Raw genomic sequence first — 51,569 nt, 5'->3', positions numbered from 1 at the left:
CACCCATTGGCTAGGGCGTGCGGTGTCGATCCTTGCCGGTCCGGTACTGCTCCACAGCCCGGCCTACACGAACGAACTGCTGGACGAGATCGAGGAGTCCCGCACCGTCTTCCGGATCACCAACATCGCCGGGATCGTCCTGATGGCAGCGGCGCTCGTCGGGTTGCTTCTGGAGGGGGTCTAGCGGCGCCGCGTCGGCATCAAACACGAAGGGGGTCGGAACGATGTCTGCAGACGATGTCGTCCAACGCATCGGTGGGTCCATGGGCCGAAGGAGGTTCCTCTCGCGCGTCGGCGCGGCCACCCTGTCGGCGGCCTTCGTCGTCCTCGGACTTGCCGACCCAGCCGCGGCCACCATCACGGTGGCGTGCTGCCACCTGTGCCGCTCGCCGGGATCGACGTGTTGCGGCGCACGTCCGGCGGTCTGCACCTGGTCCTGGACCTGCTGTTATACGTCAGGGGCTCGCGTCACCCTCTACCGGTGCATCGAGTGCTACTGCAACAGCGGATCCGACTGCGACTCGGACTGCACCGGCGTGACCAGCTCGCGCATCGTCAACCTCGGCGACTGCTAGGCGACGACCTACGAGCCGTCGATGCTCCATTCAGCCGGGCTAGGATCAATGCCATCCGGTTAGCTGGATTTGCGAGTACAAACTCCCTGGTCAGCACGGTCAAATCAGGCCAGAAGGACCCTTAACCGGATGGCATTGGGGCTAGGATCTACTCCTCAACGACACGGTACAGCTCCTCCAATGAATCTTGGAGGGCGACGAGCGTCTCTTGCTGGAAGACATGCCGCTGGAAGACATGCCGGCGTTCGGTTTCCCTGGCTTGCCGCTCTCGCTTCACCTGCCAGGTCGAGTTGACCCGTGCTCCGAGCAGGGCGGCCCCGGCTGCGAGCGACGCGATCACAACTGGGCCTCGAACGCGGTTACCCTCATGTGCCTCTGCTTTCGGTTGCCACGGCGAAAAGCATGGCCGGACGACCGGACCTCCAGCGGGCCGGCGCCGCCACGCCAAACGCCCTCAGTTGACCAGATTGTGAGACGTAGGCAGACTCCGGCCATGCCAATCGACATCCCGAGCGCAGAGGTCCTCGCGGCGTGGTGGGACAGGACAGTCTGACAGGGACAGTCGCTGGCGCAACGCGGTCCAGAAGGCCGCCGATGGCTGGAAGGTGTACAGCGCACATACGAGGGTGTCCGGCCGGGTGGGGGAGTGGCGTCGTCGCGTTGCTGCTGGTCACGGTGCTGCTCTGTGGCGTCATGCAGCGCGTTTCTCGTCTCGGCCTTGCCGAAAGCCGCCCGAAGCGGCGGTAGGAGTGATGGCTCGAAGAAGGAGGCGCAAGCGCGCTGTACACGTTCCAAATCTTCCTAGAGGTCATACTGGCGCAGATGAGGGTCCGCGGATCACTTGCGGGGCCCGGTCAATCACGTGATGAATTGGTGTAAGGCCCATAGCAGACGACGGACCCCAGACACCGGGCGGCCAGGAACGCCATTCGAGCATCGCCGCCCGCACTGCTTCCGGAACACTCACACGTTTGGACATCCAGGTGGAATACATCCGGCCGGCGATGGTTGCAGCGGTGTGGTGTGGTCTGGGATGGCCCACAGACGTAGCTGTTCAGCCAGAGGTCAGAGGCATGATTGGGACACATTCACACCTCCCGACTCCGGCTTCGGATGTGGCGAAACCATGACATATCAGCCGCTCAGACTGATCGGACGGTCGGATCGGCCCACGAACCGGTCTTGTGAATCCGCAGGTCACAGCCTCGTGGAACCAGGTCAGGTCATAGCGAGGTTTCTCGAGCACGACTGCCAGCGTGGGCGGCCCGGTCGCGCGGTCGTGGTGGGGGCGTGCCTTGGCGCCGAACAGCGTCCGTAGGATCGGCACGTCCAGCCGGGAGCGGGTTCGGTCGACGACGGCGTTGAAGACGCGGTCCATCTGGCCGCCGACCTTGAACAACAGGTTGCGGCTGTACTCGGCCTGGTAGACCGAGTAGGCGTAGCGGAAGCCGCTGCGGGCCTGCTCGTCGGCGTCCAGGCCAAGCACCCACGCGATCCCGGGTGCGGTCATCAGCAGGGGCGCGTCGGCGTGGTCGGCGCCGAGCCGGCGCAGCTCGCGTTCGCAGGCGTCGACCCGCTCGTCGAGCTCGTCGAGCAGTTGCAGGCTGGCGGTCATGGAGCCTGCCCACGGCTCAAGGCAGCGCCAGCCTGTCCAGCAGCGCTCGGCCGCCGACGCCGAACAGGTCCGAGGTCAGGCAGGGCCGCCCGAACACGAGCACGGTGGCGTGCACCCGGTTCTTCAACGCGACCCGGTGGCGCACCAGGTGCAACCGCCAGCGAGCCCGTTCCCGCTCGGCCCGCACCTCTGGGGCGGGCAGCCAGATCTCGGGGACCAAGGCCCAGCGCGACAACTCGGGGGAGCACCCGCGCGTCGATCCGGTCGGTCCTGCACGCCAGCGGCGCCAGCCCCTTGACCTTCTGCGCGTCGGCGATCAGCACCTCCCACCCCGCCAGCTCAAGCTGGTCATGCACGAACCGGGCGCCGTTCATCGACCAGGTCGCGGCCTGGACCGGCTGACCGGACTTCCCAAGCGAGCGGGCCAACCCACCCAACCCATCGGCGTCTGGTGCCACCGCGGTGGCCTCCACCAGCGCACCTCCTTCGTCCATCAGGTGCACGTCCAAGCGGTGACGCGACAGATCTCACCCTGCGTGCAACCTTGTCACCGGCCTCCTCGTGGCGACGTTCCTTGGTGACAACCCGGAGGTTGCCACCAAGGAGGCCCCTCTTCATGGCATTCAGTGACTGTCGAGCGCTTCTGCCGGAGTCAGCGGCTGTGTGTCCGCCAGCGCCTCGCACGGGACCCGCAGCAGGCGCCCGTGGTACGGCTTGCGCGAGCTATGCGCAACGAGTCGCTGGTGTAGCCGCTGGCCAGCTCCATCCTCGGCCGCCCTGGCAGCATGCGTTGGAAGTGCTCGGGTTCGCCGGGGCGTGCCCGGGTTGTGGGCGACGACAAGCAGCTCAACACGGTCGAGGGAGGGCAGTGACCAGATCCCGCGAGGCACCAGCCCGGCTGCGGGATCGAAGTGGACGTCGTGGCAGGCGGCCGACAGCGGGCAATCGTAGAGCCCGGCCCAGACCTCGGCGAGCGGGTCGGGGACGGGACGAGCGACCGGCAAGTCTCGGACCACTCAGGCCGCCCTGAGCGTGCCAGGATCACCGCTCGGACGGCCGCCGAGTCTCATCACGCCATCCATCACGGTTGCCCGTCGTTCCTTGTACGGCGCCTGCCGTGCGGCAGTTTGCTGGCGTGAATCGGTCGAGCATGCCGCGGATGGCTGGAAGGTGTACAGCGCACATGCGAGCGTGCCTGGCCCGCCGCGAGAGCGTCGCCGCCGCGTGATCGCTGGTCACGGCGGTGTGCTGGCGCGGCATGCTGTGGCTTTCGCCATCTCTGGTCCCGGCGGGGCCGTCTGGATGCTGGTTGGAGCCCTGCCTCGAAGAAGGAGGTCCAGGTGACCACCCGCTCCGGAGGTCCAGGTGACCACCCGCTCCGGAGGTCCGGGATGACTGCGCTCTCGGGAGTGGACGAGCGGGCAGCCGGCGGGCCGCGGACCGCCCGATGGTGTCGCCGACGGTGGGGGAACGGTATGGTGTCGTTGATGCCGGCAACCGGCCCGGTACGGACGACGGCGACCCGCCGGCGTCGGACCCGGACCCGCCGGGAGCGCCCCGGGGATGCCGCCCAGGCGGCTCCGCCTGGGCTGGCCCGTCCCGACCAAGACAAGGACCCGCCTATGCTCGTGACCGCGCGACTGCGCCCACCCGACCGCACCGTCGAGGTGCCGGACGCCCACCGCGTCGCCGACCTCCTGGCCCGTCTGGAGGTGCTGCCGACCACCGTGCTCGTGATCCGCGACGGCGCCCTGCTCACCAGCCAGGACGAGCTGCACGACGGCGACAAGGTGGAGGTCCGGTTCGCGATCTCGGGGGGGTCCGGCGCGGACGGGCGGGGGGACGGCTGAGGTGGCCATGCGCTGCAAGCGGTGCCGCGGGCCGATCGTCATCGAGATCCGCAGGCACAACGCCGCCTTCTGCCGGGACTGCTTCTTCCACTACGTCGGCCAGCAGGTCACCCGGGCGATCGCCAAGCACCGCATGCTCGCCCCCACCGACCGGGTCGTGGTCGCGGTCTCCGGGGGCAAGGACTCGCTGGCCCTGTGGGACCTGCTGCTCGAGCTCGGCTACCAGGCCGACGGGCTCTACCTCGGCCTCGGGATCGGCGGGTACTCCGAGCGCTCCAAGGAGATCTGCCGCGACTTCGCCGCCGCCCGGGGTGCCAGGCTGGTCGTGCACGACCTGGCCGTCGAGCAGGGGTACACGATCCCGCAGGCGGCCGGGAAGCACGGCCGCTCGTCCTGCGGCGTGTGCGGCCTGTCCAAGCGGTACGTGTTCAACCGGGCCGCCCTGGAGGGCGGCTACGACGTGGTCGCCACCGGCCACAACCTCGACGACGAGGCGGCCGTGCTGTTCGGCAACACCCTGCGCTGGGACACCGCGGCCATGGCACGCCAGTTCCCGGTGCTCGAGGCGACGCGGCCGGGCCTGGTCAAGAAGGTGAAGCCGCTCTACCGGGTGGCTGAGCGCGAGACCGCGGCCTACTGCGTGCTGAAGGGCATCGACTACGTGGTCGAGGAGTGCCCGCTGGTGGCCGGCAACACCCAGATGCGGTTCAAGGAGACGCTGAACCAGATGGAGGAGGCGTCGCCCGGCACCAAGCACAACTTCCTGTTCGGCTACCTCGACAGGGCGGCCGAGCTGCTGCGGGTGGCCGACGACGCCGACCTCGCCGAGTGCTCGCGCTGCGGCATGGTCACGGTCGCGCCCGAGGACCCGGCCGAGGAGGCGGTCTGCGCCTTCTGCCGCAGCCGGGCCCGCCTGGTCGGCGAGGCGGCCCTCGCCGGGACGGCCCTACCCCTCGCCGGGACGGCCCTGCCCCTCGTGGAGCGGGAGGAGGCGGCCGCCCGGTGAGGCCGCCGCAGGGGTCCGGGGAACCTCGAGGGGGTGCCCCGGTCAGACCGGAGGGGTCCGGGGAGCCCCGAGGGGGGGCCCCGGCCAGACCGCTCGAGGCGGGGGAGCGGGTGCTGCTGCAGGACGGCAAGGGGCGGCGCTACCTGGTGACGCTCGAGCGGGGCGCGACCTTCCACACCCATCGGGGGCGGCTCGCCCACGACCAGCTCATCGGCGCCCCCGAGGGCGAGGTGGTGCGCACCGACCTCGGCCAGCGCCTGCTGGTGGTGCGCCCGACCCTGGCCGACTGGCTGGTCAAGATGCCCCGCGGCGCCCAGGTGATCTACCCCAGGGTGCTCGCCCTCATGGTGATGGCGGCCGACGTGCGGCCCGGCCTGACCGTGGTCGAGGCCGGCACCGGCTCGGGCGCGCTGTCCACCGCGCTGCTCCAGGCCCTCGGCACGGAGGGACGGCTGGTGTCGTTCGAGCTCCGCCCCGACTTCGCCGCCCAGGCCAGGCGGAACGTGGAGGCGTGGTTCGGCAAGCCGCCCGAGCGCTGGGACCTGCGGGAGGGTGACGTCGTGGACGGCATCGGCCAGGTGGGACCGGTCGACCGGGTCTGCCTCGACCTGCTGGAGCCCTGGCTGGTGGTGCCGGGCGCGGCCGAGGTGCTCGTCCCCGGCGGGGTCCTGGTCGCCTTCGTGGCGACCATCCCGCAGGTGATGCGCCTGGTCGAGGCATTGGACGGGTCGGGCCGGTTCGGCCTCACCGAGACCTCCGAGGCCATTCTGCGTCCCTGGCACGTCGACGGGCTGGCCGTGCGGCCCGAGCACCGCATGGTCGGCCACACCGGCTTCCTCGTGTCGAGCCGCCGGCTGGCCGCGCCATGGCCCGCACCCGGCCCGGTCCGCTGACCTGCCCGGCGAACTCGCCAGGGTTTGTGGCCGCCGTCGCTTGGATAGGCCCGGGGCGGAGGTGATGCCTTCCATGGGCACCGACGACAAGCTTCGCAACCAGGCGCAGGACCTCAAGGGCAAGGCCAAGGAGGCCTGGGGCGACGCCACCGACGACGAGCGCCTCGAGGCCGAGGGCCAGTCCGACCAGGCCAAGTCGGACCTCAAGCAGGCTGGCGAGAAGGTGAAGGACGCCTTCAGGTAGCCGACCAGGCCACACCGAACCCGGACCGGGCCGCGTACCGCGCGGCCCGGTCCGCTGCCGTTCGGGGCGGGGTGCAAGGGCCGGTCCGCTGCCGTTCGGGGCGGAGCGCAGGGGCTGGCCATGTCGCCGAGGACGGGTAGCATGGCGGTGGGCCCGCGTCGTTGCCCCACGAGTCGGCGCCTCCGACCGTGGCAACCGCTTCGGCCACGGCCCCAGAGGGCCGGATTGGGTTGACCCAAGAGGGCTGGATGGGTTGACCACAAGCGCGACGGCGGAAAGGCCGATAGGGTTTGGACAGCTCTACCTAGTCCCTGCACGAGACCCGTCGATACCTGCTCATCTGCCACCGCCGAAGGGGGACGCAACGTGAAAGACGCCGATCGCCCGAGGCCGCCACGATCCCGCCGGGAGCCTCCCGAGCCAGCCGCCGACCCGGCGATCGAGGCGAGCGAGCTCCAGCGCCAGATCCAGTTCCTCGAGGAGGAGACGGCGTTGCTCCGCCGCCGGCTGCACGACTCCCCGCGGCAGGTCCGCGTGCTCGAGGAGCGCCTGCTGGAGACCAAGGGGCAGCTCGCCCAGGCCCTCTCCCAGAACGAGCGGCTGGCGGCCACCCTGCGGGAGGCGCGCGACCAGATCGTCGCGCTCAAGGAGGAGGTCGAGAAGCTCACGGCGCCGCCGTCCGGCTTCGGGGTGTTCCTCGGGGTCAACGACGACGGCACCATCAACATCTCGACCGGCGGGCGCAAGCTCCGCGTCAACGTGCACCCCGACATCGACCCCAAGTCGCTGCAGCTCGGGCAGGAGCTGATGCTCAACGAGGCGCTCAACGTGGTCGAGGCGTGCGCCTACGAGGTCCAGGGCGAGGTCGTCAGCCTCAAGGAGATGCTCGGCCCCGACCGGGCGCTGGTGATCGGCAACGCCGACGAGGAGCGCGTCGTCCAGATCGGCGAGCCGCTGCGCAACCGCCACCTGCGCGCGGGCGACTCGCTGCTGCTCGACACGCGCTCGGGCTTCGTCCTCGAGCACCTGCCCAAGCCCGAGGTGGAGGAGCTGATCCTCGAGGAGGTCCCCGACATCTCCTACCAGGACATCGGCGGGCTCGCCAACCAGATCGACCAGATCCGCGACGCCGTCGAGCTGCCGTTCCTCCACGCCGACCTGTTCGCCGAGCACCAGCTCAAGCCGCCCAAGGGCATCCTGCTCTACGGGCCGCCCGGGTGCGGCAAGACGCTGATCGCCAAGGCGGTGGCCAACTCGCTGGCCAAGAAGGTGGCCGAGATCACCGGCCAGCAGGCCGGGCGCAGCTACTTCCTCAACATCAAGGGCCCGGAGCTGCTCAACAAGTACGTCGGCGAGACCGAGCGGCAGATCCGGCTCATCTTCCAGCGGGCCAAGGAGAAGTCCAACGAGGGCGTGCCCGTGATCGTGTTCTTCGACGAGATGGACTCGATCTTCCGCACCCGCGGGTCGGGGGTCTCCTCCGACGTGGAGAACACCATCGTGCCCCAGCTCCTCAGCGAGATCGACGGCGTCGAGCAGCTCAAGAACGTCATCGTGATCGGCGCCTCCAACCGCGAGGACATGATCGACCCGGCGATCCTGCGCCCGGGCCGGCTCGACGTGAAGATCAAGATCGAGCGCCCGGACGCCACCGCCGCCAAGGACATCTTCTCCAAGTACCTGCTTGCCTCCCTGCCGCTGGCCACCGAGGTGCTCGACCTGGCCGGCGGCGCCCGCGACGAAGCCCTGACCAAGATGATCGGCGAGACCGTCGAGCGGATGTACTCCGACGCTCTGGAGAACCGCTTCCTCGAGGTCACCTACGCCAACGGCGACAAGGAGGTCCTGTACTTCAAGGACTTCAACTCGGGCGCGATGATCGAGAACATCGTCTCCCGGGCCAAGAAGATGGCGATCAAGCGGTTCCTGGAGACCGGCAAGAAGGGCATCAAGCCGCTCGACCTGTTCGTGGCCGTGGCCGACGAGTTCAAGGAGAACGAGGACCTGCCCAACACCACCAACCCCGACGACTGGGCGCGCATCTCCGGGAAGAAGGGCGAGCGCATCGTGTATGTGCGCACCCTCATCGGTGGTAGCTCCAAGGACCTCGGGCGCGCGATCGAGCAGGTCAACACCGGGCAGTACCTGTAGGCAGGGGGACGGATGGCCATCACCAAGGTCATGGGGATCGAGACCGAGTACGGCATCACGGTTCCAGGCTCGCCCGACTCCAACCCCGTCCTCGCCTCCAGCCTGCTCGTGAACGCGTTCTCCGGGCGGGGCCGCAAGGTACGCTGGGACTACGAGGAGGAGTCGCCCCTGCGCGACGCGCGCGGCTTCGAGGCCGCGCGCGAGCCCGAGGCGCCCACCGACGACGACCTCGGCCTGGCCAACGTCATCCTCACCAACGGCGCGCGCTACTACGTCGACCACGCCCACCCGGAGTTCTCCTCCCCCGAGTGCCTGGACCCGCGTACGCTGGTCACCTACGACAAGGCGGGGGAGCGGATCCTGGCCGAGTCCGCCCGCCGGGCGGTCGAGCTCGCCCCCGGCGGCCGGCGCATCCAGATCTACAAGAACAACACCGACGGCAAGGGCACCTCCTACGGCACCCACGAGAACTTCCTGGTCGACCGGACCACCGCGTTCGCCCGCATCGTCAGGGACCTGACCGCCTTCCTGGTCACCCGCCAGGTCTTCGCCGGCGCCGGGAGCCTGGTCCGCGACCACCACGACGGCTCGGTCGGGTTCCAGATCGCCCAGCGCTCCCAGTTCTTCGAGGTCGAGGTCGGGCTGGAGACGACCCTCAAGCGCCCGATCATCAACACCCGGGACGAGCCCCACGCCGACCCCGAGCGCTACCGGCGCCTGCACGTGATCATCGGCGACGCGAACATGAACGAGGTGGCCACGTTCCTGAAGACCGGCGCGCTCGCGGTCGTGCTCAACATGATCGAGGACAACGCCACGCCCGGCGAGGAGTGGCAACTCGCCAACCCGGTCCAGGCCCTGCGCGCCATCGCCAGGGACCCGACCCTCAAGGAGACGGTCGAGCGCAAGGACGGCCACCACGTCACCCCGTGCGAGATCCAGTGGGCCTACCTGGATGCGGCCAAGTCCTACCTGAAGGACCGCGAGACCTCGCACTGGCAGCTCGAGGTGCTCGAGCGCTGGGAGGCGGTGCTGTCCCAGCTCGAGGACGACCCGCGGAAGGCCAGCCGCACGGTCGACTGGGTCACCAAGTACACGCTCATGCAGCAGATCGCCGACCGTGACGGGCTCGACTGGGACGACGCCAAGCTCGCCCTGGTGGATCTCCAGTACCACGACGTGCGCATGGACAAGGGCCTGTACTACCGGCTCGCCGCCGGTGGCCGGGTCGAGCGGCTGGTGGCCGAGCAGGAGATCGTCAAGGCCACCACCGAGCCGCCCGAGGACACCAGGGCGTACTTCCGCGGCCGCTGCCTGGCCAAGTACGCCCCCCAGATCGCCGCGGCGGGCTGGGACGCGATCATCTTCGACATCGGGCGGGAGACCCTGCAGCGGGTGCCGATGCTGGAGCCGACGCGGGGCACCGCGGCCCACACCGCGGCCGTCCTGGACGGCAGCCCGACAGCAGAGGACCTCATCCGCAACCTACAGGGATAGCCAGGGGTAGCGATCCACAACCGCTCCGAGTGGCCGCCGGTCCGGCAGGTGGCGTGTGAGACACTGGCCGGACAGCGAAGCCGAGGAGGAACCATGGCGAAGGACAGCGGCGGCGCCGAGCAGAAGCGCCGCGCCGCGGGCAAGCAGGACGCCGACACCGACGACGTCCAAGCGTCTGCCGACGTCACCGAGAAGGGCGAGGAGCTCAAGGAAGAACTGGACGCCCTCCTCGATGAAATTGACGACGTTCTAGAAGAAAATGCAGAAGAATTCGTGAAGCAATATGTGCAGAAAGGGGGCCAATGAAGCGGTGCCCCAATTGTAGCAAGAAGAAGCCTCCCGAAGAATTTCCCAGGAACAAAAACACTTATGAATCGGGTGAGGTCCGGGGCGTTCTCTGCTTCGGGTGCAACGGCGGCTTGGGACAGTTCAACGACAACCCCGAATGGCTGCCCGTGCCGTCGTTTACCTTAGCAGCCGCGACAGCCTGATCAACCTGACGAAGCTTACGAAGGGAGTCTGGTGAGGGACCCACTGAACGGCCCGGCGCTGTTCAGCCCGTCGTTCATCGACGCGTTGCGGTCGTACGCGCCCGAGCTGCTCGCGCCGCCGGCGCTCGGCGGGCCGCTGACGGAGGTGCCGCACGCGACCACGGTGGCCGCGCTCCGGTACACCGACGGGGTGGTCATCGGCGGGGACCGGCGCGCCACCGAGGGGCTCTCGATCGCCCAGCGCGACATCGAGAAGGTGTTCCCGGCCGACGACTACTCGGCGGTGGCGATCGCCGGGGCGGCCGGGCCCGCGATCGAGATGGTGCGCCTGTTCCAGACCGAGCTGGAGCACTACGAGAAGGTCGAGGGCCTGACCCTCTCGCTCGAGGGCAAGGCCAACAAGCTGGGCCAGATGGTGCGCACCAACCTGCCCCTGGCCATGCAGGGCCTGGTTGTCGTGCCCCTGTTCTCCGGCTACGACCAGCGCAAGGAGACCGGGCGGATCTTCCGCTACGACGTCACCGGCGGCCGCTACGAGGACACCGACTACCACGCCAACGGCTCGGGCGGCAAGGACGCACGCGGCAGTCTGAAGAAACGCTACCGCCACGACATGGACCGTGCCAGCGCCGTGGACGTGCTCGTCGAGGCGCTGTACGACGCGGCCGACGAGGACGCCGGCACCGGAGGCCCCGACCTGATCCGGGGGATCTTCCCGATCGTGGCCACGGTGACCGCCGAGGGGTACCAGCGCGTAAGCGACGACGATCTGCGGGCGGCGACCGAGCGGATCGTGGAAGCCCGTGGCCGAGGGGAGGGGTAGCACCAGATGAGCATGGGGTTCTACGTCTCGCCCGAGCAGCAGATGAAGGACAAGGCGGACTTCGCCCGCAAGGGCATCTCACGCGGGCGCCCGCTGGTGGTGCTGGAGTACGCGGGCGGCATCGTCTTCGTCGCCGAGAACCCGTCCAGCCACCTTCACAAGATCGCCGAGATCTACGACCGGATCGCCTTCGCCGCCGTGGGCAAGTTCTCAGAGCTCGAGAACCTGCGGGTCGCCGGCGTCCGCCTGGCCGACATCCGCGGCTACGCCTACGGCCGCGAGGACGTCACCTCGCGGGCCATCGCCAACTTCTACTCCCAGAACCTCGGCCAGATCTTCATCCAGGAGCCCAAGCCGTACGAGATCGAGCTGTGCGTGGCCGAGGTGGGCACCGAGGGCGCCGCCAACGCGCTCTACCACGTGCTCTACGACGGGACGGTGGTGGACCGCAAGGGCTTCCTGGCCATGGGCGGCCAGTCCGACGAGCTGAACGCGGAGCTGCAGCGGAGCTACAGCGAGGGCCTGGACCTTGGCGGCGCGACCGACCTGGCCGTGCGTACCCTGCGCGCCGCCACCCCGAGCGGCGACAGCACCGCTCGGCTCGAGGTCGCCGTGCTCGAGCGCGGCCGCCCGCGGCGGTCGTTCCGGCGCCTGTCGCAAGAGGAAGTCACCGCCCGGACGGGGACGGGCGCGCGCGCCGGCGCCGCGAACGGGGCCGGCCCGGAAACCGGAGCCGGAGCGGCCAAGGGCTCGACGTGATCGCGAGGCCGCCCCCGGAGACCGAGGGCACCGCGTGAGCGACGACGCCCCCGCTCCGCCTTCCTCCCCCGGGGTGCCTCCAGACGGGGACGAGCCGCCGCAGCCGGACCGGCCGGCCTGGCTGCCGCCACCTGGCCCGCCGCCCCCCGGCGCCCGGCCACAGTGGGGGTCGACCCCGCCTGCCGGCTCACAGCCCCCCGGCGCCCGGCCGCAGTGGGGGTCGCCCCAGCCGCCCCCGGGAACGCAGGGGTGGCCGGCTCGAGGATCCCCGGGCCCGCGAGGGCGGGAGCCTGGGCAGTGGCCGCCGGTGCCTGGGCAGTGGCCGCCGCCGGTGCCGCCGCCGTCCCCGCGGCGGGGCGCCCTGCTGCCCGCCGTGCTGGTCGTCGCGCTGCTGGCCGTGCTGGCCGCAGGGGGCGGCCTGTCCCTGGCCGCCCGCAGCCGGGACCGGAGCGCCGCGCCGGCCACGACGCCCGCCCCGCCGGCGTCGACCGCGCCGCCGGCGAGCGCCCCGCCGGCCAACGGCCAGGCGCGGGTCGCCATCGCGGGGGTCGAGCGCCGGGTGGAGCAGGTCCGGGGCCTGCGGTTCACCCGCGCGGTGCCGACCAAGATCCTGCCCCCGGCCAAGCTCGCCACCGAGCTGCTGCGCGCGATCGACGACGACACCGACGAGGCGGCCCTGACCCGGCAGGGTCGCGCCCTGGTGCTGCTGGGCGAGCTGCGTCCGGACACCAACCTGCCCAAGCTGATCCGCTCGGTCCAGGCCGAGACCGTGCTCGGCTTCTACGTCCCTGGCAAGCCGCCGGGCAAGGGGCGGCTGTACGTGCGCTCCAGCCAGGGGCTCGACCCGTACGCCGAGTTCGTGCTCTCCCACGAGCTGACCCATGCCGTCACCGACCAGCACTTCGACCTCACCCGATCGGACCGGCTCCAGGCCCAGGGCCGCGACGACGAGGTGGCCGCCTACAGCGCTCTGGCCGAGGGTGACGCGACCCTCACCATGCAGCGCTACCTCACCGAGGAGCTGACCACCGCCCAGCAGCTGGCGGTCGCCGCCACGGCGTCGCGGGAGCGCACCCCCAAGCTGGACGCGGCGCCCGCCGCGCTCCGGGAGTCGCTGCTGTTCCCGTACCAGACCGGGCTCTCGTTCGTCCACGCCCTGTACGACCGCGGCGGCTGGGCCGCGGTCAACCGCGCCTACACCGACCCGCCCACCTCGACCGAACAGGTCATGCACCCCGAGAAGTACCTCACGCGGGACCGGCCCCAGCCGGTTGCCGTGCCCGACCTCGCCCGTGCCCTCGGCGCCGGGTGGCGGCCGGCCGCCGAGGTCCAGTGGGGCGAGTTCGACACCCAGCTCGTGCTCGCCGGGGAGCTGCCGGTCACGGTGGCCGAGGCGGCCGCCGAGGGCTGGGACGGCGGGCGGCTGCGCACCTTCGAGCGCGGCGGGCGCACCGCCCTGGTGCTGCGCACGGTCTGGGACTCACCGGGCGAGGCGAGCGAGTTCTGCCGGGCCTCGGCCCGCTGGGCCACGGCCCGGTTCGGCCCGACCGTCGGCCCGGGCCGCTGGTCGGGCCACGGCCAGGAGCTTGCCCTGGCCTGCCGGGACACCCGCGCGACGTTGCTGTCGGCACCCGACCGCCCGACCCTCGTCAAGCTGTCGAGCGGCCTCGGCCGGCCCTGAGGCCGGCTGATGCGCCGGCTCCCCTTCCGCCGCCTGGCCACCCGGGCCACCCCCCTCCGGCGCCAGGCCCGCAGGGCCACCCCCCTCCGGCGCCAGACCACCAGAACCATCACCGTTCGCCGCCTGGCCACCGGGGCCACGGCTGGGCTGATGCTCGCCGGCCTGCTCGGGGCGAACCGGCTGAGCGCATCGCCCCCGCTGTTCTCGGCCGGGCTGCTCGGCAACGACGCGACCCTGCTCGGCATCGGACCCGGCGAGGCCCGCGGGCTCGCGTACCTGCCGGGCAGCACGGTGCTGCGGCTGCCCGGCGGGGCTGGTCTGCGCTACCTGCCGCCGGGGGCGAAGGCAGCGGTCACCGTGGCCGCGGACGACCCGGGCGCCCTGGCCGCGGCAGCGGCCGACCGAGCCTGGCTCGCGGCCGGGACCGTCCCGGGCCGGACCCCGGCCGAGCGCGACGCGGCTGCCCGCTCCCTGCTCTTCCTGCGCCTGCTGCTCCGCCCGGGCGGGGCCGCGGTCGCCGCCGAGGCGCCCTACTGGGCCTTTGTGTGGCCCCGGGACGCGAGCTTCGTGGCCGCCGCGTTCCACGCCACCGGCCACGGCGCCGAGAGCCAGGCGATCCTCGGGTTCCTGGGCCGCACCCAGCGGCCCGACGGCACCTGGCCGGCCCGCTCCCGCCCGGACGGCGCCCCGGTCGCCGACGGGCGCCCGTCCCAGCTCGACGCGACCGGCTGGGTCTGCTGGGCGGCGTTTCTGGCCACCGGGCAGGGGGCCGACCGGGCGCTGGTCGGGCGGGTGTGGCCGATGGTGCGGGCGGCCGCCGACGCGGCCGCCGGCTCGCTCGACGCCCAGGGGCTGCCGCCGCCCGGCCCCGACTACTGGGAGCGGACCGAGCACGCCCCGACCCTCGGCACGGCGGCCGCCCTGCTGGCCGGGTTGCGCGCGGCCGCCCGGCTGGCCGGGGCGGCCGGCGACGTGGCCGCCCTGGCCCGCTACGAGCGGGCGTCCGGCCGCCTCGCCCGGGCGGTGCGCACCCGCTTCGCCGGGCTCGGGCTGGTCTACCGGCACTCGCCCTACGGAGGCGGGCCCGACGCCGCCGTGGCCTGGCTGGCTCCGCCGTTCCAGCCACCCGACCCGGCCGTGCGGGCCGCGGTCGCCGCCGCGGCCCAGCGGTTGGCCTCGGGCGGGGGCGGCGGGGCGGTTCCGGGGTCGCCCTGGCGCGGCGGCGACCCGTGGACACCGGCCACCGCCGCGCTCGCCCTGGCCGAGACGGCCTCGGGGGACCGGGCCGTGGCCGACCGGCGGCTCGGCTGGCTGCTGGATCACCGCACGACCCTGGGCGCGTTCCCGGAGCGGGTCCGCCGCGGGGACGGCGCGCCCCGGTCGGTGGCGCCCATCGCCTGGACGACTGCGATCGTGCTGCTCGCCCTTACCGCCCGGGACCGCCCCCTGCCCGTCCCGTGACCGCGGGCGGGTCGACGTCTCTTTCGGGTGGTCGAGGGCCACCTCATCGAGGATCTGCGCTCCCGTGATCTGGGGCGAGTCGACATCCCCCACGGCATGGCGGGGACCGGTAGCATGAGCGCATGGATCGGCGGATTTTCGGCCTCGAAAACGAGTACGGGGTCACGTGCACGTTCCGAGGCCAGCGCCGGCTCTCGCCGGACGAGGTCGCCCGCTACCTGTTCCGCCGCGTGGTGTCCTGGGGCCGGTCCTCCAACGTCTTCCTCGAGAACGGCGCCCGCCTCTACCTCGACGTGGGCTCCCACCCCGAGTACGCCACGCCCGAGTGCGACTCGGTGGAGGAGCTGATCACCCACGACAAGGCGGGTGAGCGCATCCTCGAGAGCCTGCTCGCGGCGGCCGAGGCCCGCCTGCACGAGGAGGGCATCGCCGGGCAGATCTTCCTGTTCAAGAACAACACCGACTCGGCCGGCAACTCCTACGGCTGCCACGAGAACTACCTGGTGTCCCGGTACGGCGAGTTCCAGCGCCTGGCCGACGTGCTGATCCCGTTCTTCGTCTCCCGCCAGATCCTGTGCGGGGCCGGCAAGGTGCTCGCGACCCCCCGCGGCGCGGTGTACTGCATCGCCCAGCGGGCCGAGCACATCTGGGAGGGCGTGTCGTCGGCCACCACCCGCTCACGCCCGATCATCAACACCCGCGACGAGCCCCACGCCGACGCCGAGCGCTACCGGCGCCTGCACGTGATCGTGGGCGACTCCAACATGTCGGAGTGGTCGGCGTTCCTCAAGGTGGGCGCCACCGACCTCGTGCTCTCGATGGTCGAGGAGGCCACCGTCCTGCGCGACCTGACCCTCGAGAACCCGATCCGGGCCATCCGGGAGATCTCCCACGACATGACCTGCCGGCGCAAGGTCCGCCTGGCCACCGGCCGGGAGGCGAGTGCCCTCGAGATCCAGCGGGAGTACTTCGACAAGGCGGTCCGGTTCGTCGACCGCCGCGACGACCCGGTGGCCAAGAAGGTCGTGTCGATGTGGGGCCACGTGCTCGACGCGCTCGAGGCCCAGGAGCTCGACCGCATCGGCCGCCAGGTCGACTGGGTGACCAAGTACCTGCTGATCGAGCGGGCCCGGGCCAGGGACGGGATGCCCCTGTCCCACCCCAAGGTCGCGCTGATGGACCTCACCTACCACGACGTCAACCGCAAGCGCGGCCTGTACTACCTGCTCGAACGGAGCGGCGCGGTCGAGCGGGTGTGCGACGACCGGGCCATCGACCGGGCCACCCAGGAGCCGCCCCAGACGACCCGGGCCCGGCTGCGGGGCGAGTTCATCCGCCAGGCCAAGGAGCGCCGCCGCGACTACACCGTCGACTGGGTGCACCTGAAGCTGAACGACCAGGCGCAGCGGACCGTGCTCTGCAAGGACCCGTTCCGCGCCCACGACGACCGGGTCGACAAGCTCATCGCGTCGATGTGACCCGGGCAGGCGCCGCCGGCCCGGGCTCCCCCGCGCCCGGAGGCAGGGCGGCCGCCCGGCGGCGCCGGGCCAGCCCCAGCCAGAGCGCGACGAACGCCGCGCCGTACCGCTCGGCCAGGCCGGCCACGGTGTTGCCGAGCTCCCGGGCGGCGGTCGGCCCGCCCATGCTCACCCCCGCTCGGGGGGGCCGGGGCGCCAGCGGCACCAGCGTCATCGACAGCACGACCGCCACGAGGCTGGTCACCCCCCACGGGATCACCGCGACGAACCCGAGCAGCGGCAGCTCGTGCCAGTAGAACACCCAGGGCGTGAGCAGCAGGTAGGCCAGGAAGTAGGTGGCGATCGGCGGCCACGGGTCGGTGGCGCGCACCACCTTCCGCGCGACCAGGGCGAACGCGACCAGGATGGCGGCGACGGCGCCCAGCCGGGCGACCTGGTCGCTGACGGCCGCTGCGGTGGTGTCCACCACCCCGAAGGCGGGCAGCACGGCGGCGAGCGCCCGCCGGACCAGGTTCGGCGGGCTGCCGGTGGAGAAGTGGCCGCTCACGTCGAGCGCGCTGGAGAACAGCTTCGTGCCCGCGCTCGCGTAGGGCAGGTAGGTGAGGGCGGTGACCGCGGCGCCAAGGGCGCCGAGGCCCGCGACGTGGGCGAGCCGGCGGCCCAGGGAACCAGCCCGCGGCGCGCCCGCGAACGCCAGCCACAGCGCGTAGAGGGCGGCGACCGGCCCCATGTACATCTTGAACAGGAAGGTGAGCACCAGCAGCAGGAACGCGACGAGCCGGTGGCCCCTACGGTGGGCGAGCACGGCGCCGGCCACGGCCAGCAGCAGCAGCGCGTCGACGTGGGCGGACATGGCGACCGCCTGCATCACCATCGGGTTCCAGGCGATGAGCAGCACCGGCCAGCGCGGGTCGCCCTGGTCGCCGGTGCCGGCGTCCGGGTCGCCGGTGCCGGCGTCGTCCGGGTCGCCGGTGCCGACGGCACCCCGCAGTTGGAGATCGCCGGTGCCGCCGGCGCCCGGCGCCCGGGGATCGCCGGCAGCGGTGGCACCCGGCGCCCGGGGACCGCGGGGACCGGCGGTCGCGCACGCCAGCAGCCAGACAGCCAGCAGCTCGGCCGCGACGAGCAGCAGCTTCATGGCGACCACGAAAGCGAGCAGGCTCGGTCCGGCCAGGGCGGCGACGCCGCGGAGCAGCAGCAGGAAGGGCGGCCCGTACACCGGCCCGACCAGCCGCCACGGCCACAAGTGGTACCAGGAGTCGAACGAGTACTGCTCGGGGAACGACAGGTAGGGGTTGACGCCGTAGGTGCTCTGCACCTTGCCGTAGAACGAGTAGGCGTACACGTCCTCGGAGGCGAACGGCGGGACCAGCAGCGAGACCAGGGTGAGCATGATGGCCCCGGCGACCAGGAGCCGCCCGCTCGGGCGGCGGCCCCGCCGCCACTGCCACACGGCGCAGCCGAACGAGCCCATGGCCAGGAGCCAGAACCCGGTGACCCCGCCCTCCGGCTTGCCGACCACGTTGTAGTCGAGCTGGGTCGGCACCTGGTGGATGGGGCCGAACAGCGGGACGAGCGGCACCACCAGGAACAGCCCCACGGCCAGCGCGATGCCGGCCAGGCAGGCAGCGAACACCTGCTCGTCGCTGCGGCCGGCGAGCCAGCGCCAGACCCGGGCCGCCGGGCCGCCTGGCCGCCTGTCCGGCCCGCCTGTCCGGTGCGCCGCGCCGCTCCGGCCCGCCGGGACGCCTGCCCGCCGGCCCGCCGGGACGCCCCGCGGGGCGTCCCCGGATCCTCCCGGAGGGTTCCCGGCACCGTTCCGGCTGGCCGCGCTCACCGGGCCGCCTCGGCAGCGGGGAGGCCGGCGGCCAGGCGGCCGGCCAGGGCACCGGCGGCCGCCGCGGCGGCGAAGAACACCGGGTCGTCGTCGGGGCCCCGGCCCATGGTGGCCACCCGCAGGCCCCAGCCGGCGAGCAGCTTGGCCGGGTCGGGGGCGGCGACCCGGACCAGGTCGTGGCGGGCGGCCACGCCGGCCTCGGCGAGCTGCCGGTCGACCGCGGCGCCCAGCGCCTCGTCGTCGAGGACGGGCACGGCCACGGTGGCCCGGGCCAGCGCGAGCCGCCCGAGCCCGGTCAGGCTGTGGTGGCTGACCCCTCGGTGCCGGGCCCGGCCGTCAGCGACCGACATGCGCAGGCAGGCGACGGGCCGGCCGCCGAGCGCGGCGGTGGCGTTGACCGCCTCGGCGGCCTGGGTGCCCGAGAACCCGTACCGGGTGCCCGACCCTATGCCGCCCGGGCCCTGGGCGACCACGGCCAGGTCGGCCCGGAGCACCGCCCGGGCCGCGATCAGGCCCGAGTACAGAGTGACCGCCTCCAGGTCGCCACCGAACGCCTGGCCGGTGGTAACGATCCCGGCCACGAGCCCGCTGGCCCGAAGGTCGGCGGCCAGGCGCGAGAAGGCGAGCGGCAGCGCGGCGCCGTCGGTCATGACGTAGGCGACGGCCAGCCCGTCGGCCACCGCCCTGGCCGCCGCCGCGACCACCGGCACCATCGAGTGGAGCTCGGCGCAGACCACCGGCAGGCCGCCGAGGTCGGCGCAGGCGGCCAGCGCGGCCCGGTGCGGGCTCGCCTCCTCCTCCACGGCCAGGACCCGGACCTGCGACGGGGTGTAGCGGGCCTTCATCACGTGCCCCGGCCCGGGGCCGGGGTCGCCGTCCCGGTCGACCCTGGCCATGACCAGGTGCCAGCCGCCGGTGCCCAGACCCAGGGCGACCGCGGTGGTGTTCAGCACGACCCGGTCGCCGACCTCGAGCGGCCCCGTGACCGCGTCGTAGCCGATGGCGGGCTCCCCGGCCCGCCCCACTCCGGCCGGGCCACCGAGGCCTGCTCCTTGGTCGCCCGGACCAGGAGGCGGGGCTCCCGCCGCTGGTCGGGGATCGATCGCGACCAGGGCCTCGGTCACCCCGGGCCGCCGGGCGAGGATCGCGGTCACGCGGCCGCTGCGGATGCGGACCACGGCGGTCAGCGACCAGCGGGCGGGGCGGGACGGCCGGGGCCGTCGACCAGCACCGGCCCGGGTACCGGGACCGGCTGGGGCGCGACCACGGCCCCGCACCCGGTGTCGGCACCCCCGTCGGCGGGCCGCAGCACGTACGCGCACACCGGGTCGCCAGCCTGGATGTGGGCGACCCGGTCCACCTCGATACCGGGCCCGGCGAGCTCGCGGAACAGTTCCAGCTCGTGCACGCAGGCGGTCGGGTAGGATCCAGCCACCCGGGCGATGGCGCAGTTGTGCTCCTGGACCAGGTAACGGCCGTCGCCGGTGGCGGTGCAGTCGGTCATGTAGCCGTTCTCGTCCTGGATGGCGGCCAGGGCCCGGGCCAGCTCGGGCAGGGGCCGGCCGGCGGTGCGGCCGCGGTACAGGTCGGCGAGGACCCGCTGGCGGTAGGCGAACAGCTCCTCGACCGCGTCAGCGCCGAACTGGGTGCCGGCCGCCTCCAGGAGCTGGGCGACGAGCTGGTGGTAGTTGCGGGGGAACAGGTCGTGGCCGACCTCGGTCAGCGCGTACACGTAGGCGGGGCGCCCGCGGCCCGAGGAGCGGGTCGTCTGCTGCACCAGCCCGTCGTGCTCGAGCGCTTCCAGATGCCGGCGCACAGCCACCCCGGAGACACCGAGCGCCTCGCGCAGCTGGGCCACGGTCTGGGGCCCGCACCGCTTGAGGAGGTCGAGGACGGCGCGGCGGGTGTGTGGGTTGTGTGCTGGCTCGGTCACGAGAGGTTCCCGACGGTGGGCGGCCAGGTCGAAGGGTCCTTCCTGCGGGGCCAGAGGGGCCAGGCTAGCGCAAGAGACAGCCCGAGCACCATGTGGTGGCCCCCGCCGGAGCCGCCCGGGGAGGTAGCATGCGGGCATGAGCAAGGTCGAGCGGCTCGTCAACCTGATCGCCCTCCTGCTCGACACCAGACGCCCGCTCACCCTGGACGAGGTGGCCGAGCTGGTGCCGGGCTACGAGGCGAGCGGCGAGAGCCTGCGCCGGATGTTCGAGCGGGACAAGGAGGAGCTGCGCGGGCTCGGGGTGCCGGTGGACCGGGCCCCGATCGACGCCTGGGGCACCGAGGAGGGCTACTTCATCGATCCCGGGGCGTATGGCATGCCCGAGCTCGACCTCGCTCCCGACGAGCGCGCCGCCCTGGCCCTGGCCGCCCGCGCCTGGTCGGGCACGGGCCTGGACCCGGCCGCGGTCTCGGGGCTGGCCAAGCTCGACCTCGACCCGGGCGCCGGGCCCCAGCCGGTCCGGGCCGACCTCCACGGCGACAGCCCGCTGCTCGCGGCCCTGCTCGAGGCGGTAACCAGCCGCAAGCGGATCACCTTCACCTACCGGCCGCCGGGGCGGTCGGCGAGCCTGCGCACGCTCAACCCGTACGCGCTCGTGCACCGGCGGGGGACCTGGTACGTGGTCGGGCACGACGTCGACCGGGACGCGCAGCGCTCGTTCCGGCTCTCCCGCGTCCAGTCCGACGTGCGCCGCGTGCGGCCCGGTGCCCGCGGCCCCGACTACGAGATCCCGGCTGGCTTCGACCCGGGCGGCGTCCTGCCGACCGCGGGCGAGACCGGCGGCGCGCCGGTCGCGCTGGTCCGCGCCGGCCAGCCCGCCGCCCGCCTGGCCGAGGTGCGCGGCGCCGAGCCGGTCGAGCCGGTGGGCGCCGACGGGCGGGTCACCTTGAAGCTCCCGGTCGGCGACGGCGACGCGTTCGTGGCCTGGGCGGTCGGCAACGCGGTCGAGGTGGTCGAGCCGCCGGAGCTGCGCGCCGAGGCCCTCCGCCGCCTCGACGCCCTGGCCGCGAAGGTGACGCCGTGACCCGCGGCGGGCGCCACCCCCAGGACACGCGGGCAGGAGCGGCGCCGATGAGCACGGCGGGCGCCACCCCCGGGACACGCGGGCAGGAGCGGCGCCGATGACCCCGCGCGGGCCTGACGCGAGCGCAGCTGGCCGGCTGCAGCGCCTGCTCGCGCTGGTCCCCTGGGTGATGGACCACCCAGGGGTGACGGTCGAGGAGGTCTGCGCCCGCTTCAGCATGACCCGGGAGGCCCTGGTTGCCGACCTTGAGCTGCTGTTCGTCTCCGGGGTGCCCCCCTACGGGCCGGGCGACCTGATCGAGGCGTGGCTGGACGGGGACCGGGTCCACATCGGGCTGGCCGAGTTCTTCGCGCGAGCGCCCCGGCTCACCTGGCGGGAGGCGGCCGGCCTGTACCTGGCCGGGCGGGCGCTGGCCGCGCTGCCCGAGATCGACGAGCAGGGCGCGCTCACCAGGGCGCTCGCCAAGCTCGAGACGGTCCTGCCCGCCGACCAGCTCGCCCAGGTGCAAGACCTGGACCGCAAGGTCTCGGTCGACCTGGACGGCGACGACCTGGAGACCACGCGCCGGACCGCGCTGGCCCGCGCCGCCGCCGCCAGCCACCGGGTCGTCCTCGAGTACTACACGGGCTCGCGGGACGTGCTGACCCGGCGCAAGGTCGACCCCTGGCTGGTGTGGGCCGCCTCCGGGCACTGGTACCTGAGCGGCTGGTGCCATCTCGCGGGCGGGGAACGGCTGTTCCGGGTCGACCGGGTGGTCGGCGTGGAGCCCACCGACGAGCCGTTCGAGCGCCCGGCCGGGTTCGACCCGTCCGCGTACGGCGACCCGACCGCCAGCGCGTTCACCGACGGCCTGCTGTGCGAGCTGGACCTTGACCGGCCGGCCCAGTGGGCGGCCGACTACTTCCCGATCCTCGGGAGCGGGCGCACCCCCGACGGGCGGCTGCGCATCCGCCTGGCCGCCCGGGAGCTCTCCTGGGTGGTGCGCCTGATCCTGCGCCTGGCCCCCGACGCCGAGCCGGTGTCCCCGCCGGAGCTGCGCTCGGCGGTGGCCGAGGCGGTCCGCCAGGGCCTGGCCGTCTACGCCACGAGCGCGGAGGCCCGCCCGGGCCGCTGAGAGGGCCGGGCGCTGGCTCGCCGGTACCCGCGGCCATGGCCCGATCGGGTCATTCGCCGGCCCTGGGGCCGGCCGGGGTCTCAAGCGTTCCGCGATCGGCGTCGATACCCGCGGCAAGATGCGAAACCATGAGCACAAGCCCCAGACCAGGATCCGCGCCACCTGCCCGGCGTGCGGCGAGGTGGAGCTGACCCCGCCCGACGTCGAGCTCAAGGTGTGCACGACCGCCGAGCACAGCTTCTACGCGTTCGTCTGTCCCGACTGCCTCGAGATGGTCACCAAGCCAGCCGACGAGCGGGTGGTGCGGCTGCTCATCTCGGGCGGCGTCGAGGCCGAGTTCTGGGAGCCGCCGGCCGAGCTGCTCGAGCCCCGGTCGGGTCCCGCCCTCACCTGGGACGACCTGCTCGACCTGCACCTGGAGCTCGAGTCCCCGGGCTGGTGGAGCCGCCTGGTCGCGGCGTGCCGTTGACCCGGCCGGACGGGTAGGATCCGGCTGGGCCGACCGCACCGGCCGGCCCGAGCGCTCGATCCGGGAGGTCCTCCTGCCCGTCTACCTCGCGATCCTGCTCGGCCTGTTCTGGCTCGGCGTGCTGTGCACGGTCGGGCTCACGGTCTGGCGCCTGCTCGCGAACCTGAAGTCGCTGGCGAGGTCCCTGGCCGAGCTCAACGAGCGGCTCACCCCCGCCCTCGAGGACCTGGCAGCCAAGAGCGAGGTGGCGGCCGAGCGGGCTGCACGCCTGTCGGCCCGGGCCGAGCGCGCGGGCAGGGACGACCGCTGATCCTGCTCCTCCTAACATCCCGGCCGGCGGATGTTGTGGAGGGTGGCGAACCGGTAGACTGACGTGTCGAGGGCTCGGTCTCGCCGGGTCGCGACCGGAGGAGCGGTACCAATGGGAATTGGGCCTGAGTGGATCGTCGTGCTCGTGGTGATCGTCCTTTTGTTCGGCGCCAGCCGGCTGCCCCTGCTCGGCCGCAACGTCGGCCAGGGCATCAAGGAGTTCAAGAAGGGCGTCAAGGACGCGTCCCGGGACGAGGACGCGGCCGAGCCGAAGAGCCAGCCGGCCGCCCCTGCCGACGACCGCAAGCCGCTGGCGTAGGCGCCGAGCGCCCCTAGCCCATGCGACTGCGCAAGGCCCCGGCCAACCCCGGGGCCGAGATGTCGATCCTCGAGCACATCGCGGAGCTGCGCGACCGGCTGGTGAAAAGCTGCATCGCGCTGACCGTCACCACCCTGGTCGCCGCGTTCGTGCTCTACAACCGCACGTTCACGTGGATCACGCAGTCGTACTGCGACATCGACCCGAAGTACCGGATCGAGACCGCGGACGGGCGCGGGTGCGGGCTGCTCGCCCAGAGCCCGCTCGAAGGCATCGGCATCCGCATCCGCGTCTCGCTCGTGCTCGGCCTGGTCCTGGCTCTGCCGGTGGTCGCCTACCAGCTCTGGCGCTTCATCACCCCCGGGCTGAAGCAGAACGAGAAACGGTACGCGATCCCGTTCGCGCTGGCCAGCACCTTGCTGTTCGCTGGCGGCGTGGCCCTGGCCTTCTACACCATGCCGAAGGCGATCGGGTTCCTGGCCGCGGCCGGCGGGCCCGGCCTCATCAACTTCTACGCGGCCGGCAAGTACCTCCGCTTCGTGCTGTTCATGGGGCTGGCGTTCGGGCTCACCTTCGAGTTCCCGCTGGTCCTGGTATTTTTGTCGATGGTGGGTGCGCTGTCGTCCCAGGCCATGCTCAAGGCTTGGAGACCGGCGGTCGCAATCATTATCGTTGTCGCCGCCGTGGTCACGCCGAGCCAGGACCCGATCAGCCTGCTCGCGATGGCGCTGCCGATGTGGGTGTTCTACTTCGCGGCGGCCGCGGTGGCGAAGTTCATCATCGAGCCCCGGCGCAGACGCCGGGCCCAGGCGTTGCAAGGGAGCTAACCGAGCGTGGCAATCAAGGGAAAGACCAAGCGGAGCCAGGGCCGGCCCGTGCGCCGGCCGGCGACCGGCCCACGGATCCAGGCCCTGGAGCGGCGCGAGAAGTGGTACCGCGCGACCGCCTTCCCGGTCACCTTGGCCGTGGTCGCGCTGCTCGGCACGCTGATCGCGGCAGCCAACCGGGTCCAGGAGGGCTACAGCCGCGACGACGTGCGCCGGTTCACCGACCAGGTGCGCACGCCGCTGGCGCGCATGCCCGACATCGTTGGGGCGGGCACGACCGCCAAGCCGGGCTTCGCCTCCGCCGCCGAGCTGGCCGGGGGCAAGCTGAAGCCGGCCGACCTGGCCGAGCGGGCCAAGGACTGGCAGACCCAGCTCGCCGACATCCGCGCCAAGGTCGGCAATGCCAACCTCGGTCCGGCGCCCGAGGCCGGCGCCCTGGACGGCAACCCGGCCAACGCGACCGGCGGGCACGTGCCGATGCTGTCGAGCATCCGCGACGCGTATGCGGCCGCGGCCGGGACCTACTTCGAGGCGGCCCACACCTACGAGCTGGCCGCGGCCGCGCCGGCCAAGAGCCAGCTCGCCGGGCAGCTCGTCATCCAGGGCAACCAGACCGCCAAGCGGGGCGAGCAGGCGATGGACGCGGCCGCGACCATGCTGGCCCGGCTCACCGCCCGCTACCACCTCGACGTGGCCAGGCAGATGCCTGGCGAGTCGGCCGAGTCCTACGCCAGGCGCTATGCCGGCGCGCCCGCGCCCATCCAGACACCGATCGGTAACTGAGCCGGTCCGGCGGTGCGCGCCCTGGTGGTGTGCAACCCGGCCGCCCGGGGCGGCCGGAGCGGCCGGGCGCTGCCCGGCGTGCTCGGCCGCCTGCGGGGGCTCGGGATCGAGGCGGAGGCCCACCGCACCGTCTCGCTGGAGGACGCCCGGGCGGCCGCGTGCGGCGCGGCCGGGTCGGTCGACGTGGTGGCCGCGATGGGCGGCGACGGCGTGGTCGGGGCGTGCGCGGCCGGGCTGGCCGAGTTCGCGGCGGCGGCCGGGCACGCCGGGCAGCGCCCGGCCGCCCCTGCCGCCCTCGCGGTCATTCCCGCCGGGGCCGGCAACGACGCGGCCCGGACGTTCGGGATCCCGCTCGGCGACCAGGCGGCCGCCGCCGCCCTGCTGCCGTCCCTGGTCAGGCGGCGTGCGGACCTGGCCCGGGTCGGGGACCGCCACTACCTCAACGTCGCCGGCGCCGGCTTCGACTCCGAGGTGAACCGGCTGGCCAACGAGCGGCTGGCCCGCGCCCCCGGCCGGGTCCGCTACGTCGGCGCGCTCCTGGCCGAACTGGCCGTGCACCGGCCGGCCACGTTCACCCTCACCCTGGACGACGAGCCCCGCGAGGTCAGGGCCTGGTTCGTGGTGGTGGCCAACGGCCCCAGCTACGGGGGCGGCATGCGGATCGCACCCGACGCCAGGGTCGACGACGGGCTGCTGGACGTGGTCGTGGTGGACGGCGCCCTGTCCCGGCTGGGGTTGCTGGCCGCCTTCCCGAAGGTGTTCTCGGGCCGCCATGTCGACCTCCCGGCCGTGTCGGTGCACCGCGTCAGCCGGGTCGAGGTGGCCGCCGACCGGCCCCTGTCGGTGTACGCCGACGGGGAGCGGCACGGCCCGCTGCCGGCGCTGTTCGAGTCCTGCCCGGCCGCGATCGAGGTGCTCGCCGCGGAGGGCGCGCCCGGGTTCGCCCGGCCACCTGCCTGAGCCGAGCCGGCCGGGCCACCTGCCTGCGCCGAGCCGGCCGGGCCACCTGCCTGCGCCGAGCCGGCCGGGGCACCCGCCTGCGCCGAGCCGGCCGGGGCACCTGCCTGCGCCGAGCCGGCCGGGGCACCTGCCTGCGCCGAGCCGGCCGGGCCACCTGCCTGCGCCGAGCCGGCCGGGCCACCTGCCTGCGCCGAGCCGGCCGGGCCACCCGGCTGCGCCGAGGCCCGCCACCCGGCTGCGCCGAGGCCGGCGGGGCACGCGGCACGCGGCGCCCGCCGGTGGCAGCATGAGCGGGTGATGCAGACCCCGACCCCCGCCCAGCGCGCGCTCGTCGACGAGTTCGCGGCCGGCTACCCGTTCGACCTCGACGACTTCCAGCGTCGCGGCTGCCTCGCGCTGGCCGCGGGCGAGGGCACCCTGGTCGCCGCCCCGACCGGCGCGGGCAAGACCGTGGTGGGGGAGTTCGCGGTGTGGCTGGCGCTGCGCTCGGGCGGCAAGGCGTTCTACACCACCCCCCTGAAGGCGCTGTCCAACCAGAAGTTCGGCGACTTCGTGGCCCGCCACCACGCCGCCAACGTGGGCCTGCTGACCGGCGACAACTCCATCAACGGGGAGGCGCCGGTGGTGGTGATGACCACCGAGGTCCTGCGCAACATGCTCTACGAGGGCAGCCCGACCCTGGACGGGCTCAGCTACGTGGTCATGGACGAGGTCCACTACCTGCAGGACCGGGTGCGCGGGGCGGTCTGGGAGGAGGTGCTCATCAACCTCCCGGTGACGGTCAAGGTGGCCGCGCTGTCGGCCACGGTCTCCAACGCCGAGGAGTTCGGGGAGTGGCTCGAGGCGACCCGGGGGCCGACCGAGGTGGTCATCGAGGAGCGCCGGCCGGTGCCGCTGGACAACTACTACCTGGTCGGCCGCGAGCTGCACCCGCTGCTGGTCAACCGGGGCGACGGCGACCTGGTGCCCAACCCGGCACTGGCGAGGCGGGGCGAGCGCGAGTGGAGCGCGTCCCGCTCCCGCGACAGCGGGCGGCGGGGCCGGGCCGGCCGCCAGGGAGCCGGGCGGAGCTGGGTGCCGTCCCGGGTCGAGGTCGTGGACCTGCTCGAGGACGAGGGGCTGCTCCCGGCGATCTACTTCATCTTCTCGCGGGCCGGCTGCGACCAGGCCGTGGCCCAGTGCCGGGCGGCCAACATCCGGCTCACCACCCAGGCCGAGCGGGCCGAGATCCTCGAGTTCCTCGACCTGCGGGTGGCCGTCCTGGACCCCGGCGACCTGGACGCCCTCGGCTACGACGAGCTGGCCGAGTCGATCAGCCGCGGCGTGGCCAGCCACCACGCCGGCATGCTGCCGCTGTTCAAGGAGGCGGTCGAGGAACTGTTCGCGCAGGGGCTGGTGAAGGTGGTGTTCGCCACCGAGACCCTGTCGCTCGGGATCAACATGCCGGCCCGCACGGTCGCGATCGAGAAGCTGTCGAAGTGGCAGGGGGAGCGGCACGAGCTGCTCACCCCGGGCGAGTACACCCAGCTGACCGGGCGGGCGGGCCGGCGCGGGATCGACAGCCGGGGCGCGGCGGTCGTGCTCCACCAGCCCTACATCCCCTTCGAGCGGATCACCGGGCTGGCCTCGACCCGCACCTACCCGCTCGCGTCGTCATTCCGGCCCTCCTACAACATGGCCGTGAACCTGGTCGCCAACTACGAGCGCGAGGAGGCCGAGCGCCTGCTCGCCTCCTCGTTCGCGCAGTTCCTGGCCGACCGGACCGTGCACGGGGCCGAGCAGACGCTGGCCCGCAACGCCGAGTACCTGGCCGGCTACCTCCGCTCGGCAGCGTGCGACCGGGGCGACGTCGAGGCGTACTGGGACCTGCGCCGGCGGGTCCGGGCCCAGGAGAGCGCCCTGGCCGACGCCGAGCGCCGGGCCCGCACCGACGAGGCGGCCGAGGCGGTCCGCGCCCTCACCCCTGGCACCGTCGTCCACCTGCCCGGCGGGCGGCGCCGGGGTCTGGCCGCGGTGCTCGGCCCGGCCGGGGGGCGGGACGGCTCGGCCGGGGTGCTGGTGCTGACCGAGGACCGGCGCGTGCGCCGGGTCGCCGTGCGCGACTTCGGGGTCGCGCCAGTGCCGGTCGGCCGGGTCGCGATGCCGCGGACGCTCTCTCCCAAGAGCCCGCGGTTCAAGGCCAGGGTGGCCGAGGCGCTCGCCCAGCTGGACCTGCCCCGGCCCGACCCCCCCTCGCGCCGGCGCAAGGCGGCCGCCGACGACCCCGAGCTGGCAGCGCTGCGGGCCGCGCTGCGCGCCCACCTGGTGCACGCCTGCCCGGACCGGCCCGAGCACGAGCGCTGGATGCAGCGCCACGAGCAGCTCGCCAAGGACACCGAGCACCTGGCCGGCCGGGTCCGCCGCCGCACCGGCTCGCTGGTGCGGCTGTTCAACCGGGTCCTGCTCGTACTCGAGCGGCTCGGCTACGTCGACGGGTTCACCTTGAGCGGCAAAGGCGCCACCCTGCGCCGGGTGTACAGCGAGGCGGACCTGGTGGTGGTCGAGGCGATCCACCGGGGCGTGTGGCGCGGGCTTGGCCCGGCCGAGCTGGCCGCCTGCGCCTCCGCCCTGGTCTACGAGGCGCGCGGGGGGGAGGGCCCGCCCGAACGGGTCGAGCTGCCCACCCCGGCGGTCGGGACCGCCCTGGCCGCGCTGGACGACGTCTGGGAGGAGGTCCGCGCCCACGAGGCCGCCGAGGGGCTGGACCTGACCCGCGCCCTGGACCCGGGGTTCGCCGACCTCGCCTACCGCTGGGCGATGGGGGAGTCGCTCGAGGACGTGCTCGGCGAGCAGGAGATCACCCCGGGCGACTTCGTGCGCGTGACCAAGCAGCTCCTGGACCTGCTGCGCCAGATCGCGCTGGTCGCCGAGGACCCCGGCCTGGCCGGCACCGCCCGGGCGGCGGTCGACGCCTGCCAGCGCGGGGTGGTCGCCTACTCGGGCCTGCTCTGACCTTCGGGCTCACCTCCCGTCAGCCTCCCGATGTCAACCGGCCGGGCCGGCCCCGGCCGCCCGCCGTCCGCTATCGTTCCCCCCGTCCGCCGCCGTCCACCCGAGGAGCGTCCTGTGACGTCAACCGCCGACCAGGCCGGAGAGCTCGGCTCCGACCCCGGGCGGCTGCCCTGGGGTGCGCCGTACCTCATCGGCGACCCGGCCGCCGGCCGCTCGGGCCTGACCGAGCTGCGCCAGCACCTGGCCAGGGCCGGGGTGGTGGCCGAGGCGGCGGTCGCCCGGCCGGTCGGCCGGGCGGGGGCGCTGGCCGCCCGGGCCCTGGCCGGGGGAGCGCGCCTGCTCGTCGCGGTCGGCTCCGACGAGGTGGCCCACGCCCTGGTCGGGACGCTCGTCGGCCCGGACGGCCCGCGCGCCCCCGACGCCGTGCTCGGCCTGGTCGGTCTCGGCCGCCAGGACCTCTCGGCCACCTTCGGGCTGCCCGACGACCCCGAGCGAGCCGCCCGGCACCTGCTCGGGGACACCGTGTTCCTGGCCGACGTGGGCCGGGCCCGCTGGCGCGGCCCGGCCGGCGTCGAGCGGTCCGCCGTGTTCGCCAACGCCGCCGAGCTGGGCTACCCGGCGCTGGTGTCGAGCCGCATCGCCGGACGCGACCGCAGCGCGCGGGTGGCCCGGTTCGCCGCCGCCCTGCGCGGCCTGGCCACGAGCCGGAGCACCCCTGCCCGCCTCGGCCTGGACCACGCCACGGTCGACTTCCGCCTGGCCGGGCTCACCGTCGCCAACGGCCAGTTCTCCATGGGCCACATGAAGGTCGCCCCGCGTGCCCTGCCCGACGACGGCCGCCTGTCGGTCATCGCCTTCGAGGGCCAGCCCCTCGCCATCTACTCGCGCTCCAAGCGGCTCTACTACGGCGACCACATCCCCCACCCCTCGGTGCGCGAGTACCAGTCCCGCCGGGTCGAGGTCGACACGGCCGAGCCGCTCGTCCTCGCCCTGGACGGCCGCCTCGTGCCCGGCGGCCCGCCGCTCGCCGTCGACGTCCTCCCCGGTGCCCTCCGGGTCAAGGTGTGACCGTGTCGCCTGAAGCGCGCGAGGCCCACCCGCCTGAAGCGCGCGAGGCCCGACAGCCGAACCTGGCCGTCGGAATTGGGATGCTTGCGCCGAAGGCGCTCCAAGCCGTTGGGCCGAACCTGGCCGTCGGCATGGATGCCCGCGCCGCGGGCGCTCCGTCGCCCCCGGCCGTCCCGCCAGGTAGGATCACTACATGGCCACCAGCCCACACGCCGAGCGCCTGGCCCGGGCGGGCAAGGAGCTCGCCGGCCGCGGGGTCGACGCGCTCCTGCTCGGACCGTCGGCCGACCTGTACTACCTGACCGGCTACGACGCGCCGGCGCTCGAGCGCATGACCCTGCTCGTGGTCACCGCCCAGGGCGACGCCCGGCTGGTCGTGCCCGCCCTCGAGGCGCCGCTGGCCCGCGAGCACCTGGCCGGCCTGGACGTCGCGGTCACGCCCTGGAACGAGACCGAGGACCCGGTCGTGCTGGTCCGGCAGGCACTGACCGCGGCCGGGGCGGCCGCCGGGCGGCTCGGGGTGGGGGACCGGCTCTGGAGCACGTTCCTGCTCCGGCTCCAGGCCCGGCTGCCCGCCGCCGAGTTCCTGGCCGCCTCGGCGCTCACCCGCGCCCTGCGGATGGTGAAGGACGCCGCCGAGGTCGAGGCGCTGGCCCGCGCGGCCGCCGCCATCGACCGGGTCGTCGACGGGCTCGGCGAGCTCCGCTGGGCCGGCCGCACCGAGCAGGACGTGGCCCGCGACCTGGACCGGGCGATCCGCGACGCCGGCCACGACAAGACCTTGTTCGTGATCGTCGGCTCGGGCCCGAACGGGGCCAGCCCCCACCACGTGGCCGGGCGGCGGGTCATCCAGCCGCGCGACCCGGTGGTGATCGACATCGGCGGGCGCCTGGCCGGCTACTGCTCCGACACCACCCGGACGGTCGTGGTCGGGGAGCCGCCCGACGGCTTCGCCGAACTGTACGAGGTGCTCCAGGACGCGCAGGAGGCCGGCTGCGAGGCGGTCACGCCCGGGGTCCGCGCCGCCGCGGTCGACGCCGCCTGCCGCGACCGGATCGCCGCGGCCGGCCACGGCGAGCACTTCATCCACCGCACCGGCCACGGCATCGGGCTCGAGGAGCACGAGGACCCCTACATCGTCGAGGGCAACGACGAGCCGCTGGTGGCCGGGATGGCGTTCTCGGTCGAGCCCGGCATTTACCTGCCCGGCCGGTTCGGCGCCCGCATCGAGGACATCGTGGTCTGCACCGAGACCGGCGCCCGCCGGCTCAACACCACCGCCCGCGGCCTGCGGGTGGTCGACGGCTGAACCGCCGTGGCACGGCGGCAGGCCTGGTGCCCCCGGTGCGACGAGCTCCGGCCCGCCCGCGCCGGATCGCCCTGCCCGGCCTGCTCGAGCACGCTCCTGCGGCTCCCGTCCGCCGAACGGCGCCCCACCCCGGCCGGCTGGTGGGACGCTGCCACCGGCCGCTTGCGCGCCCTGCTGCCGGCCGCCCGGACCCTCGCCGCCGGGCTCGCGGTCGTCGCCGTGGTCGCTGGCGCGTTCGCGGCCGGCCGCGTCACCCGGACGACCCCGTCGGCCGGTCCGGTGGCGTCCAGCCCGACCGAGACGACCGGCGACGACCTTGGCCCGGCGACCCGCGGCGACCTGACCTACGGATGGCCCAGCCCGGAGCGGAACCAGCTCAGCCTGACGCTGCAGCGCATCCAGGTCCGGGAGCGGGGCAGCACCCTGACCGTCAGGGTGGACGGGCTGGCTGACGGCGAGACGGTCATGGGCCTGCGGGGCGTCAGCGTCACCGACAAGGACGGCGGGCAGCTCCTCCGTGGGGGGCCGGTCGGCTTCGCCCCCGCCAGCGACGACGGGCGCGGCGGCCCAGAGGCCGAGGTGCTCGTCCGCAGCCCCGTGGATCGCCTGGCCGCCGTGGCCGCCGTGACCGTCCAGGACATCTTCGTGACCAACCGGGTCCTCGAGGAGGCCGAGGGCACGCTCGTCCACCCCGGGCTGCGGCCCTCCGACGAGTCCATCGAGGTGATGGTCCCCCCGGCGACCTGCCGGGGCTGCGGCGTGAAGGTGCGCTGCAGGAACTGCCCGACCATGGCGGTGGCCGCGTCCGACTACCGCCGCCGCGACGTGGTCATCCTGCTCACCCCGAAGGGCCCCCTGACCCGGTCGGTCCTCAGCGGCGGGCCCCAGGTGACGATCGCCAACGCCCTCACCGACATCCAGCCGACGGTCAGCAGCGGGCCCGACGGCACCACCGCGGTCCGCTTCGATGGGGCCTCGCTGGCCGCCGACAGCCCCGGACGCTACAAGTTCATGGTCAGCGTCCAGGGCCACCTGGAACGCGAGGTCAGCGGACCGTGGCGTATGAGTGGCCCGCCGTGACCGGCTGGTGCCCCCGCTGCGACGCGGTCCGCGAGCGCGCGACCGCCTGCCCGGTCTGCGGCACCCTCCTGGCCGTGCTGGACCCGGCGCCCCCCGTCCCGGCCCCCGCCCCGCGGCACGACATGGCCCCGGTCGAGCCACCGCCGGCCCCGCCCCGCACCCGGGCCGCGCTGGTCCTGGCCGCCGTGGTGCTGGCCGGCATCGCGTTCGTGGCCGGCCGGGCCGGCGGGCAGGCAGCCCGGCCGGCCGAGCAGGCAGCCACCACCCGCCCCACCCCCACCACGACCCCGGCCGAGCCGGCCAACCAGCGCCGCCGGCTCGGGTGGTCGGCCTCGCGGGACGGGATCACGCTGACCGCCGTCGCGATCGAGCGCGGGCAGGAGCCGGGCGAGGAGGAGACCACCGGCCAGCTCGCCCTGCGCATCGACGGCCTCGCCCATGGCCAGCGGGTGCTGGCCTTCGCCGACCTGCGGCTGCGCGACACCGCTGGCGGGCTGTTCGCCAGCCCCGACCGCAACGAGCTGGCCGGCACCGACGGGGCCGAGACCTTCCCGACCAGCGACGACGGGCGCTCCTACATGGTACTGCTCGGACCCACCCCGCCGGCCTCGCAGCTCGCCACCATCGAGGTGGGCGGCCTGGTCGTCGGCAGGATCGAGGAGACCGAGATCCGGCTGGACACGCCCACGCCATGGCCCGCCCGCGCCGAGCCGGTCTCCCTCGGTCAGGACGCCGTCGAGATCCGGCCCGGCCCTTCCCTCAACGGCCGGCTCCGGCTCGAGGTGACCGCCGCCTTCGTGGGCGCCGGCCGCGCGACCGCCGTGGTCGCGGTCAAGCCGACCGAGCAGGGCCAGTCCGTCACCGGCATCCTGCCGGTCACGGCCGAGCTGCGAGCTGGCGGCCGGACCCTGTGCCGGCAGACCGAGATGGTGAGCGGCATCCAGACCCTGCCCGGGCCCGGCCTGGTGGTGAGCTGCCGGACCGCCCCGACCGACCGGCTCACCGTCCGCCTGGGCACCGGCGTCCAGGCCATCCCGCTGCAGGCCACCCTCGCCCAGCCCGGTGCCACCACCACGACCGTCGGCTGACCCGGCCCACTACGGCCGTCGGCTGACCCGGCCCACCACGACCGTCGGCTGGACCCGGCCCACCACGACCGTCGGCTGGACCCGGCCACGGTGGCCCGGAGACCCGGCCCACCGTGGCCGGAGACGAGCGAGCGCGCCGGCTCGCGGCGCGCTCGGACCCAGATTCCCGGCGGGCGCTCAGCCGCCCGGGGCGGTCACCACTCGAAGTCCCGGCCCGACGACGACCGGTCGGCGACCGGCGGGACAGACGGCCCGGACGGCGGCGGCGCGGGCGCGGGCGGACGCGGCGCGGGTACCATTGGCTCCCGCTCCTCGGGCTTCTCCCTGCGGTTGGCCTCCACCAGCATGGGCGCGTGCCAGCTCTCGCCGACCAGCTCGAGCACCGGACGGAACGACGGGGTGGCCCGGGCGACCGCCTTGGCCTGCATCAGCTCCTCGATCTCCTCGCCGCCGACCTCGTCCTTCTCGAGCAGCTTCTCGGCCAGCGCCCGCATGGCCGGCTCGTTGCGGCGCAGCAGCTCGACCGCCTCCTGCTTGCAGGACGCCAGCAGCTCTCCCATCGCCTTGCGGTTGTCGGGGTTGGAGAGGATCGCGCTCATCGGGCCGCCCGCGTACGGGTTCTCGTTCAGCACCCCATAGGAGATCAGGCTGTCGCCCATGCCCAGCATGCCCAGCATGATCGCGGCCCGGTAGGTCGCCATCTGGAGGTCGGAGGAGGGCCCGCCGGTAGTGTCGCCGAACCAGATCTCCTCGGCGGCCAGGCCGCCCAGCGACACCACGATGTCGCGCCGCATGTCCTCGCGCAGCTCGGTGTGCCGCTCCTCGAGCGGCGTCCGGTAGACCACGCCCAGGGTGTCGCGCCGCTTGATGATCGAGGCGACCTGGATCTGGTCGTCCAGCTCCAGGATGTAGCCGAGCACCGCGTGGCCGGCCTCGTGGAACGCGGTCATCTGGCGGTCGCGAGCAGAGGTCTTCGTCGGCTCCTTCAGGCCGATCTCCTCGGTCACCTTCGCCGTCCACAGGTCGTTGAAGTTCAGCTTCTCGCGCCCGTCCACCAGCGCGAAGATCAGCGCCTCGTTGACCAGGTTCTTGATCTGCGCGGGCGAGAACCCGTAGGTCGCCCGGGCCAGCCGGGCCACGTCCACCGAGTCGTGCTGCACCTTGGCCAGGTAGTACCCCAGGATGTCCTCGCGGCCGGAGCCCGACGGCAGGCCCACGTGCAGCTTGCGGTCGAACCGGCCCGGCCGCAGCAGCGCCGGGTCCAGCGTCGAGGCCTGGTTGGTGGCCCCGATCACCATCACGTTGTACTGCGGGATCTTCGGCTTGCCGAGGCGCAGGATGCGCCGCACGTGGCGCATCAGCCCCTTGGGCATCACCATGCCGTCCATCTGGATCAGCAGCTCGTTGACGTACATGCCGCCCATGCCGCCCATGCCGCCGGGCGCCATGATGAACCGCAGCGGGCCCCGCACCGGCGGCGCGTCGGCCATCGCCTGCGACACCGCGCCCCGCGAGCCGCCGACCGCGTCCAGCTCGTCGAGGAAGATGACCGACCCGCCGTGCTTGCTGGACAGCCGGCGGGCCTTCCGGAACAGGCTGGCAATCCGCAGGTTGCCGATGCCCATGAACATGTTGTTGAAGCTCGTGCCCGACGCGTAGACGAACGGCACCTTGGCCGAGCCGGCGATCGCCTTGCCGAGCAGCGTCTTGCCGGTGCCAGGCGGCCCCTCGAACAAGATCCCGTGGGGCGGGTACCCGCCGGCCTCCCGGAACTTCTTGAACCCCTGGAACAGGGTGAGGGCTTCCTTGGTCGACTCCACGATCTCGGGCTGGCCACGGACGTCGTCGAAGGTGACGTCGTACTCGCGCGGGTAGATGACGTAGGTGCGCCCGCGCGACAGGAACCAGAACAGGCCCGCGAACTGCACGATCATGAACATCATCAGCATGATGATCGTGAGGAGGAAGCTGACGATCGCGAACGGCAGCGCCCTGGTGGTCGCCCACAGGTCGAAGTCGGGCGCGTACTGGTTGTTGCTCTTGATCAGGAAGGTTCGGTACTCGGGCGGGATCCGGGGGTCGCCGCCGAGGATGCCCCACCAGTCCAGGCCCCGGTTCGACTTGTACATCCAGTACAGGATCGGGAGCGAGATGATGTAGAGCACGGCGGTCCAGATCAGGATCCTCAACGTCTTCTTCAAGACGTAGCGCACAGGTGGTGACAAGAGAGCCGCCTTCCTGACCCGATGCGGGCCGTCTATCCTGCCAGCAAGTATGCTCCCCGGCTTTCTTGACCGCTACACCGGTCGGCCCCGCTCCCGACCACCGGGTCCCCGACCGCCCGAGTCCCAACCCCCGGCTCCGAACCCCCGGCTCCCAACCGCCAGGCTCCCAAACTCCCCGGCTCCGAACCCCCCGGCTCCCGACTGCCCGGGTCCGAACCCCCGGTCCGAACCCCGGCTCCCGACCGCCAGGCTCCCGACCGCCAGGCTCCCGACCCCGGCTCCCAACCGCCCGGTTCCCGACAGGCGGTGGTACCCGCCTCGCCGGTTCCGTAGACTGCGCCAGTACCGGTCGGCTCGTTCGCCCGACATGCCCGCTGCCCGTCGTGCCGGACACTGGCGGGCGGCCTCGCCTCGAGGAGGTGCTCTCTGCCCGGGCTCGCGCTCGTCGCCCGCACCGTCTGGGGTACGACGGGAACGACCGATGCGCTGGGCCGCCGCCACGACCTCGCCGTGGGGGTGGTGGACGGGCAGATCGCCGACGTGGTCCCGGCCGCCGAGGTGGCCGGCCTGCGCGCTGACCGGGTCGTCGACCTCGGCGACGTCACGCTGCTGCCCGGGTTCGTGGACGCCCACGTCCACCTGACCCCGACCGGCCTCGCGGTCGGTGGCGCCGACCTGCGCGGGGCAGGGTCAGCGGCCGAGCTGCTTGGCCGGGTGCGGGTGGCCGCGGCGGCGTCGTCGTCCGGGGTGGTGTGGGGCGACGGCTTCGACGAGACCACGTTCCGGCCCGAAGGCCTGCCGAGCCCCGACGCGCTGGCCGAGGCGGCCGCGGGCCGACCGGTGTACCTGTCGCGGGTGGACGGCCACCAGGGCCTGGCCACCCTCGACCTGCTGGCCGAGTCCGACGCCGTGGAGGCGGTCGGCTGCGAGCGGGACCCCGACGGCAGGCTGACCGGGGTGGTGCGCCATCACGCCAACCATCTGGCCCGCCGTCACGCGCTCGGGGCGTTGCCGGCGCAGGCGGTGGTGGCCGCCCAGGACCGGGCGCTGAGGCTCGCGGCCAGGCACGGGGTCACCTCGGTGCACGAGATGGGCGGGCCCGACGTGACCGGCCGGCGCGACTTCGAGCTGCTGCTGAACCGGCTGGAGTCGCTGCCGGTGGAGGTGGTGCCCTACTGGGGCGACCTCGACCTCGACTACGTGGCCGAGCGCAAGCTGGGCCAGGTGGGCGGGGACCTGTTCCTGGACGGTTCGCTCGGGTCGCACACCGCGGCGCTGTCGTCGCCCTACGAGGACGCCCCGGAGACCACCGGCACGCTCTACGTCGACGATGCCGACCTGGCCGACCTCTACGTGCGGGCGACGCTGGCCGGGGTCCAGGTCGGGGTGCACGCGATCGGGGACGTGGCCATCGGGCAGGCGTTGCGCTGCGCCCGGCGGGCGGCCAAGGCGGTCGGGCGGGGCCCGTTCGCGGCCTGCCGGCACCGGATCGAGCACGCCGAGCTGCTCGGGGCCGACGGTGCCGACCGCATGGCCGAGCTGGGTCTGGCCGCGAGCGTGCAGCCGGCGTTCGACGCGGCCTGGGGCGGGCCGGAGGGGATGTATGTGCGCCGGCTCGGGCCACGGCGGGCCAAGAGCATGAACCCGCTGGCCGAGCTGTGGCGGCGGGGGGTGCCCACCGGCGGGGGATCCGACTCGTGCGTGACCCCGCTCGACCCGTGGCACGGGGTGGCCGCCTGCGTCCACCACCACCGCGCCCACCAGCGCCTCGGGCTGCCCGTCGCGCTCGAGCTGTTCACCTTGGGCGGGCGCGTGCTGGCCCGCCAGGAGCGGCTCACCGGGCGGATCCAGCCCGGGCAGCGCGCCGACCTCACCGCCTTCCCGGGCGACGTGCTCGCCGGCGACCCGCGCAAGCAGACCTGCACCGACGCCGTGCTCACTCTGGTCGCCGGCCGGCTGGTGCACGGCCCGGCCGCGGCGGCGGTGCAGACCGCCGAGCACGCCGCCCCCTGACCAGAGCGCCGGCCAGGTAGTCCGGGTGACCGCCTGGAGGCGTCCAAGCACCTCGGAGACGGACCACTAGAGACCGTGCTCGGCGGGGAGCCGTCCGGACTTGGTGGCCCGGAGGAGCGCCTGGTGGTCGGCTTCGGTCTGGTCGGCGTAGGCGCGGGCGAAGCGTGCGAACGCCCGGTCGACGGTGTCGCCCTTGCCGAGGTAGCCGGACAGCACCGTGGCGCCGGTCGACCGGGCATGGCTCTTGGCCAGCAGCGTGCCGCAGATCCGGGCGTAGTCCAGGAGCGCCGACCCGTCCAGGCCCTCCACGGTGACCGCGCCCTTCATGTCACGGAACTGGCGGACGTAGTAGTCGCGGTTGTCCACTGTGGTCCAGCCGAGGAGCGGGTCGCTGACGGTCTGCAGCGTCTGCTGGTACTCCACCACCCGCTGCCCCTGATGGGCGTGCCAGGCGGTGTCGCCGTGCACGAAGCGGGCCACGCACGACCGCCTGGCCTGCTTGAGCTGGAGGAAGAGCATGTCGTGGGCGCCGTTTCCCTGCAGCAGCGCGACGAAGGCACGCAGGCCCACCGAGCCCACCCCGACCACCTTGTGGGCGACGTCGACGACCACGTAGTAGCTGAGCACCCGCCGCCAGTGGGGTCGCAAGGTGTCCAGGTAGGCCTCCAGCCCGTCGACGAGCCGGTCGGTCTCCTGCTCCGACACGTGCATGACCACGGGCGGCTGGTCGACGATGCGGCGCACGCCGGCGCGCTCGCGGGTCAGCTTGGGCAGCGCCCGGTCGCTGGTCCGGCCACGGGCCAGGTTCGCGGCCCGCTCGATCTCTCCCCGCAGCGACCAGTCGGCCATCTCCTGCTGCATCCGGTCGATGTCCAGCCGGTCGAACGACCGGGTCAGCAGCGGCTGGCCGGCCAGCCGGCGGATCTGCCGGCGGTACGCCGCAGCACACCACAGTGCCGCGTCCTCGCAGGTGCCCTCCGCCAGGCTGTTCTGCCGGCCGGCCACCCACACGCTGGTGGTCAGCCGCCACAGGTCCCATTCCCACGGGCCGGGATGGGCCTCGTCGAAGTCGTTGAGGTCGAACACCAGGTTCCGCTCTGGCGAGGCGTAGAACCCGAAGTTGCCCAGATGGGCGTCGCCACAGATGACCGGCTCCACCCCCGTGGACGGCAGGCCCGCGAAGTCCTCGGCCATCAGGGCGGCCGAGCCGCGCAGGAACGCGTACGGCGACGCCACCATCCGCCCGACCCGCAAGGGGACCAACCGTTCCAGACGGCCCGCATGCAGCTCCTCGATGAGGTCGATCGGGTCGGGCCGGTGCTCCGCGGGCCGCCAGCGGCCCAGGGCACCACGCTTGACCCGGTCCCGCAACGCCCGCCCCGCGGCGTAGCGCTCGTCCTGCGTCGGCAACGGGGTGCGCAGCTCGTCCGCCATCAGACCTCCCGACACCGCGCCGTCATCGGACAGCCCGCCGGATCGTTGCGACAACCATTCCTGGTGCATGCGGACACGGTCAAGCAGCGGCTCATGGTGCGCCGTTCCTGCTCGCTGCCGATGGTCGTGGCGAGGGGCGGGCAGCCGGGACGGCTCTGGGGGGCTGTCGGCCGTCGGCGGGATCGTCGGCGCGCTCTACCAGGCGGGCCGGGAAACGATCGACGTGGTGATCCGCAACGTCCTGCCGTTCATCGCCTTCATCTCGCTCATCATCGGCTTCATCCTCGCCACGGGGATCGGCAAGTTCATCGCCGACCGGCTGTCGCCGCTCGCCTCCAGCCTGCCCGGGCTGCTGGTCATCTCCCTGGTCTGCGCGCTGCCCGTGCTGTCCCCGCTGCTCGGGCCCGGCGCGGTGATCGCCCAGATCGTCGGCACCCTGCTCGGCGTGCAGATCGGCCAGGGCAAGATCCCGCTGCAGTACTCGCTGCCGGCCCTGTTCGCGATCACCCGCAGGTCGGCTGCGACTTCATCCCGGTCGGGCTCGCCCTCGGGGAGGCCGAGCCGGAGACGGTTGAGGTGGGCGTGCCCGCGGTACTGTTCTCCCGGCTCGTGACCGGGCCGGCAGCCGTGATCATCGCCTACCTCGCCAGCTTCGGCCTGTATTCCGGCAGGTAGGCGTCTGAGAAACGGCGCCTGAGAAACAAGGAGGTTCCCACGATGGCGGAGTACAAGGCGGTCAGGGTCGAGGCTGGCCGGGGCGGGTGGGGTGGCCCGCTCACCATCAAGCCGACCGCGGAGCGGCCGCTGATCTACTCGGTGACCGGCGGCGGGATCCACCCGGTGGCCCAGAGGATCGCCGAGCTGACCGGCGGTGAGCCCTTCGACGGCTTCAAGAGCTCAGCTCCTTTCGACAAGATCGCCGTGGCGGTCATCGACTGTGGAGGCACCGCCCGGGTCGGGGTCTACCCCATGAAGAAGGTGCCAACGGTTGACGTGCACGCCACCTCGCCGGCCGGCCCCCTTGCCCAGTTCATCAAGGAGGACATCTTCGTCTCCGGCGTCAAGCTGGACAACGTGAAGGAAGTCTGATGACCCCTCTGCCGACCCGCTACGTGACCACGGTCACCAGGGTCGGCGAGCAGGTGCCCGAATTCGTCGAGCAGGGCATCCTCATCCTGTTCGCCGAGGGCGCTCCCGAGGAGCTGCATTTCTTCTCCGTGCTGCACCAGCCGGAGCAGACGACGGGCGGCGTGCGCCCTGGCGACGTCATCCACATCGACGACCACGCCCTGCGGGTGACCGCGGTCGGCCACGTGGCCAACGACAACCTGGTCAACCTCGGCCACATCGACCTGAAGGCCAACGGCGCCGACGACGCGCCCCTGCCCGGCGACGTGTGCGTGGAGGCGGTGCCGCTGCCCAAGGTGCGGCCGGGCACCAGGTTGGTGATCGAGGGGGTGGAGACCGACGCGGCCGCCGGCGAGGCAGCCGAGGCGGCCAGCAAGTCTGGAAGGTGATGAATGTGAGCCTCTCGACCCGACACGAGCACGTGCTCCATGTCCTCACCTCATGGCCTTTCCCCAGCGAGCAGCCGCTCGGCGACGAAGAGGTCGTGTGCGTATGTGACTTTGAGGTTGCGCGGGTGCCCGGGCACGACCGACACGGCGAGATCGCTGTAGCGCTCGACGCATGCGGCAGTGTCGGTCCCGACGAAGCCGTCGCGTGCCGCCGCCTCGTGCGCGGCCAGCAGGGGAGCACCTCGGAAGGCCTGGGGCGTCTGCATGGAGACCAGGTCGTCGTACGGGGGACCGGACAGAAGCCCGGCCGCATCGACGTCCAGCACCCCCTCGACCGGGAGACCGGGCACGGCCGCGCCGGTCCGCAGAGCGGCCGCGAGCACGTCCTGGGCCATGCGCAAGGGCGTCAGAGGCCGAGCGGCGTCATGGATGAGGACGATGTCGACCTCCCCGCGGCGGATCGTGTCGGCGAGGTGCAGCAGCGCCCGGAACTCCGAGTCGTGGCGGGTGGCGCCTCCGAGCACCACGTCGACCGGCATCCCGGCGTACTCCCGGTCGAGTACCTCCGCGGCCAGCTCGACGTCGTCGGCACGCACCACCAGCACCAGCCGGCCGATGCCGGACACCCTCTGCAACAGCTCGAGCGACCAGACGACGATGCGGCGACCGGCCAAGGGCAGGTACGCCTTGTTGCGGCTGTTGCCGACCCTGGTTCCCGTGCCCGCGGCCAGCACCACGCCGGCATGCACCGCGCCTGGCTGTCGTCTCATGGAGGAATATTGCCACCCTCCGCTGCCTGAGGGCAGGGGATTCCCGGTTGGCTGTCCGGGTGGTTCGCGGAAGAGGTGCGCCGAAACCCGGGCTCCCGGGGAAGCCCCGGGCTCAAGGGGAAGCCCCGGCTCAAGGGGAAGCCCAGGCTCCAGGGACGTACGTACACTCGGGCGACCACCACCCAACGAAGGGAGCCACGTCATGGCCAAGTCCAAGTTCCGCGTCACCTACGCGACCCTGTCGGCCGACAACGAGGACCTGCATGCCGCCTACGACGAGGGCGTGCGGACGGCGCGCGGCTGGCTGGGGGCGACGTTCCCGGTGTACGTGAACGGGGAGGCGCGCACCGACGGTCCCACGTTCGACGTGGTCAGCCCGAACGACGCCGGGCTGCGGCTCGGCACCTTCCACGAGGCGACCGGGCGCGACGTGGACGACGCGGTGGCCGCGGCGAAGGCGGCGTTCCCCGCCTGGTCGCGGACGCCGTGGCAGGAGCGCGTGGCGCTGCTGCGCCGGGCCGCCGACCTGATCAGCGAGCGCTCCAACGAGCTGGCGGCGCTGATGTCGATGGAGGTGGGCAAGAACCGGCTGGAGGCGCTCGGGGACGTGGAGGAGTCGGCCGACCTGATCCGCTACTACTGCGACCAGCTCGAGGCCAACGACGGGTTCGACCGGAATATGGGGCAGCTGTCGGCCAGCGAGCAGACCCGCAGCGTGCTGCGGCCCTACGGGGTGTGGGCGGTGATCAGCCCGTTCAACTTCCCGATGGCGCTGGCCGCGGGCCCGGCCGGTGGCGCGCTGGTGGCGGGGAACACGGTGGTGCTCAAGCCGTCGCCGCAGGGGTCGTTCACCGGGATGAAGCTGTACGAGTGCCTGCGTGACGCCGGGCTGCCGGCGGGCGCGTTCCACTGCCTGCCGGGTGGCGACGACGTGGGCAAGGCCGTCGTGGCCCACGAGGGCGTCGACGGGATCACCTTCACCGGCTCCTACGAGGTCGGGATGACGATCTACAAGCAGTTCTCCAAGGGCTACCCGCGCCCGGCCGTGTGCGAGATGGGCGGCAAGAACCCGGCCATCGTGTCGGCCAAGGCCGACCTGGACCTGGCCGCCGACGGGGTGATGCGGTCGGCGTTCGGGTTCTCCGGGCAGAAGTGCTCGGCCTGCTCGCGGGTGTACGTGGAGCGGGCGGTGGCCGGCGAGTTCACCGACAAGCTGGCCGACCGGGCCGCGAAGGTGGCCGTGGGCGACCCGGTCGACCGGGCCGTGTACATGGGGCCGGTCATCGACGCCGAGGCGGTGCAGCGGTTCGAGCAGGCCGTCAAGGAAGCCCGCGAGCAGGGCCGGGTGCTGGCCGGCGGGGAGGTGCTCCGGGGTGGGGGGCTGCCCGAGGGCAACTACGTCGCCCCGACGGTGGTCACCGACCTGCCCGCCGACCACCGGTTGTTCAAGGAGGAGCTGTTCGTGCCGCTCGTGGCCGTCAGCCCGGTCGACTCCCTGGACGAGGCGCTGGACCTCGCCAACGACACCGAGTACGGGCTGACGGCCGGGTTCTACTCGAGCGACGACGCCGAGGTGCGGCGCTTCCTGGACGAGATCGAGGCCGGGGTGGTGTACGTCAACCGGCGGGCCGGGGCGACCACCGGCGCGTGGCCGGGCGTGCAGCCGTTCGGGGGCTGGAAGGGCTCGGGCAGTTCGGGCAAGGCGGGCGGCGGCCTGTACTACGTGCAGCAGTTCCTTCGGGAGCAGTCGCAGACGGTGGTGTCGTCATGAGCGAGGCCCGGACCCTGACCGGGGCCAAGCCCGACGGCGGGGGCGGGTCCGGGCCCGACGGCGGGGGCGTGGCCGCAGCGGCCGCCCGTCCTGCCGACCAGGCCTCGCGCGTTTCAGGCAGCGAGGGCTCGCGCGCTTCAGGCAGCGGGGCCTCGCGCGCTTCACGCCACGGCGCGTGGCTGGACCCGGCCCGGCCCGTGCCCGACGTGCGCACCGCGCTGCCCGGGCCGGAGGCGCGGCGGGTACTGGAGCGCGATGCCCGGGTGACCAGCCCGTCGCTGCCCCGCGCCTACCCGATGGCGCCCAGGCGGGGCCTGGGCGCGGTGGTCGAGGACGTCGACGGCAACCTGTTCCTGGACTTCAACGCCGGCATCGCGGTGACCTCGACCGGGCACGCCCATCCCCGGGTGGTGGAGGCGGTCCGCAGGCAGGCCGGGGAGCTGCTGCACTACTCGGCGAGCGACTTCTACCTGCCGATCTACTCCGAGATGTGCGAAGCGCTGGCGGCGACCGCCCCGATCTCGGGGCCGGTGCGCACCTTCCTGACCAACTCCGGCACCGAGGCGGTCGAAGGCGCGTTGAAGCTGGCCCGGGCGGCGACCGGCCGGCCCTACGCGATCTCGTTCCTGGGCGCCTTCCACGGGCGCACCTACGGGTCGGTGAGCCTGACCGCGTCCAAGGCCAAGTACCACGCCGGGTTCGGGCCGCTGCTGCCGGGGGTCATCCACGCGCCCTATGCCTACTGCCACCGCTGCCCGATCAACCTGACCTGGCCGGCCTGCGACAACGCCACCGTCGACCACCTGGAGCAGGTGGTGTTCAAGTACGAGGTGGACCCGTCGGAGGTGGCCGCGGTGTTCGTCGAGCCGATCCAGGGGGAGGGCGGCTACGTGGTCCCCCCGCCCGGGTGGCTCGAGAAGCTCAAGGAGGTCTGCGACCGGCACGGCATCCTGTTCGTCGCCGACGAGGTGCAGTCGGGCATGGGACGCACCGGGCGGATGTGGGCGGTCGAGCACACGGGGGTCGAGCCGGACATGGTCGTCTCGGCCAAAGGGCTCGCCTCCGGTCTGCCGCTGGGCGCGTTCATGGCCCGCGCCGAGCTGATGGAGCGCTGGTCGGCGGGGGCGCACGGCTCCACCTACGGCGGCAGCCCGGTGCCGTGTGCTGCCGGGCTGGCGACCCTGGAGGTGCTGCGCGAGGAGCGGCTGCTCGACAACGCCACCGCCCAGGGGGAGCTGCTGCTGGCCGGGCTCAACCTGATCCGCCGCCGGCTGCCCTGGCTGGTCGAGGACGTGCGTGGCGTGGGCCTGATGATCGGGGTGGAGCTCCCCGACGCCCGGCTCGCCGAGGAGGTCGCTGTGGCCGCGTTCCGGCGCGGCCTGCTGGTGCTCGAGGCGGGCGAGAGCGCGGTGCGCATGTCGCCCCCGCTGGTCGTGACCGAGGAGCAGTGCCACACCGCGCTACGCCTGTTCGGCCAGGCGGTCGACGAGGTGGCCGCCGGCCGCGCGCCCGACTCGGCACCCCCGGCGACACCGGTGGGCAGCTGACCGGTCGTGCCAGGCGGAGCAACGTGCGGTTCAGGGTCCTCGGGCGTCGCCGATCAGTGCTTCGCTCGTCGCCGCGCCCCGACCAGGGTGGCCGCGCCAAGGCCGAGAAGGCCGACTGCGAGCACCAGCAGGGCGCTCGTCCGCACGCCGGTGAACGGCAGGCCGCCTGAGCTCGTGAACAGCAGGCCGCCTGAGCCTGTCGAGGTCGTCGCCCCGAGGACCTGCCCGGAGGACGCCGAGCTCCCTGTGCTCGACGTCGCCGCGGCGACCATGGAACCGTGCGGCGTGGTCGTGCTCGGGCTGAGCGCCGTGCTCGCGCCGAGGCTGGAGGTCGGGCTCGAGGACGTCGGGCTCGAGGTGGTGCCGCCGCTTCCGGTGAAGGTGCCGCAGCTCTTGCCGGCGTTCAGGCAGGTGTCGACGAGGGTCTGCAGCTTGGCCTGGTCCCAGGTGTTCCAGAAGTCCGCGTGGATGGTGAAGGTCGGGCCGGAGGAGAGCATGGTCATGCCGGTGGAGGCGCCGACGGGGTACTCGGTGCGCAGGATGAGGCGCGGCAGCGCACGCCCGAAGCCCGGCGGGCACTTCCCGCCCGACGGGTAGCGCAGGTGCGGCGTGTCGTCCGCGTGGGTCAGCACTCCGTCCCAGCAGTTGGGGAACCCGACGTGCAGGGCGACGATCCCGGTCGGGCAGGACGCCGGTGGCGCGACGGCCTTGCCGCTGCCGGAGTTGTCCGAGCAGCCCCAGTAGATCTCGCGGCCGAGCTTGGGGTTCTCGCTCGGGCTCTTGGCGCGCGAGTTGCCCGCGACCATGCGCAGGTCGGGCGGGAACGGCTCGATGTGGGTGCCGGCGGCGAGGTTGTTGGCCCGGAAGTAGACCTGCTCACGGACGCCCTGCCCGGCCGGGCTGACCCTCACGCCGTTGCGGAGCAGGGCCGGCGTCCAGTAGCCGGCGGTGTCGCCCGCCGGGCAGGTGGTGCCGCCCGCGCGCATCGACTGGTAGGTCGACGTCGCGTCGATGGAGGTGTTGCCGAAGAAGTCGTGAAGGTGGCTCATCCCGCGCATGCCGGGATGGACGATCGGGTCGTCTGGCAGCGACCGGGCCAGCCCACACTTGAGCAGCCACCCGCTGGACGCGGCCTGGGAGGGGGCCGGGATCGCCAGGAGCGTGCCGAGCACGACGACAGACAGAAGCAGAACGCGCCAGAGCGTTCGCATCATGCAACTCCTTTGGGGGAGGGAGCCGGATGCAGGAGGGGGACCGGTAGACGGGTGCCATGTGGGGGCACAGCACCCGGGAGGCGGCTGGAGTCGGGGAGCGGGTCACGTGACGATAACAAGGCGATAACGGCAAGAGCAAACCGAGCCGTCGAAGCCGCTCTTTCACCCAGATCCGATCTGGGCGAAAAGCGTCTCCCGGCCGCTTCCTCCGGCGATGGCACTAGCAACGGGATGGCGTGGGGGACCACGGCATGTGGGGTCAGAGGGCCCCGTTGCGGCGGAGCGTGTGGAAGGCCGCGACGCCCGCGACGATCGGGAGCCAGTAGGTGACGAGGCGAAACGACAGGACACCGGCAATGGCCGCGCCGCCGGGTACGTCGAGACGGGTCAGCGCGGCGACGAGCGCGGCCTCGACCGCGCCGAGCCCGCCCGGGGTGGGGCTGGCCGCCCCGATCGCTGCGCCTGCCAGGTAGGCGGCGGCGACGTAGAGCAGCGGCGGGTGCGCCCCGAAGGCGCGCAGGGCAAACGACAGGGCGAGCACGTAGCCGGCGGTGACGCCGGCGGCGCCGGCGAACACCAACGTGGCCTGCCTGGGGCGCTGGAACACGGCGAGGAGGCTTCGTGCCGCCTGCCGGGCCTGGGGCAGCAGGCGCCGGCCGACCGGCGACCAGAAGACCAGCCCGAGGAGCGTGGTGACAGCGACGATGGCGACGAGCAGGCCCCACCGGCGCGGCAGGCGGATGGGCTGGATGTCGGCATCGCTCAGGAGGGCGGCCGCGGAGGCGAGCGCCAGGGCGTGGACGACGAACCCGGCGGCAGTGGTCAGCGCCACCGCCGCCATCGCCTCCGGTCGCCGCAGGCCTGACCGTTCCAGGTAGCGGACGTTGGTGGCGACCCCCCCGATGCCGCCGGGCGCGAGCCGGTTGGCCACCGAGGAGGCGAGCTGAACCAGGATGGTGCGCCCGAGCGGCAGCGGGCGGCCGGACGCGCCGATGACCGCCGCGGCGGCCATCACGGCTGGGCGGCGCCCAACGGAGGGAAGCCACGACCATCCAGTCGACAGCGTCACAGCCACCTTGACCCGGCCCGGCTCATGCTGCGCTACTGGCGGCAGGACAGGACGCTCCGCCGGCTCGCCGGCGGGCCCCACGCCAAGAGAGGTACCCATGGCGGAGCCGCTCGTCAGGGAGACGCCCGACTCGTTCAGCTTGACCAAGGTCGGCGCCGACGGGGTGCCGCGTGAGCTGCAAGCGCGGTGGATCAGCGACACGGTCCTCGCCGTCACCGTCTTCGTCGCCACCCAGTACTGCCCGATCCCGCTCGACCGGGCGGAGGCGCGGCGGTTCGCGCGCTGGCTCGCCGGCCAGGTCGGCTGACCGCGCGACCGAGCCGCGCTGACACCGACCCGAGCCCTGGTGACACCGGCCGAGCCCCGCGGCACCGGCCGAGCCCGGTGACACCGGCCCGAGCACGGCGACACCGGCCCGAGCACGGGCCCGGTCCGAGAAGGCGCGCTCGGGCCCATGTACCTGGCCGGGCTGGTCGCGGCGAGCGCGGTTCGTGAACAGTTGGCGCATCTGCTACCGTCTGTCAGGATTAGCGATATTCGTGTGGGCAACGGCGGCCATGCCGAGCAGGCAGGAGGTTTCATGGCAGCGGCTCCGTTCCCGCAGCCCGAGGCCGCGCGACCCGCCGACCCGGATGCGCCGCCCGCCGACCCGGATGCGCCGCCCGTCGACCCTTCCGCCCCTGGGGGCCGAAGGGTCGTCCACGGCCGGACCACCGGCCTCTGGCTCGACCGGTGGCTGGCCGCCTGCGCCGACCTGGCCCGCCTCAAGGCGCGCAACCCCATGCTCGATGCCGTCGTCGCCGAGGTCGACGGGCGGCGCATCCGGGTCGGCGAGCACTGGCTCACCGACTTCGCCTCCTGCAACTACCTCGGGCTGGACCTGGACCGCGAGGTGATCGAGGCCATCCCCGCCTACCTCGACCAGTGGGGCACCCACCCGAGCTGGTCGCGCATGCTGGGCAGCCCGATCCTGTACCAGCAGATCGAGGCCGGCCTCCGCGACCTGCTCGGCACCGAGGACGCACTGCTGCTGCCCACGCTCACCCACATCCACGCCTCGGTCATCCCGGTCCTGGCCAGCGCGGGCACGATCTTCCTGGACGCCCGGGCCCACAAGACGATCTACGACGGCTGCGTGGTCGCCCGCGCGCACGGGGCGACCATCCGCCGCTTCCCCCACGACGACCCCGGCGCGCTCGAGCAGCTGCTGCGCCAGCACCCCGCCCCGCCCCGGCTGATCTGCATGGACGGCGTCAACTCGATGACCGGCAACCCCCCGGAGCTGGCCAGGTTCGCCCACCTGGCCCGCGCCTACGACGCCCTGCTCTACGTCGACGACGCCCACGGGTTCGGGGTGGTCGGCGAGCGTGCCGGCGACGAGCCGTGCCCGTACGGGCGGCGCGGCAACGGCGTGGTGCGCCACCTGGGCGAGAGCTACGACAACGTCGTGCTGACCGGCGGGTTCTCCAAGGCGTACTCGTCGCTGCTGGCATTCGTGGCCTGCCCGACCGAGCTGAAGGACCTGCTGAAGATCGCCGCTCCGCCGTACCTGTACTCCGGGCCGTCCCCGGTTGCCTCGCTGGCCAGCGCGCTGGTCGGCCTCGAGGTCAACGCCCGGCGCGGGGACGACCTGCGCGCGGAGCTGTACGCCAGGACCCGCAGGGTCCTCGACCACCTGGACGCGCTGGGAGCCACGACCCTCAACCGCTCGGGCTTCCCGATCATCGAGGTGCCGTTGGCCGACCCGGACGACCTCGACGCGGCGGGCGCGCTCCTGTTCGAGCGGGGGATCTATGCGACGCTGGCGTTCTACCCGGGGGTGCCCCGCCACGAGGTCGGCTTCCGCCTGCAGGTCACCGCGGCCAACACCGACGAGCAGGTGACCAGCCTGCTCGGCGTGCTCGACGAGCTGGCCGAGCGGTTCCCGCTCCAGGCCCCGGCCTGGTGACCCGGTCAGGCCTGGTGACCCGGTCAGGGGTCACCAGGCGGCGGCGCCCGGGAGCCGCGCCGGTCGCAGCGGCATCCGCAGCGGTGCCCGGACCTCATCCGCAGAGGACCGTCGGAGACTCAGCCGCGGCGGTGCCCGGACCTCATCGGCGGCGGGCCGTCGGAGACTCAGCCGCCGCTGGCGACCTGCCGGACGGCGGCGGCGATCGCCGCTGCGGGGGCATCCTTGGAAAGGAAGCGGCTCGCTCCGGCCGCCCTGGCCGTGTCCTTGAGGTCCTGGTCGTCGAAGGCGCTGATCACGACGACCCGAGTGTCGGGAAGGTCCCGGGTGATGATGGCGGTAGCGGCGATCCCGTCGAGGATGGGCATGCGGATGTCCATCACGACGACGTCGGGTCGGAGCCGCCGCGCCAGCACCACGCCTTCCGCCCCGTGGCTGGCCTCCCCGACCACCGTGAACCCGGCGTCCTCGAGCAGGGCCCGGATCTCACGGCGGATGCTGGAGATGTCGTCGACCACCAGCACTCGAGACGCCAGTGGCGCCACGTCAGCCGGCCAGCCAGCCGACGTGGCCGGGGCGGGGACGCCGCCGAGGCGGCCAGCCTCACGGCCGTCAGCGCGGCTGGCGCGCGCGGTGTCGTCGGGTCGGTCCAGCAAGCTCAAGCTCACGTGAGGCTCCTGGGGTGATGGTGCATCCGCGATCAGGGCTCCAGGACGGAAGAGGTGAACTGCGGGGCCAGCGCGACGTGGATGCAGGTCCCCTGCCCGGGCTGGGAGTCGAGCTCCAAGCGCCCGGCGCCGAGCTCCACCCGTTCCCGCATGCCGGCCAGGCCGTAGTGGCCGTCTTCGAGCAGCTGCGCCGCCGTCGCGGGGTCGAAGCCGATCCCGTCGTCACGGACCGTGAGGTCCACGGTGTGCTGGTTGGCGGCCAGGCGGACCCAGACGTTGCTGGCTTGGGCGTGCTTGGCCACATTGGTCAAGGCCTCCTGCACCACCCGGTACACGATGGTCTCCACCTCCGGCGCCGGGCGCTCGTCGACGTGGGCGTCGACGTTGACGTTGACCTTGCTCTGCCGCGCGAAGCTGTCCCCGTGGAGCTTGAGGGCGCCGGCCAGGCCGTGCTGGTCGAGGGCGGGTGGGCGCAGCTCGGCCAGCAGGTGGCGCAGGGTGCGGGTCACGGTGGCCAGCGCCTCCTGCTGCTGGCTGAGCAGCTCGCTCGCGACGTCGAGGTTCTGGGTCTGGAGCCGTCGACCGACCCGCTCCAGCCCGTAGCTCATGGCGGTGAGCTCTTGCACCGGCCCGTCGTGGAGCTCGGCAGCCAGCCGCTGGCGCTCCTGCTGGGTGGCGGTGAGGATCCTGCCCACTGCCCGCTCGCGCTCCTGCTGGCGGGCTGCCTGGTCGGCGGCCTGGCCCGCCAGCGCGGTCATGCGCGCGGTCAGCAGGACGAACAGCACGACCGAGCCGGCCGCGTTGACGCCGACGTCCAGTGGCTGATGGCGGGCGGACTGGATCACCAGCATCGCCGGGGCCATGAGCGTGGCGGCCGTGAGCAGCGCACGCCGGCTGCCGGTCAGCCGCGGCGGCGCCGGCGGGGTAGGCTCCGACAGCGACCGCATCGACGGGTGCAGGGCGGCTGCGCCCAGCCCGGCGTAGAAGACGATCCAGATGAGGTCAAGGGCGCCGCCGGGGACCCAGCCGACCGTGAGCTGGCTCAGCCCGTACACGGTGTCCCCGATCAGCAGGGCCGCCAGGCCGGCGGTGAGCAACCGGAAGGCGGTGGTGCTCTGGGTGCCGGCACGCCACAGGCGCACCGCCACCGCCAGCAGCAGGACGTCCTCAAGCGGGTAGCCGATCGAGACCAGCCGCTGCAGCAGGGTCAGGTCGGGCGCCCTGACGTAGGGGACCATCAGGAAGACCCACGTCAGCAGGCCGACACCGGTGGCGATGATGACCGCGTCGATCAGGCTGGTGCGGTCGCGGCCCGGGGTCCGGGCCCGGATCAGCAGCAGCAGACCGGCCGCCAGCAGCGGGAAGAAGGCCAGGTAGACGGGGTCGGCCACCGACGGGAACGGCGCCTCGGTCCGCAGCACCCACTCGTAGCCGTTGTTGATCGTGTCCCCGGCGCTGAACATGAACAGACCGGCCGCCAGCAGGTGCCAGGCCAGCGGCTGGCGGGGCCGGTAGATGCGGACACCGACGACCACGGCGACAACAGACGACATGCCAGCCGCCGTGTAGCAGGCCGCCTTGGGCGGCGACGGCGGCAACAGGAAGTAGCCGAGGGTGAACACCGCCTCGGCGGCAAGGAACACGCGCATCGATTTCGGGATCACGCTAGCGTTATCGGCCGGTCCGGCCGCAACCTTT

General features: G+C 73.2%; 46 protein-coding genes and 1 pseudogene. 34 read left to right on the top strand and 13 right to left on the bottom strand.

Annotation, left to right across the window (positions count from 1 at the left end; genetic code table 11):
* Positions 1–184 (top strand): hypothetical protein (locus VG276_23920; GenBank protein HEV8652353.1); only part of this gene is annotated, 184 nt, incomplete at its 5' end.
* A 539-nt stretch (positions 185–723) separates the two neighbouring features.
* On the opposite strand, the gene VG276_23915 is transcribed toward VG276_23920, so the two are convergent.
* The 3 genes from VG276_23915 to VG276_23905 form a co-directional block, all read right to left on the bottom strand.
* Positions 724–915 carry a hypothetical protein gene (locus tag VG276_23915; GenBank protein HEV8652352.1) on the bottom strand — a complete coding sequence of 64 codons (192 nt, stop codon included), beginning with the start codon at positions 913–915 and terminating at the stop codon, positions 724–726.
* Between the two features lie 714 nt (positions 916–1,629).
* Complete coding sequence (locus VG276_23910) at positions 1,630–2,190, bottom strand: hypothetical protein (GenBank protein HEV8652351.1); 561 nt, start codon at positions 2,188–2,190, stop codon at positions 1,630–1,632.
* Positions 2,191–2,206: 16 nt separating this feature from the next.
* Positions 2,207–2,425, bottom strand: a complete 219-nt coding sequence (locus VG276_23905; GenBank protein ID HEV8652350.1) for a hypothetical protein — start codon at positions 2,423–2,425, stop codon at positions 2,207–2,209.
* Positions 2,426–3,812: 1,387 nt separating this feature from the next.
* Here VG276_23905 and VG276_23900 point away from each other — a divergent pair.
* From VG276_23900 to pafA, 12 genes are all read left to right on the top strand, one after another.
* Positions 3,813–4,040, top strand: a complete 228-nt coding sequence (locus VG276_23900) for a MoaD/ThiS family protein (GenBank protein ID HEV8652349.1) — start codon at positions 3,813–3,815, stop codon at positions 4,038–4,040.
* A gap of 7 nt (positions 4,041–4,047) precedes the next feature.
* Positions 4,048–5,046, top strand: a complete 999-nt coding sequence (locus VG276_23895; GenBank protein HEV8652348.1) for an ATP-binding protein — start codon at positions 4,048–4,050, stop codon at positions 5,044–5,046.
* A complete protein-coding gene (locus VG276_23890) occupies positions 5,043–5,939 on the top strand; it encodes a tRNA (adenine-N1)-methyltransferase (protein HEV8652347.1) in 897 nt (298 codons plus the stop codon). Before VG276_23895 ends, VG276_23890 begins: the two co-directional genes overlap by 4 nt.
* Positions 5,940–6,012: 73 nt before the next feature.
* Positions 6,013–6,183, top strand: a complete 171-nt coding sequence (locus VG276_23885) for a CsbD family protein (protein ID HEV8652346.1) — start codon at positions 6,013–6,015, stop codon at positions 6,181–6,183.
* A gap of 438 nt (positions 6,184–6,621) precedes the next feature.
* A complete protein-coding gene (arc, locus tag VG276_23880; protein HEV8652345.1) occupies positions 6,622–8,334 on the top strand; it encodes a proteasome ATPase in 1,713 nt (570 codons plus the stop codon).
* 12 nt (positions 8,335–8,346) lie between these two features.
* Positions 8,347–9,831 (top strand): depupylase/deamidase Dop, encoded by a 1,485-nt coding sequence (gene dop, locus VG276_23875; GenBank protein ID HEV8652344.1) that lies wholly within the window; start codon positions 8,347–8,349, stop codon positions 9,829–9,831.
* Between the two features lie 93 nt (positions 9,832–9,924).
* Complete coding sequence (locus VG276_23870; protein HEV8652343.1) at positions 9,925–10,137, top strand: ubiquitin-like protein Pup; 213 nt, start codon at positions 9,925–9,927, stop codon at positions 10,135–10,137.
* A 216-nt stretch (positions 10,138–10,353) separates the two neighbouring features.
* Entirely contained in the window at positions 10,354–11,145 is a 792-nt protein-coding gene (gene prcB, locus VG276_23865) for a proteasome subunit beta (GenBank protein ID HEV8652342.1), read from the top strand.
* Between the two features lie 6 nt (positions 11,146–11,151).
* A complete protein-coding gene (gene prcA, locus VG276_23860) occupies positions 11,152–11,904 on the top strand; it encodes a proteasome subunit alpha (protein ID HEV8652341.1) in 753 nt (250 codons plus the stop codon).
* A gap of 307 nt (positions 11,905–12,211) precedes the next feature.
* Positions 12,212–13,585 (top strand): hypothetical protein, encoded by a 1,374-nt coding sequence (locus VG276_23855; GenBank protein HEV8652340.1) that lies wholly within the window; start codon positions 12,212–12,214, stop codon positions 13,583–13,585.
* Between the two features lie 9 nt (positions 13,586–13,594).
* Entirely contained in the window at positions 13,595–15,046 is a 1,452-nt protein-coding gene (locus tag VG276_23850) for a glycoside hydrolase family 15 (protein HEV8652339.1), read from the top strand.
* 122 nt (positions 15,047–15,168) lie between these two features.
* A complete protein-coding gene (gene pafA, locus VG276_23845; protein HEV8652338.1) occupies positions 15,169–16,524 on the top strand; it encodes a Pup--protein ligase in 1,356 nt (451 codons plus the stop codon).
* Here pafA and VG276_23840 read toward each other — a convergent pair.
* The 3 genes from VG276_23840 to VG276_23830 form a co-directional block, all read right to left on the bottom strand.
* Positions 16,508–18,361, bottom strand: a complete 1,854-nt coding sequence (locus tag VG276_23840; protein ID HEV8652337.1) for a hypothetical protein — start codon at positions 18,359–18,361, stop codon at positions 16,508–16,510. The two genes, pafA and VG276_23840, sit on opposite strands and share 17 nt — an antisense overlap.
* Positions 18,358–19,386: a DUF3866 family protein gene (locus VG276_23835; protein ID HEV8652336.1), complete on the bottom strand. Its 1,029-nt coding sequence runs from the start codon at positions 19,384–19,386 to the stop codon at positions 18,358–18,360. The genes VG276_23840 and VG276_23835 overlap by 4 nt, the downstream gene beginning before the upstream one ends.
* 158 nt (positions 19,387–19,544) lie before the next feature.
* Positions 19,545–20,294 carry a metalloregulator ArsR/SmtB family transcription factor gene (locus VG276_23830; protein ID HEV8652335.1) on the bottom strand — a complete coding sequence of 250 codons (750 nt, stop codon included), beginning with the start codon at positions 20,292–20,294 and terminating at the stop codon, positions 19,545–19,547.
* A gap of 136 nt (positions 20,295–20,430) precedes the next feature.
* Here VG276_23830 and VG276_23825 point away from each other — a divergent pair, with 136 nt between their 5' ends.
* The 13 genes from VG276_23825 (at position 20,431) to VG276_23765 (ending at position 33,695) form a co-directional block, all read left to right on the top strand.
* Positions 20,431–21,378: a WYL domain-containing protein gene (locus tag VG276_23825; protein ID HEV8652334.1), complete on the top strand. Its 948-nt coding sequence runs from the start codon at positions 20,431–20,433 to the stop codon at positions 21,376–21,378.
* Between the two features lie 97 nt (positions 21,379–21,475).
* Positions 21,476–22,492 carry a WYL domain-containing protein gene (locus tag VG276_23820; GenBank protein HEV8652333.1) on the top strand — a complete coding sequence of 339 codons (1,017 nt, stop codon included), beginning with the start codon at positions 21,476–21,478 and terminating at the stop codon, positions 22,490–22,492.
* Between the two features lie 118 nt (positions 22,493–22,610).
* Positions 22,611–22,961 (top strand): hypothetical protein, encoded by a 351-nt coding sequence (locus VG276_23815; GenBank protein ID HEV8652332.1) that lies wholly within the window; start codon positions 22,611–22,613, stop codon positions 22,959–22,961.
* Positions 22,962–23,079: 118 nt separating this feature from the next.
* Positions 23,080–23,271 (top strand): hypothetical protein, encoded by a 192-nt coding sequence (locus VG276_23810; GenBank protein HEV8652331.1) that lies wholly within the window; start codon positions 23,080–23,082, stop codon positions 23,269–23,271.
* A gap of 111 nt (positions 23,272–23,382) precedes the next feature.
* Entirely contained in the window at positions 23,383–23,589 is a 207-nt protein-coding gene (gene tatA / locus VG276_23805; protein HEV8652330.1) for a twin-arginine translocase TatA/TatE family subunit, read from the top strand.
* Positions 23,590–23,609: 20 nt separating this feature from the next.
* The gene (gene tatC / locus VG276_23800; GenBank protein HEV8652329.1) at positions 23,610–24,416 is read left to right on the top strand and encodes a twin-arginine translocase subunit TatC; all 807 of its coding nucleotides are present in this window, start codon (positions 23,610–23,612) and stop codon (positions 24,414–24,416) included.
* Between the two features lie 6 nt (positions 24,417–24,422).
* The gene (locus VG276_23795) at positions 24,423–25,199 is read left to right on the top strand and encodes a hypothetical protein (GenBank protein ID HEV8652328.1); all 777 of its coding nucleotides are present in this window, start codon (positions 24,423–24,425) and stop codon (positions 25,197–25,199) included.
* A 12-nt stretch (positions 25,200–25,211) separates the two neighbouring features.
* The gene (locus VG276_23790; GenBank protein HEV8652327.1) at positions 25,212–26,159 is read left to right on the top strand and encodes a diacylglycerol kinase family protein; all 948 of its coding nucleotides are present in this window, start codon (positions 25,212–25,214) and stop codon (positions 26,157–26,159) included.
* Positions 26,160–26,456: 297 nt separating this feature from the next.
* Positions 26,457–29,150, top strand: a complete 2,694-nt coding sequence (locus VG276_23785; protein ID HEV8652326.1) for a DEAD/DEAH box helicase — start codon at positions 26,457–26,459, stop codon at positions 29,148–29,150.
* Between the two features lie 114 nt (positions 29,151–29,264).
* A complete protein-coding gene (locus VG276_23780; GenBank protein ID HEV8652325.1) occupies positions 29,265–30,218 on the top strand; it encodes a diacylglycerol kinase family protein in 954 nt (317 codons plus the stop codon).
* A gap of 193 nt (positions 30,219–30,411) precedes the next feature.
* Positions 30,412–31,527 carry an aminopeptidase P family protein gene (locus VG276_23775; protein ID HEV8652324.1) on the top strand — a complete coding sequence of 372 codons (1,116 nt, stop codon included), beginning with the start codon at positions 30,412–30,414 and terminating at the stop codon, positions 31,525–31,527.
* A gap of 6 nt (positions 31,528–31,533) precedes the next feature.
* On the top strand, positions 31,534–32,607 hold the full coding sequence (locus VG276_23770) for a hypothetical protein (protein HEV8652323.1): 1,074 nt from the start codon (positions 31,534–31,536) through the stop codon (positions 32,605–32,607).
* Positions 32,583–33,695, top strand: a complete 1,113-nt coding sequence (locus tag VG276_23765; GenBank protein ID HEV8652322.1) for a hypothetical protein — start codon at positions 32,583–32,585, stop codon at positions 33,693–33,695. The genes VG276_23770 and VG276_23765 overlap by 25 nt, the downstream gene beginning before the upstream one ends.
* A gap of 194 nt (positions 33,696–33,889) precedes the next feature.
* Here the strand turns inward: VG276_23765 and VG276_23760 are convergent, their stop codons facing one another.
* Positions 33,890–35,920, bottom strand: coding sequence for an AAA family ATPase (locus VG276_23760; GenBank protein HEV8652321.1), 2,031 nt, complete (start codon positions 35,918–35,920; stop codon positions 33,890–33,892).
* 510 nt (positions 35,921–36,430) lie between these two features.
* On the opposite strand from VG276_23760, the gene VG276_23755 reads away from it, so the two are divergent.
* The gene (locus tag VG276_23755) at positions 36,431–37,933 is read left to right on the top strand and encodes an amidohydrolase (protein ID HEV8652320.1); all 1,503 of its coding nucleotides are present in this window, start codon (positions 36,431–36,433) and stop codon (positions 37,931–37,933) included.
* Positions 37,934–37,999: 66 nt separating this feature from the next.
* On the opposite strand, the gene VG276_23750 is transcribed toward VG276_23755, so the two are convergent.
* Entirely contained in the window at positions 38,000–39,367 is a 1,368-nt protein-coding gene (locus tag VG276_23750; GenBank protein HEV8652319.1) for a DUF2252 domain-containing protein, read from the bottom strand.
* 172 nt (positions 39,368–39,539) lie between these two features.
* On the opposite strand from VG276_23750, the pseudogene VG276_23745 reads away from it, so the two are divergent.
* The 3 genes and pseudogenes from VG276_23745 (at position 39,540) to VG276_23735 (ending at position 40,884) form a co-directional block, all read left to right on the top strand.
* Positions 39,540–40,042 (top strand): annotated as a pseudogene (locus tag VG276_23745) (PTS sorbitol transporter subunit IIB).
* A gap of 42 nt (positions 40,043–40,084) precedes the next feature.
* Positions 40,085–40,456, top strand: a complete 372-nt coding sequence (locus tag VG276_23740) for a PTS sorbitol transporter (protein HEV8652318.1) — start codon at positions 40,085–40,087, stop codon at positions 40,454–40,456.
* Positions 40,456–40,884 carry a PTS glucitol/sorbitol transporter subunit IIA gene (locus VG276_23735; protein HEV8652317.1) on the top strand — a complete coding sequence of 143 codons (429 nt, stop codon included), beginning with the start codon at positions 40,456–40,458 and terminating at the stop codon, positions 40,882–40,884. The genes VG276_23740 and VG276_23735 overlap by 1 nt, the downstream gene beginning before the upstream one ends.
* Before the next feature lie 50 nt (positions 40,885–40,934).
* Here VG276_23735 and VG276_23730 read toward each other — a convergent pair whose 3' ends face one another.
* Positions 40,935–41,654, bottom strand: a complete 720-nt coding sequence (locus tag VG276_23730) for an IspD/TarI family cytidylyltransferase (GenBank protein ID HEV8652316.1) — start codon at positions 41,652–41,654, stop codon at positions 40,935–40,937.
* Between the two features lie 202 nt (positions 41,655–41,856).
* Here VG276_23730 and VG276_23725 point away from each other — a divergent pair, with 202 nt between their 5' ends.
* Together VG276_23725 and VG276_23720 are read left to right on the top strand one after the other, a co-directional pair.
* Positions 41,857–43,425: an aldehyde dehydrogenase family protein gene (locus tag VG276_23725; protein ID HEV8652315.1), complete on the top strand. Its 1,569-nt coding sequence runs from the start codon at positions 41,857–41,859 to the stop codon at positions 43,423–43,425.
* The gene (locus VG276_23720) at positions 43,422–44,972 is read left to right on the top strand and encodes an acetyl ornithine aminotransferase family protein (GenBank protein ID HEV8652314.1); all 1,551 of its coding nucleotides are present in this window, start codon (positions 43,422–43,424) and stop codon (positions 44,970–44,972) included. Before VG276_23725 ends, VG276_23720 begins: the two co-directional genes overlap by 4 nt.
* Positions 44,973–45,025: 53 nt before the next feature.
* Here VG276_23720 and VG276_23715 read toward each other — a convergent pair whose 3' ends face one another.
* Together VG276_23715 and VG276_23710 are read right to left on the bottom strand one after the other, a co-directional pair.
* Positions 45,026–46,186 (bottom strand): DUF1996 domain-containing protein, encoded by a 1,161-nt coding sequence (locus VG276_23715; protein ID HEV8652313.1) that lies wholly within the window; start codon positions 46,184–46,186, stop codon positions 45,026–45,028.
* A gap of 259 nt (positions 46,187–46,445) precedes the next feature.
* Positions 46,446–47,198 (bottom strand): lysylphosphatidylglycerol synthase transmembrane domain-containing protein, encoded by a 753-nt coding sequence (locus tag VG276_23710; GenBank protein HEV8652312.1) that lies wholly within the window; start codon positions 47,196–47,198, stop codon positions 46,446–46,448.
* A 154-nt stretch (positions 47,199–47,352) separates the two neighbouring features.
* Here VG276_23710 and VG276_23705 point away from each other — a divergent pair, with 154 nt between their 5' ends.
* Together VG276_23705 and VG276_23700 are read left to right on the top strand one after the other, a co-directional pair.
* Positions 47,353–47,562, top strand: coding sequence for a hypothetical protein (locus tag VG276_23705; GenBank protein HEV8652311.1), 210 nt, complete (start codon positions 47,353–47,355; stop codon positions 47,560–47,562).
* Between the two features lie 273 nt (positions 47,563–47,835).
* Positions 47,836–49,203, top strand: a complete 1,368-nt coding sequence (locus VG276_23700; GenBank protein ID HEV8652310.1) for a pyridoxal phosphate-dependent aminotransferase family protein — start codon at positions 47,836–47,838, stop codon at positions 49,201–49,203.
* Positions 49,204–49,370: 167 nt separating this feature from the next.
* Here VG276_23700 and VG276_23695 read toward each other — a convergent pair whose 3' ends face one another.
* Both VG276_23695 and VG276_23690 read right to left on the bottom strand, forming a co-directional pair.
* Positions 49,371–49,871: a response regulator transcription factor gene (locus VG276_23695; protein ID HEV8652309.1), complete on the bottom strand. Its 501-nt coding sequence runs from the start codon at positions 49,869–49,871 to the stop codon at positions 49,371–49,373.
* Between the two features lie 32 nt (positions 49,872–49,903).
* Positions 49,904–51,569: sensor histidine kinase (locus VG276_23690; GenBank protein ID HEV8652308.1), on the bottom strand; the 1,666-nt coding region annotated here is incomplete at its 5' end.

It is taken from the genome of Actinomycetes bacterium, from assembly GCA_036000965.1.
Lineage (GTDB): Bacteria > Actinomycetota > CALGFH01 > CALGFH01 > CALGFH01 > DASYUT01.
Note: the sequence above shows the minus strand (reverse complement) of the source record. Positions and strands in the feature narration are given on the sequence as shown.

Bases quoted from the DNA above. Each gene is read 5' to 3' on its own strand.
- pafA (HEV8652338.1), top strand. From the start codon at position 15,169: ATGGATCGGCGGATTTTCGGCCTCGAAAACGAGTACGGGGTCACGTGC.
- VG276_23825 (HEV8652334.1), top strand. From the start codon at position 20,431: ATGAGCAAGGTCGAGCGGCTCGTCAACCTGATCGCCCTCCTGCTCGAC.
- VG276_23885 (HEV8652346.1), top strand. From the start codon at position 6,013: ATGGGCACCGACGACAAGCTTCGCAACCAGGCGCAGGACCTCAAGGGC.
- VG276_23850 (HEV8652339.1), top strand. From the start codon at position 13,595: ATGCGCCGGCTCCCCTTCCGCCGCCTGGCCACCCGGGCCACCCCCCTC.
- VG276_23775 (HEV8652324.1), top strand. From the start codon at position 30,412: ATGGCCACCAGCCCACACGCCGAGCGCCTGGCCCGGGCGGGCAAGGAG.
- VG276_23730 (HEV8652316.1), bottom strand. From the start codon at position 41,654: ATGAGACGACAGCCAGGCGCGGTGCATGCCGGCGTGGTGCTGGCCGCG.
- VG276_23705 (HEV8652311.1), top strand. From the start codon at position 47,353: ATGGCGGAGCCGCTCGTCAGGGAGACGCCCGACTCGTTCAGCTTGACC.
- VG276_23815 (HEV8652332.1), top strand. From the start codon at position 22,611: ATGCGAAACCATGAGCACAAGCCCCAGACCAGGATCCGCGCCACCTGC.
- VG276_23900 (HEV8652349.1), top strand. From the start codon at position 3,813: ATGCTCGTGACCGCGCGACTGCGCCCACCCGACCGCACCGTCGAGGTG.
- VG276_23750 (HEV8652319.1), bottom strand. From the start codon at position 39,367: ATGGCGGACGAGCTGCGCACCCCGTTGCCGACGCAGGACGAGCGCTAC.
- VG276_23785 (HEV8652326.1), top strand. From the start codon at position 26,457: ATGCAGACCCCGACCCCCGCCCAGCGCGCGCTCGTCGACGAGTTCGCG.
- prcA (HEV8652341.1), top strand. From the start codon at position 11,152: ATGAGCATGGGGTTCTACGTCTCGCCCGAGCAGCAGATGAAGGACAAG.
- VG276_23735 (HEV8652317.1), top strand. From the start codon at position 40,456: ATGACCCCTCTGCCGACCCGCTACGTGACCACGGTCACCAGGGTCGGC.
- VG276_23910 (HEV8652351.1), bottom strand. From the start codon at position 2,190: ATGACCGCCAGCCTGCAACTGCTCGACGAGCTCGACGAGCGGGTCGAC.
- VG276_23870 (HEV8652343.1), top strand. From the start codon at position 9,925: ATGGCGAAGGACAGCGGCGGCGCCGAGCAGAAGCGCCGCGCCGCGGGC.
- VG276_23710 (HEV8652312.1), bottom strand. From the start codon at position 47,198: ATGGCCGCCGCGGCGGTCATCGGCGCGTCCGGCCGCCCGCTGCCGCTC.
- VG276_23820 (HEV8652333.1), top strand. From the start codon at position 21,476: ATGACCCCGCGCGGGCCTGACGCGAGCGCAGCTGGCCGGCTGCAGCGC.
- VG276_23715 (HEV8652313.1), bottom strand. From the start codon at position 46,186: ATGATGCGAACGCTCTGGCGCGTTCTGCTTCTGTCTGTCGTCGTGCTC.
- dop (HEV8652344.1), top strand. From the start codon at position 8,347: ATGGCCATCACCAAGGTCATGGGGATCGAGACCGAGTACGGCATCACG.
- VG276_23700 (HEV8652310.1), top strand. From the start codon at position 47,836: ATGGCAGCGGCTCCGTTCCCGCAGCCCGAGGCCGCGCGACCCGCCGAC.
- VG276_23725 (HEV8652315.1), top strand. From the start codon at position 41,857: ATGGCCAAGTCCAAGTTCCGCGTCACCTACGCGACCCTGTCGGCCGAC.
- tatA (HEV8652330.1), top strand. From the start codon at position 23,383: ATGGGAATTGGGCCTGAGTGGATCGTCGTGCTCGTGGTGATCGTCCTT.
- VG276_23740 (HEV8652318.1), top strand. From the start codon at position 40,085: ATGGCGGAGTACAAGGCGGTCAGGGTCGAGGCTGGCCGGGGCGGGTGG.
- VG276_23720 (HEV8652314.1), top strand. From the start codon at position 43,422: ATGAGCGAGGCCCGGACCCTGACCGGGGCCAAGCCCGACGGCGGGGGC.
- tatC (HEV8652329.1), top strand. From the start codon at position 23,610: ATGCGACTGCGCAAGGCCCCGGCCAACCCCGGGGCCGAGATGTCGATC.
- VG276_23895 (HEV8652348.1), top strand. From the start codon at position 4,048: ATGCGCTGCAAGCGGTGCCGCGGGCCGATCGTCATCGAGATCCGCAGG.